44 protein-coding genes are annotated in these 46,584 nt (G+C 43.7%); 25 read left to right on the top strand and 19 right to left on the bottom strand.

The window, feature by feature from the left end; all coding sequences use genetic code 11:
• On the top strand, positions 1-236 hold a 236-nt coding region (locus F607_RS0109195), incomplete at its 5' end, for a transposase (protein ID WP_027707857.1).
• 218 nt (positions 237-454) lie between these two features.
• Here the strand turns inward: F607_RS0109195 and gatB are convergent.
• The 3 genes from gatB to gatC form a co-directional block, all read right to left on the bottom strand.
• The gene (gatB, locus tag F607_RS0109200) at positions 455-1,897 is read right to left on the bottom strand and encodes an Asp-tRNA(Asn)/Glu-tRNA(Gln) amidotransferase subunit GatB (RefSeq protein ID WP_027707858.1); all 1,443 of its coding nucleotides are present in this window, start codon (positions 1,895-1,897) and stop codon (positions 455-457) included.
• A gap of 32 nt (positions 1,898-1,929) precedes the next feature.
• On the bottom strand, positions 1,930-3,384 hold the full coding sequence (gatA, locus tag F607_RS0109205; RefSeq protein WP_027707859.1) for an Asp-tRNA(Asn)/Glu-tRNA(Gln) amidotransferase subunit GatA: 1,455 nt from the start codon (positions 3,382-3,384) through the stop codon (positions 1,930-1,932).
• Positions 3,385-3,604: 220 nt separating this feature from the next.
• A complete protein-coding gene (gatC, locus tag F607_RS0109210; protein WP_027707860.1) occupies positions 3,605-3,892 on the bottom strand; it encodes an Asp-tRNA(Asn)/Glu-tRNA(Gln) amidotransferase subunit GatC in 288 nt (95 codons plus the stop codon).
• A 242-nt stretch (positions 3,893-4,134) separates the two neighbouring features.
• Between gatC and F607_RS0109215 the strand changes: the two genes are divergently transcribed.
• From F607_RS0109215 to tldD, 8 genes are all read left to right on the top strand, one after another.
• Positions 4,135-5,172 carry a rod shape-determining protein gene (locus F607_RS0109215; RefSeq protein WP_027707861.1) on the top strand — a complete coding sequence of 346 codons (1,038 nt, stop codon included), beginning with the start codon at positions 4,135-4,137 and terminating at the stop codon, positions 5,170-5,172.
• A gap of 196 nt (positions 5,173-5,368) precedes the next feature.
• Positions 5,369-6,250, top strand: coding sequence for a rod shape-determining protein MreC (gene mreC, locus F607_RS28930; protein WP_211233620.1), 882 nt, complete (start codon positions 5,369-5,371; stop codon positions 6,248-6,250).
• Positions 6,231-6,719: a rod shape-determining protein MreD gene (gene mreD, locus F607_RS0109225; RefSeq protein WP_027707862.1), complete on the top strand. Its 489-nt coding sequence runs from the start codon at positions 6,231-6,233 to the stop codon at positions 6,717-6,719. Before mreC ends, mreD begins: the two co-directional genes overlap by 20 nt.
• A gap of 335 nt (positions 6,720-7,054) precedes the next feature.
• Positions 7,055-7,690: a Maf family protein gene (locus F607_RS0109230; RefSeq protein ID WP_038290805.1), complete on the top strand. Its 636-nt coding sequence runs from the start codon at positions 7,055-7,057 to the stop codon at positions 7,688-7,690.
• Positions 7,683-9,173: a ribonuclease G gene (gene rng, locus F607_RS0109235; protein WP_027707864.1), complete on the top strand. Its 1,491-nt coding sequence runs from the start codon at positions 7,683-7,685 to the stop codon at positions 9,171-9,173. The genes F607_RS0109230 and rng overlap by 8 nt, the downstream gene beginning before the upstream one ends.
• 75 nt (positions 9,174-9,248) lie before the next feature.
• Positions 9,249-13,223, top strand: coding sequence for a YhdP family protein (locus tag F607_RS0109240; RefSeq protein ID WP_027707865.1), 3,975 nt, complete (start codon positions 9,249-9,251; stop codon positions 13,221-13,223).
• On the top strand, positions 13,220-14,062 hold the full coding sequence (locus tag F607_RS0109245; protein WP_027707866.1) for a carbon-nitrogen hydrolase family protein: 843 nt from the start codon (positions 13,220-13,222) through the stop codon (positions 14,060-14,062). The genes F607_RS0109240 and F607_RS0109245 overlap by 4 nt, the downstream gene beginning before the upstream one ends.
• Positions 14,063-14,076: 14 nt before the next feature.
• A complete protein-coding gene (gene tldD / locus F607_RS0109250) occupies positions 14,077-15,519 on the top strand; it encodes a metalloprotease TldD (protein WP_027707867.1) in 1,443 nt (480 codons plus the stop codon).
• Positions 15,520-15,561: 42 nt separating this feature from the next.
• Here the strand turns inward: tldD and yjgA are convergent, their stop codons facing one another.
• Positions 15,562-16,095, bottom strand: a complete 534-nt coding sequence (gene yjgA / locus F607_RS0109255) for a ribosome biogenesis factor YjgA (RefSeq protein ID WP_230400381.1) — start codon at positions 16,093-16,095, stop codon at positions 15,562-15,564.
• A gap of 154 nt (positions 16,096-16,249) precedes the next feature.
• Here yjgA and pmbA point away from each other — a divergent pair, with 154 nt between their 5' ends.
• Positions 16,250-17,608 (top strand): metalloprotease PmbA, encoded by a 1,359-nt coding sequence (gene pmbA / locus F607_RS0109260; RefSeq protein ID WP_038290807.1) that lies wholly within the window; start codon positions 16,250-16,252, stop codon positions 17,606-17,608.
• A 52-nt stretch (positions 17,609-17,660) separates the two neighbouring features.
• Here the strand turns inward: pmbA and mgtE are convergent, their stop codons facing one another.
• The 12 genes from mgtE to F607_RS0109320 form a co-directional block, all read right to left on the bottom strand.
• The gene (mgtE, locus tag F607_RS0109265) at positions 17,661-19,016 is read right to left on the bottom strand and encodes a magnesium transporter (RefSeq protein ID WP_027707870.1); all 1,356 of its coding nucleotides are present in this window, start codon (positions 19,014-19,016) and stop codon (positions 17,661-17,663) included.
• 223 nt (positions 19,017-19,239) lie between these two features.
• Positions 19,240-19,509: an HPr family phosphocarrier protein gene (locus F607_RS0109270; RefSeq protein WP_027707871.1), complete on the bottom strand. Its 270-nt coding sequence runs from the start codon at positions 19,507-19,509 to the stop codon at positions 19,240-19,242.
• Between the two features lie 27 nt (positions 19,510-19,536).
• Positions 19,537-20,385, bottom strand: coding sequence for an RNase adapter RapZ (rapZ, locus tag F607_RS0109275; protein ID WP_027707872.1), 849 nt, complete (start codon positions 20,383-20,385; stop codon positions 19,537-19,539).
• Positions 20,386-20,567: 182 nt separating this feature from the next.
• Entirely contained in the window at positions 20,568-21,089 is a 522-nt protein-coding gene (gene ptsN, locus F607_RS0109280) for a PTS IIA-like nitrogen regulatory protein PtsN (protein ID WP_230400382.1), read from the bottom strand.
• Entirely contained in the window at positions 21,058-21,366 is a 309-nt protein-coding gene (hpf, locus tag F607_RS0109285) for a ribosome hibernation-promoting factor, HPF/YfiA family (RefSeq protein ID WP_027707874.1), read from the bottom strand. The genes ptsN and hpf overlap by 32 nt, the downstream gene beginning before the upstream one ends.
• Positions 21,367-21,489: 123 nt before the next feature.
• Positions 21,490-23,043: an RNA polymerase factor sigma-54 gene (locus tag F607_RS0109290; RefSeq protein ID WP_027707875.1), complete on the bottom strand. Its 1,554-nt coding sequence runs from the start codon at positions 23,041-23,043 to the stop codon at positions 21,490-21,492.
• A 189-nt stretch (positions 23,044-23,232) separates the two neighbouring features.
• A complete protein-coding gene (gene lptB, locus F607_RS0109295; protein ID WP_027707876.1) occupies positions 23,233-23,958 on the bottom strand; it encodes an LPS export ABC transporter ATP-binding protein in 726 nt (241 codons plus the stop codon).
• A 4-nt stretch (positions 23,959-23,962) separates the two neighbouring features.
• On the bottom strand, positions 23,963-24,478 hold the full coding sequence (gene lptA, locus F607_RS0109300) for a lipopolysaccharide transport periplasmic protein LptA (protein WP_027707877.1): 516 nt from the start codon (positions 24,476-24,478) through the stop codon (positions 23,963-23,965).
• Positions 24,462-25,043 (bottom strand): LPS export ABC transporter periplasmic protein LptC, encoded by a 582-nt coding sequence (gene lptC / locus F607_RS28935; protein ID WP_051311212.1) that lies wholly within the window; start codon positions 25,041-25,043, stop codon positions 24,462-24,464. Before lptC ends, lptA begins: the two co-directional genes overlap by 17 nt.
• Before the next feature lie 48 nt (positions 25,044-25,091).
• Entirely contained in the window at positions 25,092-25,625 is a 534-nt protein-coding gene (locus tag F607_RS0109310) for a KdsC family phosphatase (RefSeq protein ID WP_027707878.1), read from the bottom strand.
• Positions 25,622-26,596 carry a KpsF/GutQ family sugar-phosphate isomerase gene (locus tag F607_RS0109315; protein WP_027707879.1) on the bottom strand — a complete coding sequence of 325 codons (975 nt, stop codon included), beginning with the start codon at positions 26,594-26,596 and terminating at the stop codon, positions 25,622-25,624. The genes F607_RS0109310 and F607_RS0109315 overlap by 4 nt, the downstream gene beginning before the upstream one ends.
• Positions 26,597-26,715: 119 nt before the next feature.
• Positions 26,716-27,693 carry a calcium/sodium antiporter gene (locus tag F607_RS0109320; RefSeq protein ID WP_338112615.1) on the bottom strand — a complete coding sequence of 326 codons (978 nt, stop codon included), beginning with the start codon at positions 27,691-27,693 and terminating at the stop codon, positions 26,716-26,718.
• Positions 27,694-28,358: 665 nt separating this feature from the next.
• Here F607_RS0109320 and F607_RS28940 point away from each other — a divergent pair.
• The 11 genes from F607_RS28940 to hisC all read left to right on the top strand — a co-directional run bounded on the left by F607_RS28940 (position 28,359) and on the right by hisC (position 38,755).
• A complete protein-coding gene (locus tag F607_RS28940) occupies positions 28,359-30,020 on the top strand; it encodes a M20/M25/M40 family metallo-hydrolase (protein WP_051311214.1) in 1,662 nt (553 codons plus the stop codon).
• Positions 30,021-30,782: 762 nt separating this feature from the next.
• On the top strand, positions 30,783-31,598 hold the full coding sequence (locus tag F607_RS0109335) for an ATP-binding cassette domain-containing protein (RefSeq protein ID WP_027707882.1): 816 nt from the start codon (positions 30,783-30,785) through the stop codon (positions 31,596-31,598).
• Positions 31,595-32,410, top strand: coding sequence for a lipid asymmetry maintenance ABC transporter permease subunit MlaE (mlaE, locus tag F607_RS0109340; protein WP_027707883.1), 816 nt, complete (start codon positions 31,595-31,597; stop codon positions 32,408-32,410). The genes F607_RS0109335 and mlaE overlap by 4 nt, the downstream gene beginning before the upstream one ends.
• Positions 32,410-32,877: an outer membrane lipid asymmetry maintenance protein MlaD gene (gene mlaD, locus F607_RS0109345; protein ID WP_420864431.1), complete on the top strand. Its 468-nt coding sequence runs from the start codon at positions 32,410-32,412 to the stop codon at positions 32,875-32,877. Before mlaE ends, mlaD begins: the two co-directional genes overlap by 1 nt.
• 34 nt (positions 32,878-32,911) lie before the next feature.
• Complete coding sequence (locus tag F607_RS0109350) at positions 32,912-33,571, top strand: MlaC/ttg2D family ABC transporter substrate-binding protein (protein WP_027707885.1); 660 nt, start codon at positions 32,912-32,914, stop codon at positions 33,569-33,571.
• Positions 33,572-33,574: 3 nt separating this feature from the next.
• Positions 33,575-33,889 (top strand): STAS domain-containing protein, encoded by a 315-nt coding sequence (locus F607_RS0109355; RefSeq protein WP_027707886.1) that lies wholly within the window; start codon positions 33,575-33,577, stop codon positions 33,887-33,889.
• A 106-nt stretch (positions 33,890-33,995) separates the two neighbouring features.
• Positions 33,996-34,253: a BolA family protein gene (locus F607_RS0109360; protein WP_027707887.1), complete on the top strand. Its 258-nt coding sequence runs from the start codon at positions 33,996-33,998 to the stop codon at positions 34,251-34,253.
• A 70-nt stretch (positions 34,254-34,323) separates the two neighbouring features.
• A complete protein-coding gene (gene murA / locus F607_RS0109365; protein WP_027707888.1) occupies positions 34,324-35,583 on the top strand; it encodes a UDP-N-acetylglucosamine 1-carboxyvinyltransferase in 1,260 nt (419 codons plus the stop codon).
• A gap of 17 nt (positions 35,584-35,600) precedes the next feature.
• Positions 35,601-36,245 carry an ATP phosphoribosyltransferase gene (gene hisG / locus F607_RS0109370; RefSeq protein ID WP_027707889.1) on the top strand — a complete coding sequence of 215 codons (645 nt, stop codon included), beginning with the start codon at positions 35,601-35,603 and terminating at the stop codon, positions 36,243-36,245.
• A 60-nt stretch (positions 36,246-36,305) separates the two neighbouring features.
• A complete protein-coding gene (gene hisD, locus F607_RS0109375; RefSeq protein WP_027707890.1) occupies positions 36,306-37,613 on the top strand; it encodes a histidinol dehydrogenase in 1,308 nt (435 codons plus the stop codon).
• 32 nt (positions 37,614-37,645) lie between these two features.
• Positions 37,646-38,755, top strand: a complete 1,110-nt coding sequence (gene hisC, locus F607_RS0109380) for a histidinol-phosphate transaminase (protein WP_038290811.1) — start codon at positions 37,646-37,648, stop codon at positions 38,753-38,755.
• 100 nt (positions 38,756-38,855) lie between these two features.
• On the opposite strand, the gene F607_RS0109385 is transcribed toward hisC, so the two are convergent.
• Complete coding sequence (locus F607_RS0109385) at positions 38,856-40,100, bottom strand: S1C family serine protease (protein WP_027707892.1); 1,245 nt, start codon at positions 40,098-40,100, stop codon at positions 38,856-38,858.
• Between the two features lie 143 nt (positions 40,101-40,243).
• Here F607_RS0109385 and F607_RS0109390 point away from each other — a divergent pair, with 143 nt between their 5' ends.
• From F607_RS0109390 to cysN, 3 genes are all read left to right on the top strand, one after another.
• Entirely contained in the window at positions 40,244-41,002 is a 759-nt protein-coding gene (locus F607_RS0109390) for a Nif3-like dinuclear metal center hexameric protein (RefSeq protein WP_027707893.1), read from the top strand.
• A 341-nt stretch (positions 41,003-41,343) separates the two neighbouring features.
• Complete coding sequence (gene cysD, locus F607_RS0109395) at positions 41,344-42,252, top strand: sulfate adenylyltransferase subunit CysD (protein WP_027707894.1); 909 nt, start codon at positions 41,344-41,346, stop codon at positions 42,250-42,252.
• 97 nt (positions 42,253-42,349) lie between these two features.
• Positions 42,350-43,999 (top strand): sulfate adenylyltransferase subunit CysN, encoded by a 1,650-nt coding sequence (gene cysN / locus F607_RS0109405; protein ID WP_027707895.1) that lies wholly within the window; start codon positions 42,350-42,352, stop codon positions 43,997-43,999.
• Between the two features lie 110 nt (positions 44,000-44,109).
• On the opposite strand, the gene F607_RS0109415 is transcribed toward cysN, so the two are convergent.
• A complete protein-coding gene (locus F607_RS0109415) occupies positions 44,110-45,039 on the bottom strand; it encodes an AEC family transporter (RefSeq protein WP_027707896.1) in 930 nt (309 codons plus the stop codon).
• Between the two features lie 159 nt (positions 45,040-45,198).
• Here F607_RS0109415 and gcvA point away from each other — a divergent pair, with 159 nt between their 5' ends.
• Entirely contained in the window at positions 45,199-46,080 is an 882-nt protein-coding gene (gene gcvA, locus F607_RS0109420; RefSeq protein WP_027707897.1) for a transcriptional regulator GcvA, read from the top strand.
• Positions 46,081-46,314: 234 nt separating this feature from the next.
• Here gcvA and F607_RS35775 read toward each other — a convergent pair.
• On the bottom strand, positions 46,315-46,584 hold a 270-nt coding region (locus tag F607_RS35775; protein WP_027707898.1), incomplete at its 5' end, for a transposase.

Raw genomic sequence — 46,584 nt, forward strand, 5'->3', positions numbered from 1 at the left:
CTGATGACATACGCAAAGCGATTTATACAACGAATGCCATTGAATCACTCAACAGCGTCATCCGAAAAGCGATTAAAAAGCGTAAATTGTTTCCAACGGATGATGCGGCAAGAAAAGTTATTTTCTTAGCGATTCAGGATGCATCAAAAAAGTGGACAATGCCGATTCGAAATTGGAAAGCGGCGTTAAATCGATTTATGATTGAGTTTGAGGATCGACTTAGACCCTATATTTAAAACTGGGCGGATACACAGAAATATTTACAGGGTCTCATAATGTGCTATTTCCTTATATACCCTTCACGAATGATTTCTAGGTTTTGTTATCTTCACTCCTCACCCCAATCACCTATTAATATAGGTTCATGGGCCTTCGTCACTCGATGGCCGCACCATCAGCATTAGAAGAACCAGGATGCTCTTCTAATGCATGATGAAAATTAACGCTTTACCGATTAAGACAACTTTTGCTGTAAAAGCTGATTTACCTGTCCTGGGTTAGCACTGCCTTTCGAGGCTTTCATAACTTGCCCCACAAAGAAGCCAATCATTTTCTTACGTTTGGCATCATCCGCTGCTTTATATTGCTCAACTTGTTCAGGATGCTGGGCAATAATCTCGTCAACAATAGCTGCAATGGCATTGGTGTCGGTGACTTGCTTTAATCCTTTAGCCTCGATCACTGCATCAACATCATCAGCACCTTCCCATAATGCCTCAAATGCAGTTTTAGCGCCTTTACCATTAATGGTTTGATCTTTTAAGCGGCTAAGTAATTTGGCTAAGCGATCTGCAGGTACTGGGCTTTCTGTAATCTCCAGGTTATTTTTATTCAGTCTTGCTGCTAATTCACCCATCATCCAGTTGGCTGCCAGTTTGGCATCATCACACTGCGTTGCCACTTGCTCAAAATATTCTGCTGTTTCTCGCTCTTCCGACAAAATCGTTGCGTCATACTCGCTGAGTTTAAACGCATCCATAAAGCGTTGGCGTTTTTGTTCTGGCAACTCAGGCAATCCATCTCTTATAGACTTCAAGTCTTCATCTGTAATGATGACGGGCAATAAGTCAGGGCAAGGGAAGTAGCGGTAATCATTGGCCTCTTCTTTGCCCCGCATGGAGCGAGTTTCATCACGCTCGGAGTCATAAAGGCGGGTTTCCTGCACAACTTTATTACCGGCCTCAAGTACATCAATTTGTCGCTCTATTTCATAGTTAATGGCTTTTTCAATAAAGCGAAATGAGTTGACGTTTTTAATTTCGGCACGGGTACCGAGGGTGGTTTCGCCTTTGGGGCGAATCGATACGTTGGCATCGCAGCGCATGGAACCTTGAGCCATGTTGCCATCTGAGATGCCTAAGTAACGAATCAGGCCATGAATATACTTTAAATAAGCCACGGCTTCTGTTGCTGAACGCAGGTCTGGCTCTGACACTATTTCCAGCAGTGGTGTACCTGCGCGGTTAAGGTCGATACCTGTCATCCCATGAAAGTCTTCATGGAGCGACTTACCTGCATCTTCTTCCAGGTGAGCACGAGTCACCCCAATGCGTTTAATTTCACCACTTTCTAAAGGAATATCCACATAGCCTTGTCCCACAATCGGTAAATCCATTTGGCTGGTTTGGTAGCCTTTGGGCAGGTCTGGATAAAAGTAATTTTTACGGGCAAATATATTGGTTTGATTAATGTGAGCATGTATACCCAAGCCGAACATGACGGCCATGCGAACTGCTTCAGCGTTCAGTACAGGCAATACGCCAGGCAAGCCTAAATCCACTGCACAGGCCTGGGTGTTTGGCTCTGCACCAAAAGCAGTGCTGGCACCTGAGAAAATTTTTGACTTAGTTGCAAGTTGTACGTGAACTTCCAACCCAATAACCGCTTCCCATTGCATGATTGCTATAACCTCGTTGTTTACCTTGTTGATTAGTCAAGTGCCGCAGGGCGTTGGCGGTGCCAATCGGTGGCTTGTTGGAATTGATGGGCAACTTGCAGTAGTTTTGCTTCAGCAAAGTAGTTGCCAATGATTTGCAAGCCTACGGGTAAACCATCCACCAAACCGGCTGGCACTGACATAGCAGGCAAACCAGCCAGGTTAACTGCGATGGTATTAATATCTGAGGCATACATAGCAACGGGGTCATCCATTTTTTCGCCAATATTAAAGGCGGTAGTGGGTGCTGTTGGGCTCATAATGACGTCTACGTCATTAAATACATTCGTAAAGTCCTGTTTGACCAAGCGACGAATTTTTTGGGCTTTAATGTAATAAGCATCGAAATAGCCAGCTGATAACGCATAAGTGCCGACTAGAATACGACGTTTAACTTCAGCACCAAAACCTTCACCACGACTACGTTTATAAAGGTCTTCTAGATCTTTTGGCGCTTCGCAGCGATAACCATAACGAACACCGTCAAAGCGTGATAAGTTGGAGGAAGCCTCAGCCGGAGCAATGACGTAGTAGGCCGGTAGTGATAAAGCGGTATGCGGCAGGCTGACTTCTTTGATGGTTGCGCCAAGTTGGCGATAGACATCAAGTGCAGCATGAATGGCTTTGCTGACATTACTATCAATACCCGCTGAAAAATACTCTGTTGGCAACCCTATCGTCAGACCTGTCAGTGGCTGACTAAGTGACTCGGTATAGTCAGGTACAGGCTGATCAACACAGGTTGAATCCTTGCTATCAAAACCTGACATCACATTTAGGAGGAGTGCTGCATCTTCTGCAGAACGCGTCATTGGGCCTGCTTGATCTAAACTAGAAGCAAAGGCAATCATTCCCCAGCGAGAGATACGGCCATAAGTTGGTTTAATGCCAGTGATACCACATAGCGCTGCAGGTTGACGAATAGATCCACCGGTATCTGTGCCTGTGGCTGCGGGTGTGAGTTGGGCTGCTACGGCTGCTGCAGAACCACCGGATGAGCCTCCGGGCACACGTTTGATATCCCAAGGGTTACAGACTGAGCCAAAATGGCTGGTTTCATTGGATGAACCCATGGCAAATTCATCCATGTTGGTTTTACCCAGGGTGATAAAGTTGGCTTGACTGAACTTTTCGGTGACGGTTGACTCATAAGGCGCAATAAAGTTAGCCAGCATTTTAGAGCCACAGGTTGTTTTTATACCCTTGGTGCAGAAAATGTCTTTATGGGCAATAGGGATACCTGCAAATTGATTCGCTTGACCACTGGCTCTGAGTTGATCTGCCTGTTTGGCTTGATTCAAAGCGTCTTCTTCGTTAACCGTAATAAAACTGTTGTATTTTTTGTCAAGTTGATTAATTCTGGAGATATAGTGTTGCGTAAGTTCTACGCTGGAGAATTTTTTATCAGCCAGCCCATGAACCAGCTCAGCGATTGTCAGTTCGTGCATTGCAGCAATATCCTGTTGAACCATTAGCCTTTAATCATTAGCTGTCTGGAACAGTTTCTCATTGAGTGCTAGGCAGCGCCGAATTCACTCTATGAGCTACCCAACAAATAGGGTATGTAACAGCTAGATGCAAAAAAGTGATGGTTTATCTATCTTTGGTGTAGCGGTAAATACTTTGCGGTATTGTTAAATAGTATTGGTGTGGTTATTCGATAACGTTTTACTCGATAACTTTAGGCACCAGGTATAGCCCATTTTCGGTTTGGGGTGCCAGCTGTTGAAAGTGGTCACGCTGGTTAGTCTCAGTAACCTCATCACTACGCAAGCGCTGAACAAGTTCAAGCGGGTGGGCTAAAGGCTCGATATTGTCAGTATTGACAGCCTGCATTTGATCAACCATGTGTAAAATGTCTTTGAGGGTAGCGGTGGTGTTTTCAATGTCTTGTTCATTGATCGCGATGCGAGCCAAGTGGGCAATACCTTCCACATCTGAGCGGTCAAGCGCCATGAGTATCTCCACAAATTGGGTTGAGAATTGCTTATCATAGACAATTATACCTGCAGGCTAAAGTGAAAAGCATACAGATACAGTACAAAATAAGCAGTTTAATTTAGGGGTATTAATACATAATCTCAAGCCGAAAAATGTCTATACCTCGATGAATGTGTATTGAACTTGCTCAAACTTGCTGCCGTTGTTAGAGTTCGGCAGCATTGGTTTTAGTTTTTTTGTTGGGAAGATAGCGACGCATGCTAAAAAAATTACGGGGATTTTTTTCCAGTGACCTGTCGATAGACCTGGGAACCGCCAATACCCTCATTTATGTTCGCGACAAAGGTATTGTACTGAATGAACCTTCAGTGGTGGCCATTCGCCATCATGGCAACCAAAAGAGTGTTGCGGCCGTGGGGATGGACGCGAAACGGATGCTTGGACGGACTCCCGGCAATATCACGGCTATTCGGCCACTTAAAGATGGGGTTATTGCTGACTTTAATGTAACTGAAAAAATGCTTCAGCACTTTATTAATAAGGTACATGAGAATAGCTTTATTCAGCCTAGCCCCAGAGTGTTGGTGTGTGTGCCTTGCAAGTCTACCCAAGTCGAACGTCGAGCAATTCGTGAGTCGGCCTTAGGTGCTGGAGCACGCGAAGTATACTTGATTGAAGAGCCGATGGCGGCAGCTATTGGTGCCGGTCTTCCGGTAGAAGAAGCTCGTGGTTCTATGGTGGTGGATATTGGTGGTGGTACCACGGAAATCGCAATTATTTCATTAAGCGGTATTGTTTACTCTGAGTCAGTTCGAGTTGGGGGGGATCGCTTTGATGAAGCCATTGTCACTTATGTGCGTCGTAACTATGGCAGTCTTATCGGTGATGCCACCGCGGAACGAATTAAACAAGAAATCGCTTGTGCTTACCCAACAGAAGAATTACGTGAAATAGATGTCCGTGGTCGTAATCTTGCCGAAGGTGTGCCCCGTAGCTTCACCTTAAACAGCAATGAAATCCTTGAAGCGCTGCAAGAATCCCTGTCTGCTATTGTGCAATCTGTTAAAAGTGCGCTTGAGCAGTCACCTCCTGAGCTGGCATCCGATATTGCAGAGCGTGGTATGGTACTCACAGGTGGTGGTGCATTACTCCGTGGTTTTGACCAGCTGCTTAGCGAAGAAACAGGTTTACCTGTGGTAGTGGCAGAAGACCCACTGACCTGTGTTGCCCGCGGTGGTGGTCGAGCGCTTGAAATCATGGATAAACATGCAATTGATTTGCTATCCACTGATTAGCTTGTAAGCTATTCCCCTTCATCATTGGGATATATAGTGCTAGGGCCTGTTAACACTAAAATATAGCTGCATGCTTGAGTGGGGCTGATGAACATATCTGGCTTCCACACATCTCTGTAAATGAATTGCCCAATACCTTCTGATGCGGTATTGGGCTTTATTTGTTATTTTTTTGTGACATATAAGAGGTCTTTCTATTAAGTCGTTATTTGCTAAACAGCGGTCTTTGGCTACACGACTGTTTTTGTGTGTTGTGCTTTCTGTAGCATCAATGATCGTTGATCACAAATATAATTATTTGGACACTGTACGTGCATGGTTAACAGTGATTGTGACGCCTATTCAGTGGGTGGCTGACATTCCTGCGCGAATGTGGGGCATGGCGGATAATGCACTACAAACGCGGGCTGAGTTACTGGAAGAAAATGCTCGCCTGGAAGCCAAAAATTTAATACTAGAACGAAAGCTGCAAAAACTGGCAGCGCTGACGGCACAAAATATTCGTTTACGTGAGTTACTAAACTCATCTCGCTCCATTGATGAAAAAGTACTTATTGCTGAGTTAATGGGGATTGACCCTAACCCTTACACCCACCAGATTATTGTCAATAAAGGTTCACTGGATGGTGTCTATGTGGGCCAGCCGCTACTGGATGCTAAGGGGCTAATGGGGCAGGTTATTACTGTCAGCCCATTTAGCAGTCGTATTATGCTGATTACTGATACTCACCACAGTATTCCTGTTCAGGTTAATCGTAATGGGGTTCGTGCTATTGCAGTGGGAACAGGTAAGCTGGATGAGCTGGAACTAAGGCATGTGCCGGATACTACCGACATTCGTCAAGGTGATATTCTGGTGAGTTCGGGGTTGGGACAAAAATTTCCGGTGGGTTATCCGGTGGGGGAAGTTATTTCAGTTGTCCATGATCCAGGTAAACCCTTTGCTGTAATTAAAGTAAGACCTGCCGCTAAGTTAGATCGTAGTCGACATGTGTTGTTGGTGTTTACCCATCATCAAACACAAGCGTTGACTGATGAGATTATACAGGAAGACCAACGTGACGCTGCAGAAAGCTAATCGCTCTTGGATAATTTGGGTCACGTTATTTATGGCCTATGTGTTGTGTTTACTGCCGATGCCTTCCTGGCTAGCCATTGGACGACCTGAGTGGTTAGCAATGGTTGTCATTTATTGGGGAATGGCCCTGCCAGAGCGTATGGGCATTTTCACCGCTTGGACACTGGGTATCTTGCTTGATGTTATGCAAGGCGTGCTGTTAGGACAAAATGCATTGGGTATGGTGGTTGTGGCGTATGTTGCATTACGTTTGCATCGCCGGATTCGGGTTTTTCCTTTATTGCAGCAGTCGCTTTTTATTCTGGTACTAGTGGGTATTTATCAGTTGATTAGTTTATGGGCGCGATCGGTTGTCGGTCGTATGCCGCCTAATTTGTTGTTTATGATGCCTGCTGTGGTGAGTGCCGTATTGTGGCCCTGGTTATTTATTATTCTTCGAGATATTAGAAGGCGCTACAAAGTGTCCTAAGTATATTTTTTGCTGTGACTATGTCCTCTTAGCAAACAGCTTGCAACGCTAGGGTTAGCATTGCTAAGGCTAGTTATACGGTACATTTAGTATTGCCTAAGGGGACATTGCTAGTTGTTCTTTCCGCTACTTTCGCGTTAAATCTATAGTCTATTAGCGTACTACCTCAGTATTGGCCCTTTTTTGAGCGGGGTTAGTTGTTTACTGCCACGGTATGTGCTGAATTAGTGAGATGCGATGAATTAGCTAGAGCGATCTTATTTTATATTGGTTAGTCTTATACCACTCGTGTAGTCCCTTGTGGATTTTGTTTGTGCTAGCACAAAGAGGCATTGATGATTTACCTCGCTTCTCAGTCGCCAAGGCGCCAGGAACTGTTAAAGCAGATTGGTGTTAAGTATGTGGTTATTTCAGCTGCAATTGATGAATCTCCCTATGCTGGTGAAGTTGGAGAGGCCTATGTGCTGAGGATGGCAAAGGAAAAAGCAGATGCTGGGTGGCACACATTGCAGGCTAAGGCGAATGCCGTAGTTAACAGTGCGAATAGCCCTTTTGTTTTAGCGGCAGATACCAGTGTCATTGTCGATGGCTGTATTATGGGGAAGCCCAAAAGTACAGCAGATGCGCAGGCAATGCTGATGCGTTTGGCCAATCGCACGCATCAAGTTATAACGGCAGTTGCCGTGCAATCTAGCAACCAGCTGGAAACCCGCTTGAGCATCAGCAATGTTACTTTTCGTGCGCTGACAGAGGCAGAGGTACAAGCTTACATAGAGAGTGGTGAACCTTTAGATAAAGCTGGTGCCTATGCTATACAAGGGCTAGGTGCAGTTTTTGTGCAACATTTAGCGGGCAGTTATTCTGGAGTGATGGGACTGCCCTTGGCTGAAACGGCTGAGTTACTCCAGTTAATGGGTGTACCCACAGGGCTTTCATCTTGGAGAAAACAACTAGAGCGTGCAGATGAGTGAAGAAATACTGATGAATATCACACCCATGGAGTCGCGGGTGGCTGTGGTAGAAAACGGTGTACTGCAAGAGGTGTACATCGAACGCACTCAACGTCGTGGTATTGTTGGTAATATTTATAAAGGCAAAGTAGTCAGGGTATTGCCAGGGATGCAGGCAGCGTTTGTCGATATTGGCTTAGAGCGCGCTGCGTTTATACACGCCAGTGAGATTATTCCTAAAAATAATGATGCGAAGGAGACTGAATCTTCCTCAAGCAATGACACTGAACCTCACATCAGTTATTTAGTCCATGAAGGTCAATCCATAGTGGTTCAGGTTACCAAAGATCCTCTGGGAACCAAAGGTGCTCGACTGACAACTCATATTTCTATTCCTGCTCGTTATCTTGTGTTTATGCCTCACACCAACCATGTTGGTATCTCGTTACGTATTGAAGATCAGCAGGAGCGTGAGCGGTTAAAGGTGATGGTGGAAACGCTCCTTGAGGAGCATGGGCTTCAAGATAAAGGCGGCTTTATTCTTAGAACGGCGGCTGAAGGTGTCGGTGAAGCGGAAATACTAAATGATATTTTTTTCTTGCACCGCTTGTGGGATTCAATTTCAGAAAGTATTGCTTCCATTAAAGCACCTGTTGCAGTTTATGAAGATCTTCCTCTTTATTTGCGTACTTTAAGAGATCTGGTTGAGCCTATCATTGAAAAGGTTCGTATTGACTCTAAAGAAACCTACTTAAAGGTACTTAAATTTGTTAAGAAATTAATCCCGCAAATTGAAGATCGTGTTGAATACTATCCTGGCGAGCGTCCCATTTTTGATTTATACAGTGTTGAGGATGAAATACAACGTGCGCTCAGCCGAAAGGTTCCACTTAAATCTGGCGGCCATCTGATTCTTGATCAGACTGAAGCGATGACGACTATTGATGTAAATACAGGGGCTTTTGTTGGTCATCGTAATCTGGAAGAGACTATTTTTAAAACGAATTTAGAAGCAGCCACAGCAATAGCCCGTCAGCTCCGTTTGCGCAATCTTGGTGGCATTATCATCATCGATTTTATTGATATGGAAGATGAGGAGCATAAACGACAAGTCTTTCGTATGCTGGAAAAAAACCTTGAGCGTGATCATGCGAAAACCAATATTACAGGGGTTTCCGAGTTAGGTTTAGTGGAAATGACCCGTAAACGGACGCGTGAAAGTCTGGAAAATGTGCTGTGCGAGCCTTGTCCAACTTGCCAGGGACGCGGTTCATTGAAAACTCCAGAAACCGTTTGTTATGAAATATTTCGGGAGATCCTTAGAGAAGCAAGGGCTTATGATAGCGATACCTACTTAGTATTGGCGGCACAAACTGTGGTGGATCGCCTACTGGAGGAAGACTCTGGTAATGTCGCTGACCTGGAAGAATTTATTGAAAAAAATATACGTATTCAGGTTGAACCTATGTATACCCAAGAACAATTTGATGTTGTCTTGGTATAAAGCAAGTTGCGTGTAATTTTATATTCCCTAACGAGCCTTCGTTTGGGATATAGGCTTGGTGTTTTGGATAGCTAAATGCTTTGGATTACCCGTTGGTTTTCTCGAATTGTTTGGTGGCTTGCAGTCACTTTGGTTGTGCTTGTAGCACTTTATGTCAGCCTCGGGCGTTTTCTTCTGCCACACTTATCAGACTACCGTGAAGAATTGGCTCAGACACTGACAGAGTACTTTAGTGCTGAGGTGTCAATTGGGCAGTTAGCGGGGAGTTGGCAAGGGTTTAATCCAGCATTGGTTGCGACTGATGTTGTGGTTAAAAGCCCACAAGCCCCCCAGCAAAATGCACTGTCTGCAAAGCAAATCATCCTATCCTTTGATACGTTAGGCTCCATTTTGGCGGGGTCGTTAGTGTTTGAGCAGCTGGAAGTGAATGGTGCCAATGTCCAGCTACAGGAATACAGTGCAAAGCAGTGGCGCTTGCGAGGCTTTCAGGACACTCGCACTGGGGAAAGTGACTTTAGCCTGATTTCGAAGCTTATTTTACAGCAAAATCGCCTGCATCTACTGGACAGCACTGTTTTATTTGAGCCTTTACAAGGCACAACTCAAGCGCTGAGCGACGTTCAGCTGACATTTGAAAATACCCGTCAGGGGATTCATGTGACTGGCTCTGTTCGGGATAGTCATGCAGATCAACCTTCTGGACAGATATCGATTGCAGCCAAAATAAGTCAATGGGGGAAGACCTGGCAAAAAACTATACTGTCCGCCATGCTCGATGTTGAGGGTATTCACCTAACGCCCTGGTTTGCTATGTTTCTTCCTGAGTCTGTTCAAATGAATGTAGAACAGCTTAATGGGAAGCTATGGATAACGTGGAATGGGCAACAGTTAAATGCACATAGTAAGCTTGATCTGACTGAGGTCAAGGGCCGTTGGGCTGACTACCAACTGCCTGTCATCCAGCATTTCAAGATTAACAATAGCCAGCTACAGTGGTCTTCCAGTCAACAGTGGCAGTGGCGTGCTAAAGATTTAGCACTTGCGGTAAATAATCAACCGCTGTTAACGCTGCCATATATATCAGCAGACAGCCAGCTAACCGAAGTTACACGACTTAAACCGCCTACTACTCAAAGAGATGTTGCTCAGCTCACAGCAACAACACAAAGCAGTCAGCCTGATTCTGTTAATCGCTCTAATCAAACCCTGACTAAGACACCACAAATTACTTTGGCACTTTCCGAAATTGATTTGGCTGCGCTGAAGAATATAACACTTTCCACCCAATGGCTGCCCAAAGAAGCACACCAGTTGTTGAGTACGCTAAATCCGGTAGGGAAATTACGACAGGTGTGGTTGGACTGGCAACCCGCTAACACATCCGCTTTTGTTGCCAGTGCACGCTTAGATCAAGTAGGTGTTGATGCATGGGAGAATGCCCCTTCTGGCTCAGGTATTTCAGGTTATACATTGATCACACCCGCCCAGGGCGTGATTTTGCTGGACACTAAACGCTTTAGTTTGGGTATGGAAAACCTGTTTCGTAGGACCTGGTACTACGATCAGGCGGCGGGGCGTTTAGAGTGGCGTATTTTTGATAACCAGTATGAACTTTATACCCATGACGTAGCCTTGTCAGGGGATGATGGGCATTTTAAAGGGCAATTTAGGCTCCAGTTTCCCTTTGATGATAGACCTGCACAAGTGGCTTTAACGGTTGGCGTGACAGATGGCGATGCCCAGTACACTGGTCAGTATTTGCCAGCACGAGGAGGGATATCTGAAGAACTGGTCGCCTGGCTTGATCAAAGTATTAAGCGGGCAGATATTGAGTCAGGCGCATTTGTTTATAACGGATCTCTTGACCCTGAGGATTTAGATTCTGCCAGCAATTTTGGTTTGTTTTTTAAGATTAGCCAGGGAACCTTGCAGTATGACCCTGCATGGCCAGTGGCTAACGGCTTGAAAGCACTGGTGCATGTCAGTAGTGATCACTTGAATGTTGAGGTCGAAGAGGGGGGGATATACACCAATAGCAAAATTGATGGTTTGCAGGTAACTGCAGATTTTACCGCGTTGGAAGATAACCAACCGCTAGTGCTGAATTTAACTGGTAATGCAAAGTTGGTGGGCAGTGATGCAAATAAGCTTCTTCATGAAAGCCCTATAGCTGAAGCGTTAGCTGAGGTTGATGTGCCATGGTCTGTTGCGGGTGACTATGATGTCAATCTAGGTTTAAGCATACCACTTGAGGAAAAGGCACAGCCAACGGGGGCGGTCGATATTGGTGTAAAAAATGGCCAAATAAAATTGCCTAAACAGGCTATCCACTTCGACAAGATTAATGGTGCTCTGCGCTATGAAGCTGGGCAGGGCATGGTTGCGAAGGATTTAAGGGGAGAGTTTTTAGGTAGTCCATTGGCTGCAAAGCTAGCGGTGAAAAAAGAAAAGCAACAAACCGTGCAAACTATTCAGCTGCAAGGCCCTATACAAAGCCAGTCATTAATGAGTTGGTTGGGTGCACCGAAGCCTGTTCAGCAAGTGGTACAAGGCAAAACTGATGTTACAGCTGAACTAAAAGTGTATGCATCCCAGAAGCAGGCTCCACAATTAACCATTGAAACGGATTTACAGGGGGTTGGCTTAAACCTGCCTATTCCTTTTGCTAAATCTCCCAGTGAGAAGCGCCTATTACGGTTGAGCATTGCTTTTCAAGAGCCTTTGCTGCTGAGGGGAATGCTTCAAAATCAACTCAGTGCAGCACTATTACTGGGTAAACAGGGTTTAGTCTCAGCCAATCTGCTGGTGGGCCGCAGTGGGTTGATTTCGCCTATACCCAGAGGGATTCAAGTGGCGGGCTGGTTACCTGTGCTTGATGTTAGTCAGTGGCAAAAGCTATGGGTTGGCTTTGACAATGAGGGAACGCCATCGATTAAACCCGTCACTATTCGCAACTTCGCGATAGATAAGTTAATTGCAGCAGAACAGCAGCTAAACAAAATCAATGTGTCGCTGCTGACGATGAGGGATCATTGGCGAGTGTTACTGGATAGTGCTGATTTAAAGGGGCAGGTCAATATGCCTTTTACTCAAGCTCAACCTATGGATATCTGGGTTGATAAAGCGGTGATTCGAAGTCTTGCGGACAAAAAAGTAAGCTCATCCAAAAGCAATCAGGATACGACAATACAGCCGCAGTCTATTCCTGCGATGAACCTTCGAATACATGATTTAACACTGGACAAGCGAAAGATTGGCTCATTATCCGCGAATATTCGTCCAAATCCAAAAGGGCTTCAGGTACAAAATATCGTCGGGGATATGCAGGGGCTTTCCATTACAGGGGACTTGTCGTGGAATTATCAACGAGGTTTTCATCGTTCGTTTTACAAAGGTGTGATGCGCGCTAAAGATATTGGCAAAGTCCTCGAAAACTGGGGGTATGCAGCGACACTGACCAGTAAAAAAACAAAAATTTCTATTGATGTCAATTGGCCCGGCTCACCAATGGCTTTTGAGTTAAAAACGCTCACGGGTAAAGTGGATAGTAAAATAGAGCATGGTCGTTTTGTGGAAACTGAGCGTTCTGCCAATGCGTTGAAACTGCTGGGTATTCTTAATTTTAATTCAATTGCTCGACGTTTACGCTTAGATTTTTCTGACTTATTTTCCTCTGGTGTGAGTTTCGATAAGTTCAAAGTTTATGGGCGTTTTAATGGAGGGATTCTGACATTTGATAAGCCCGTAACCATCGAGGGACCCTCAGCCGATTTTCAAATGGATGGAGTACTTAATTTTATTACGAATAAGGTTGATGCTTTTCTGGTAGTTACCCTACCAGTGACGGACAATTTACCCATTATTGCAGTACTGATGGGTGCTCCCCAAGTAGGCGGTGCCATTTATTTATTTGATAAGCTACTCGGTAATACCGTCCAACAGTTTGCCAGTGCGCGCTATCGTTTGACGGGAACACTGACCGATCCAAAAGTGTCATTTGATAAAATATTCAGTGCTGACACACAAAAGACGAATAAAGGGAAGAAATGAAACATAAAGTAGCTGCTGTACAAATGAACTCTGGTATGGATGTCGCAGAGAACTTAACGCATTCTGAGCGCTTAATTAGTCAGGTCGCTCGACTCGGTGCTCGTTTGGTGGTGTTGCCAGAGTGTTTCGCTGCGTTTGCTGCATCTGATATGCTAGCCATAGGGCAGGGGGAGCAAACTAATGAAGGGCCTATTCGATCTTTTTTAGCGGAGCAGGCAAAAACTCATAAAATCTGGCTGGTAGCAGGCTCTATTCCTTATTTTCCAGAGGGGCAAACAGATGATCGCTGCTTGGCCAGCTGTTTTGTCTATAATGATCAGGGAGACGAAGTCGCGCGTTATGATAAAATCCACTTATTTGATGTCAATGTGGATGACAGCAAAGGGTCGTATCGGGAGTCAAAGGAGTTCCTGCCAGGTAAACATCTTGTCGTTATTGATACCCCGTTTGGTCGAGTAGCACCCGTCATTTGCTACGATTTACGTTTTCCAGAAATATTCAGGAAGCTGGCTGAGCAGCACGTCGATATTTTTTGTATTCCGTCTGCGTTTACGGCAGTTACAGGTGCTGCGCACTGGGAAACATTAGTAAAAGCTCGCGCGATTGAAAATTTTAGTTATGTGATTGCCGCCAATCAGACAGGTATGCATGGGGATAAGCGTGAAACCCATGGTCACTCAATGATTGTCGATCCTTGGGGACAAGCAATTGCTTCTACCACAAAAGGTGAAGCCGTTATTCTGGCTGATATTGATTTACAAAAAGTCAAACAAATTCGTGATCAGATGCCTTCATTATCGCATCGATGTCCTTATGAACTGGCTGTGATCAAGAAATAGGTTTCTTATTATTTATGACTGATTTATTACTCTCTGCAAAAGAACAACTGTTGATGCCTGCTGAGCTCACAGAAAATCATGTTGCCAATATTATTGATGGCATGTTGGGTCATCAGATTGATGCAGCAGACTTATATTTTCAAAACTCGCGTTTTGAGTCTTGGGTTTTAGACGATGGCATCGTTAAAGAGGGCAGCTTCAATGTTGATCGTGGAGTAGGTGTGCGCGCCATGAGCGGTGAGAAAACTGGCTTTGCTTATTCCAATGAAATCATTCTTCCCGCATTAAATCAGGCAGCAGAAGCGGCTCGGTCGATTGCAGTACGAGGGCAAACTCAGTCAGTACAGGCTTGGCAGCGTTCACGCCCGTTAGCACTGTATCCTGCCAGTAATCCTCTTAATGTGATGACACAGCAGGATAAGGTAACACTGCTAAAAGATATGGATCAGCAAGCACGACAACTGGATCCAAGAGTAAAACAGGTGACGGTTAGTTTAGCGGGAGGCTATGAAACAGTCTTAGTCGCTGCGAGTGATGGTACTTTAGCAGGTGATGTAAGGCCATTGGTGCGTTTAAATATTTCTGTGATTGTAGAGCAGGATGGGCGTCGTGAGCGAGGATCTGCTGGTGGTGGAGGGCGCACGGATTACCAGCTATTTATCAAAGAAAATCGTGCTCAAGATTACGTGCGTGAAGCTGTGCGTCAGGCGCTGGTCAACCTTGAAGCAGAGCCTTCTCCAGCAGGTGCTATGCCTGTGGTGCTGGGACCTGGCTGGTCTGGTGTATTGCTCCATGAGGCTGTAGGCCATGGCTTGGAGGGGGATTTTAACCGTAAAGGTAGCTCTGCATATTCCGGTCGAATTGGTGAGCAAGTTACCTCTTCTCTCTGCACAGTGGTTGATGATGGCACATTACCAGGGCGGCGAGGGTCGCTGAATATGGATGATGAAGGGGTGCCAACCGAGTGTACGGTATTGATTGAAAAAGGTATTCTGAAAAATTACATGCAAGATAAGCAAAATGCTCGTCTGATGGGTATGAAAGCAACGGGTAATGGACGTCGGGAGTCTTACTCTCACTTGCCTATGCCGCGTATGACTAACACTTATATGCTGCCGGGTGAACATGACCCAGAAGAAATAATTGCTTCAGTTGATAGAGGTATTTACGCCGCGCAGCTTGGTGGTGGGCAGGTTGATATTACCTCAGGCAAGTTTGTATTTTCGACCAGTGAAGCTTATTTAATCGAAAATGGAAAAATTACACGGCCAGTGAAGGGTGCTACTTTAATTGGCAATGGCCCTGATGTAATGAACAACATCACGATGGTAGGTAATGATTTATCACTTGATCCTGGTATAGGTGTGTGTGGTAAAGAAGGCCAGTCAGTACCAGTAGGTGTTGGGCAGCCAACCCTAAAAATTGCAGAAATAACTGTGGGAGGCACAGGGGCATAAGCCCCTGTTTATGAGTTATACCTATAGCGCAGGACTATGGTTTTAACCTAAAAAGTTCTGCTGCAGGTCCAGCTCCCGCAGGTAACGAAAGAGTTTACGGCTAGCACTGGGCGGCTTATTGTTTGCCGCTTCTTTGTGAGCCTGTCGGATCAGCTGTCTTACATGTTGAACTTCAACTTCAGGGCACTGTGCCATTAATTCATTCAGGGATTCTTGGCTAGTAGACTCGTCAATTAACCGGTCACGCCAGCGTTCCAGCAAGTGAAAGCGCCGTGCAGATTCTTCGCTGGTACTGTCAAGGCGGTCTAATGTTGCAATAATTGCTTCAGTATCTTGGTCACGCATCAGCTTGCCAATAAACTGCAGGTGGCGTTTTTGGGCATTAAAGCTTTTAATGCGTTTACCTTCTTCCAGGGCTTGGCGTAACCTGTCGTTTAGTGGAAGTTGGTTAAGAATATCTGGTTTTAGCTCTAGTAAGCGCTGGCCTAACGCCAGCAAAGAATGCATTTCACGCTTGAGCTGGGATTTACTTTTATAGTCGTCAAATTCTTCAGGTAAGGCTTCGTCAGTCATCATTCTGCTAAGGAATCTTTGTTACAGTATGGCGCAATTGTAGCCTGAATCATCTTAGTTAACACTACTTGATTCATATACCCAATACGAAGGGTATAATCACGAGCCTGGATCACTTGACTCAGCCTGTTTAACACTAACAAGTTTAAATATATTTATGACTGTGCAACAACATTCTCACTCAATCGATCCTAAGGTCGAGCAAAAACAGCTGGAAAGCCTGGTTGAACAAATTCTAGCTGAAGCGAAACGACAAGGTGCCACAGCAGCTGAAGTCGGTGTTAGCTTGGATACCGGCTTATCTGCCAGTGTCCGTAAGGGCGAGGTCGAAACGGTAGAGTTCAACTGTGATCGAGGCTTTGGCATTACAGTGTATATCGGGCAGCGAAAAGGGTCAGCCAGTACGTCAGATAGCTCATCCCAAGCGATCGAGGATACTGTTGCTGCAGCAGTGAATATTGCTCGATATACATCAGAGGATAACTGTGCGGGGTTGGCTGATCCTGAGCAAATGGCGCAGCAAGTCCCTGATCTGGACTTGTATCATCCCTGGGGTATCAACCCAGAGCAAGCCGTGGAGTTGGCCAAAACGACAGAAGCTGCAGCCTTTCAACAAAGTGAGCTTATCAGTAACTCAGAAGGCTCAACAGTTGCTAGTCATCAGGGCTGCCGGTTGTATGGCAACTCCAATGGCTTTTTGGGTAGCTATTTATCCAGCCGCCACAGTATCAGCTGCGTTATGATTGCCCAGCAGCAGAATGAAATGCAGCGTGACTATTGGTATACCATTGCCCGGAATAGCAATGACCTGCAAGCTGCTGAGCAGGTAGGTATTAAAGCCGCTGAGCGTACAGCAGCCCGCTTGGGATCACGTAAAGTGGAAACCTGTCAAGTGCCTGTGCTTTTTTCGGCGGAGCTGGCGAGTAGTTTACTGGGGCATTTTCTTTCTGCTGTAACAGGTTCTAGTCAGTATCGCGAAGCATCATTTTTGTTAAATAGCCTTGGTCAACAGATTTTTCCTGATAATGTACGCATTCATGAGCAGCCACACTTAAAGGGTGCCATAGGAAGTGCAGCGTTTGATAATGATGGGGTAGCGACTTATGCAAAAGATTTTGTAGCAGATGGGGTGCTGCAAAGTTATATCTTAAGTACGTATTCTGCCCGTAAGTTGAAAATGCAGAGTACAGCAAATGCGGGTGGAGTTCATAATCTTTTCATTGAACCCAATAACCACTCTTTTGAGGATTTGCTGAAAAAAATGGATCGAGGGCTGTTAGTTACAGAGCTAATGGGGCATGGTGTTAATACCGTTACAGGGGACTACTCTCGCGGTGCTGCGGGCTTCTGGGTTGAAAATGGCAAAATCCAGTTTCCGGTGTCAGAGGTTACGATTGCTAGCAACTTAAAAGATATGTTTAGAAACCTGGTTGCTATTGGCAGTGATATTGACTGGCGAAGTAATGTTAAAACCGGTTCGTTGCTGGTTGAGCAAATGACTGTGGCTGGACACTAATCATCATTACCTTTTAAGTTACATTAATTATTAAGTTCCTCTGGTGCTAGCCTCATGCGAAAAAGTATGAGGCTAATCCAAGAAAAGCAACAAAGCCTACAACATCTGTGACTGTGGTTAGTATTACGCTTCCGGCTAATGCAGGATCAATACGCATTGCTTTTAACAATAGGGGAAGCGCAGCACCTGCAATGGCTGCCACTAATAAATTTGCGACCATTGCTAGTGCAATCACAAGAGAAATGATGGGGTCTTTAAACCATAGCATCGCTGCTATGGAGACGACTATGGCCCAAAGACAACCATTCAGGAAACCAACAATACACTCCCGTGATAACAGCCAGCGCACATTGGATTGACCAATTTGGCCAAGCGCCATCGCACGAATGACCAGAGTGAGCGTTTGGCTTCCTGCAATACCCCCCATGCTGGCGACAATCGGCATAAGCACTGCGAGGGCGACGACTTTGTCGATGGTGTCCTGAAACATGCCAATAACTGCTGAGGCTATAAACGCTGTTAATAAGTTAATCCCTAACCAGATTGCTCGGCTACGGGCTGTTTTCATCACTGGAGCAAAGGTATCGGCATCTTCATCCAGGCCTGCCATACTCATCAATGAGTGCTCACCTTCTTCACGGATGACATCAACCACATCATCAACGGTGATACGGCCCACCAGCTTGCCTTCTTCATCTATTACCGGGGCTGAAACTAAGTCTTGGCGCTCAAATAACAGTGCTACTTGGTTGGCTGACATGCTGGCGGGAATAGCCTGGATATCGGTCTGCATGACTTCTCGTACACTGATAGAGGGGTGAGTTGTCAACATTTTGCTGATGGGCAATACACCAATAAATTCATCACGACGATTAACGACCAGTAAAGCATCGGTCATTTCTGGTAGTTCAGGATGGCGGCGCAAATAGCGAAATACAACATCCAGTGTATTACTGGGACGGACAGTAATCATATCCGTATTCATCAAGCCGCCAGCAGTATCTTCTGGATAAGATAAAACCTGCTCTACACGATGACGGTCTTGGGCATCCATGGATGCCAACACTTGTCGGGTAATAGTATCTGGCAGCAGTTGCAGCATATCTGCCAGATCATCGGTATCAATATTTTCAGTGAGGGCTGCCACCTCATCAACATTCATCTGCTCCAGATAAAATTGGCGCAGATCATCACCAAGCTCTTGAAGCACTTCTGCAGCAAGCTCTTTATCCAACAGCTGCCAAATAAGCGTTCTTACTTTGGGGGGGGAGGATTCCAGTAGGTGAGCAATGTCCGCTGAGGTTAGGCTGTTCAGCATCATTGATACTTGGGGGGATACCCCTTGTTCCAGTGCCTCATTTAAGACCTGGATTTGGGTATCGGAAATGCTGCTTTGTTGTTGAGCCATAACCCCCCCTGTTGGGCAGTACAGAAGTTACAGGAAGCATAAGAGCGCAAATTCTAACGAAAATTTGCTATAGGCCAAAGTATCTTCTTGATTTGTTTTGCTAAATCAGAGTATGTAGAGGTTGGAATAGGCACCGTTAAGTGTGTTTTTGCTTGTTTTTGGGTAGTCTTAGTAGTTTGTTAAGATTGGCAAGAGGCAAAAGCAGAGGCTGACTTGGTGGTAACTACTCGCCTTCTTCAAAATAGTTATCAACCAATGCCTTAAGTGCAATAAATGCCTGCTCTTCATCTTTGCCTTCAATAAGGACATCAAGTGTTGTACCTTGGCTGGCTGCTAGCATCATTACAGACATAATGCTTTTGCCGTCTACCATTTTACCTGCTTTACCAACACGAATTGTACTGCCAAAGGCTGCAGCCGTTGTTACAAACTTTGCAGCAGCACGGGCATGAAGCCCTAGCTTATTTATGATGATGAGTTGCTCTTCTATCATGGTGACGGCTGAAGTCTTAACGTTTAATTAAGGAAGTTCTCGATGTCTAACTTGGACGTTACGGTACTTAGCTTGAAAAGAAGATGCAAGCCGTTCAGCTAAATAGACCGAGCGGTGATGCCCGCCAGTGCAGCCTATGGCAACAGTAAGGTAACTTCGATTGCAGGCTTCAAAGCTAGGTAACCATTTCTCAATAAACTTATAAATATCCTCAAACATCACTTCAACTTGAGGTTCAGCCATTAAAAACTCTTTAATGGGTTGATCTTTACCCGTGTACTGTCGTAAATGATTCACCCAATAAGGATTGGGTAAGCAGCGTACATCAAAAATATAGTCTGCATCGTTAGGGGCACCTTTTTTAAAGCCAAAGGACTCAAATAAAAGGGCAATACTATTGTCTTGTTTACTGGCTACCCGTTTATTAAATATATCCCGTAAATCATGCAGGGTAAGTCCGGTAGTATCCATTGTGAGATCAGCCAGGTTAGAGATAGGGTCTAAAACCTGTTGCTCAGCTTTAAGTGCTTCAGCCAATGAACAGTTATGGCTGCTTAAGGGATGTTTTCGCCGAGTCTCACTGAATCGCTTTAATAGCTCTTCATCATCAGCATCAAGATAAATAACTTCTGCATCAACTTGCTGCTGCTTAATTCGGTTAATTATTTCCGGAAAGCGTGATAGCTCTTGTCGTATATTTCGAGCATCAATACTTACAGCTACTCGGTCTAAATACGCCTTTTGCAGCTCTTTCGCTAAATCGGGAAGTAAAACCAGGGGTAAATTATCAATACAGAAAAAGCCTTGATCTTCAAGAACATGTAGTCCCGTACTTTTGCCTGAACCTGATCGACCGCTAATGATAACAAGTTTCATACGACTTTAATCTGTACCCTGGTAGTGAGTCGGCTTTAGTTAATTGCGCCATATTATTATTACACAGCAAGTATAGTGTACACCAAAATGACAGCTTCTTGTTGTAGCCAAGCTACAATGAAGTCCGTCATTTAGTGTAAATAAAGACGAAACGCTAAAATAAGTTGGTTGTGTGTGGCTTGTTAATTGGGAAGAGGAGCAATAGCAAGCTCAAAAAGCTCATGGTTGCTTTGAGCATTACGTAACCGGTTTCTGAAGCTGGCATTTTCAAATCGTTCGGCAACAAGTTGCAAAATCGCCAAATGCTCTGAGGTGGCTTCTTCAGGGACTACAAGTGCAAAAATTAGGTCAACAGGGTGATTATCCATAGCATCAAACTCAATAGGTTCTCGCAGTTTTAGTAAGGCTGCCATGGGTTTATCACAGTTAGTTAATCGGCAGTGGGGCAGGGCAATACCTTTGCCAAATCCAGTGCTGCCTAATCGCTCTCGGGTAATAAGACTATCAAAAAGTTCGCTAGCACCTATGCCTGGCCGGAATCCGGCCAGGATATCTGCAATTTGCTCTAACGTTCTTTTTTTGCTGCCACCCTCAACATCACAAGCGGTGCACTCCGGGGCAAGAATCTGTTCGAGTTTCATTGCGTTTTTACAGTCTCCAGCAATCGCCAGTTTAACGGGCTCCTGCGCCCTGTAAACGGTCAAGGTTTTTCTCTTTGTGTTTTAGAAGTTGACGATCCAACCGATCGACAAGCATGTCAATCGCTGCATACATGTCCTCAGATTCCGCTTCAGCGCGAATATCTGCACCTCGTGTATGTAAAGTGGTCTCAGCTTTTTGTCGAAGTTTTTCGACACTTAAAGTGACTTGCACATTGGTAATGTTATCAAAGTGCCGCTCCAAACGCTCAAATTTATTGATGACATATTGGCGCAGCGGATCGGTAATATCAACGTGGTGACCACTAATGTTTATTTGCATGCATCGATCTCCTAGGTGATCCGATTTACAGTCTATCAGTAGAAACTGTGTACTACTACTGACTCCACACTCCCCTCCTTGAAAAGGGGCTAACTGGGGTGTTTGTCACCCTGTAACACTTTTTTACACCAACCGTTTTCGCTCGTTAGAAGGTGGAATAGAAAGTGATTCTCGGTACTTGGCGATAGTTCGTCTTGCCACTTTTATTCCTTGTTCTTCCAGAAGCTTGGCTATTTTACTATCTGATAAAGGTTTTCGCGCATTTTCCGCTGCAATCAATTTTTTTATGATGGCTCGGATTGCTGTTGATGAGCACTCTCCACCCGATGATGTACTAACATGGCTGGAGAAAAAATACTTCAGTTCGAATATACCACGAGGGGTGTGCATATATTTTTGAGTAGTTACTCTTGAAATGGTTGACTCATGCATACCAACCGCTTCAGCAATGTCATGAAGCACTAAAGGCTTCATGGCTTCTTCACCATACTCTAAAAAGCCTTTTTGATGCTCAACAATACAGCTGGCTACACGCATTAATGTTTCATTACGGCTCTGTAAGCTTTTAATGAACCAGCGGGCTTCCTGGAGGTGATTTTTAATGTAGGTATTATCAGAGCTACTATCTGCACGCTTCACTAATGAAGCGTAGCTGGCATTGATGCGAAGACGGGGAGTGGCATCCGTATTTAGCTCTACAGTCCAACGGTCACTTCTTTTTTGGACAATAACGTCGGGAACAATATATTCAGAGTTCTCGTCTTGAATAACAGAGCCAGGCCGTGGATTTAAACTTTGTATTAGCAAAATCGCTTGCTTTAACTGCTCTTCTTTCAACTTTGCTTTTCGCATAAGTTGATTGTAGTCGTGATTGCCTAATAAATGGAGATACTTTTGGGTAATTAGCTTTGCTTCTTCCAGAAAAGGTGTGTCTGCACTGAGTTGCGTCAACTGAGTTAACAGGCACTCTTTTAAATCACGCGCGGCAACACCAACCGGGTCAAACTGCTTTAATAATCTGTGTACAACAACCACTTCGTCCAGGTCAATTTCTAACTCTGGATCAAAGCTTTCATGAATATCCTCAAGGCTACAGGTTAAATAGCCGCTTTCATCCACAGCATCAATGATTGCTATTGCAATAAGTCGGTCGTTATCACTTAAGGGGGTAAGGTTAAGCTGCCAATGTAAGTGCGACTGAATAGTTTCTGCTGTACTGTTTCTAGCGGTATAGTCAAAGTCTTCGTCGGAGCCGGACGATGAGTTTCCAGTCGAAGGAGGTAATGAGTCATACACATCCTCCCAGGCAGTATCTACCGATAGTTCGGAAGGGATTTGCTCAGCCCATTGGTCTTCATAGAGTGAATCACTGCTTTCGTTTTCTTGATCTTGGGAAGAGTTGTTGGCTGTATCAGTGCTGTTGTCGTCACTACTGGAGTTTGAGGAAGCTTGTTGAGTAAGCTCATTCTGATGTTCATCAGAAGAGTCACTGGACTCGCTATTTGAGCCAGTATCAGAGGTATCTTCAATAAGTTCTAGCAAAGGGTTTGAGTCTAGGGCTTGCTGAATTTCTTGTTGCAAGTCAAGCGTAGACAACTGAAGTAGTTTAATGGCCTGTTGCAGCTGGGGGGTCATTGTCAGCTGTTGGCCCATTTTTAAAACTAGGGATGGCTTCATAGTTAGTTGATTTACCTACACTGCAACAAAGCAAATGCTAAAGTTTATCTATTAGTATGCCACTAACATTACCTGTCGTTGTGGTGAAATAATGCTGCCACATTAATTATTCAGTAAATAGTGAGTGATAATGATGAGTGGCCGCATCTCATACATTAACACATTATATGCGCGACCAGGCTACTTGTCTTAGATTTTGAATTGATGTCCAAGATAAACATCCTTGACTTTTTGGTTGGCCATTACATCACTCGCTGTACCTTGAGCGATTATTTGTCCTTCACTTACTATGTAGGCTAACTCACAAATATCAAGTGTTTCTCGAACATTGTGATCCGTAATCAGTACACCTATGCCTCTTTCTTTTAAGTGAGTGACTATCATTTTTATATCATTTACTGAGATGGGGTCAACCCCAGCAAAAGGTTCATCCAGTAGAATGAAAGAGGGTTCAGTCGCCAGTGCACGAGCAATTTCAACTCGTCGACGCTCACCACCTGATAAGCTCATACCCATACTATTTCTGAGGTGAGTGACATTAAACTCTTCAAGCAGATGGTTAAGTTTTTCTTCTCGTTGTTGACGATTTAAGTCTTTACGGGTTTCCAAAATACCCATTATATTTTCGCTGACGGTCAGCTTGCGGAAGATAGACGCTTCTTGTGGTAAATAACCAATTCCTGCACGTGCCCTGCCATGCATGGGTAGATGTGTAATATTGTGTTCATCTATTTGCACTTGACCATGATCTGATCGAACCAAGCCAACAATCATATAAAAAGTGGTTGTTTTTCCCGCACCATTTGGACCAAGTAGACCAACAATTTGACCACTTTCGATATGGAGTGAGACTTCTTTGACAACTTGACGACCTTTATAGCTTTTGGCCAGGTTTGTGGCTTGTAGAACGGGCATAGAGTTACTTCGTCTTTGTAGGTTGCAGGATCATCTCAACACGTTGCTTGCCGCCAGCTTTTGAAGAGTCGCCTTTAGCATTCACAGTTTGGGTTTTCATGTTATAGTCAATACGCTTGCCTGTGAACTTATTGCCTTCCTGAAATAATTTAGCATTAACAATAATTTCAACTTTTTCTTGAGGAATCATATAGTTGATTTGCTTGCCATAGGCGCGAATCAGTTCTTTGTTAGGTTCAGGCTTTTCTTCATAGTGTGCTGGGCTACCCAGAGCAATCACTTTGTTGATATTTCCCTGTTTGTCAGTATAAATGGTGACTTTGTGACCACTAATTTTTATGGTGCCTTGAGTAATGACAACATTTCCCGTCAGTATACGCACACCATCTTTTTCGGCATTAGCACTATCAGACTTTGCGTGAATTGGTTTTTCTCTATCAGCAGGTAAAGCCCAGGCTGTTTGCTGGCTTATAAGGCTAAAAAGTAGTCCTAGTGTGAAAAGGTTAATCCTGCACTTCATATGTTCCCCTAACATTGGATAGCAACTCCACACGCTCCTCATCTAAATATGCATTCATGCCGACCGCGTTTACAACTGAGTTGTCAGTTTTAATGGTTACTGGACGTTTGGTTTTCGCTTGATTTTGTTCTGCGTAAACAGTCAGAAACTCTGTGGTTATAATCATGCCAGGATTTCCAGTTGTTTTCTGTTCCCTAATTACGACATTATCCCAGAGTTCCATCACATCTCCACCAGGAAGTATCCTTCCTTGCCGTGAGGTCGTATGCCAGTCGCTACTTTGTTTTCGCGTAATCAAAATATCAGGCTGATCAATCAGTGAAATATCATTATGAGGAAAGTGACTTACTTTCTCAGCAACAACAACGTAGTCTTGCTCACCTTTTGTTGTATATTGGGTAATAACAGGAGACTCCATAAAAACATCTGGAGAAACTGCAGTATTTTCTTTTTTATCACTTTTAGGTGCGGTTAAGTTAAATGCATCTGGCTGGTTTAAAAAAGTAAACAAGCCATACCCCAGTATGAGTAATAATGTCAGTGTAGTAATACGTTTTAAGCCCATGGCGAACAAAGCTCATAGCATTAAGAAGTCAAAGACAGTTGCGTCATGTTAACAACATAAGTAAGGAGCTAGCTGGGCATCAAGCGTACCTTGGCTTGCCATTATAAACTCGCATACTTCTCTAGCAGCTCCAAGGCCTCCAGACTGTTGGGTGACACCAGCTGCATAGTGTTTTACTGTTGGATTTGCATTAGCAACGGCTAGACCCAGACCAACATAACGGATTGCAGGAAGGTCGGGTAAGTCGTCTCCTAAATAGGCCACTTGTGCAGGTGTGAGTTCAAGTTGTTCAAGGATTTCTTTTAAAACGACCAGCTTGTCTTCACGCCCCTGATAAACAATATCGACACCAAGTGCAGCCATTCGCTGGCTGACAACTTTGGATTTTCGGCCAGTGATAATAGCGATTTTGACCCCAGTTTGCTGCAAAAGTTTGAAGCCTAAACCATCCAGAGTATGAAATGTCTTAAATTCCTGGCCGTCTTCTGTAAAGTAAAGTCGACCATCAGTCAGTACCCCATCAACGTCACATACCAGCAAACGAACCGCAGCGGCTTTTGTGGCTAAATGCTGTAAGTTCATACTACACCTGCGCGTAAAAGGTCATGCATATTAAGTGCACCAATGGCTTTATGGTTGTCATCGACCACAATCAAACCATTAATTTTGTGCTTTTCCATAATGTTGAGCGCTTGTGCTGCGAGCATATCTGCTTGAGCGACTTTGCACTTTGCTGTCATTACACTGTCAATGGTGGCTTGCTGAATATCAACACTCTGGTCAAGTGCTCGGCGTAAGTCACCATCAGTAAATACTCCTTGCAGTAAACCATCAGCATCTACAATGGCGGTCATCCCCAACCCTTGTTGAGTCATTTCCAGTAGGGCATCTCTTAGCGAAGTACCTGAGCGAACAGCAGGCAGGCGATCATCTTGATGCATAATATCTGCGACTTTTAACAGGAGTCTTCGACCTAGGCTACCGCCAGGATGCGAGAAGGCAAAGTCTTCTGCTGTGAATCCCTTGGTTTCAAGTAAGGCTATTGCTAATGCATCCCCCATTACTAATGCGGCTGTGGTACTTGCTGTTGGTGCTAAGTCCAGAGGACAGGCTTCTCTTTTAATTGATACATCAAGGCTCACATCGGCAGCTTTGGCAAGGGTTGACTGAGGGTTTCCAGTCATGCTGATTAAAGAGGTACCGAGTCGCTTTAAAAGTGGCAGTAGGGTAACGACTTCTGCAGTGTTGCCTGAGTTAGACAGAGCAATAACAATATCATTTGAAGTAATCATGCCCATATCGCCATGACTGGCTTCTCCAGGGTGCACAAAAAAAGCGGGTGTGCCAGTGCTGGCAAGCGTTGCGGCAATCTTGTTACCAATATGTCCTGACTTACCCATTCCTACGACAACCACTCGGCCTTTACAGGCAAGAATAAGCTCACAGGCTGCAACAAAGTCAGCATTCACTGAGGCTGCCAATTGCTGCAGTGCCTCAATCTCAATGTCAAAGGTGCGTTTACCTGATGCTATAAGCTGATCTGCCTTGGTCATAAGTTACCTATCTAAAGAGTGAATCAAAGGCGCATAACTGGGCTGCTTATTTAATATGTGTTGTGGGCAGTAATCACTAATAATGCTCATTAGAATTAGCTGGCGCGAATTATGACAGACTAAAGACTGTGAGTTAAGTAGAGAACAACGCAGTATCCCACATAACATGCAACCAGACAGGAGCCATTAACACGGCTTAGTGAAGACTGACGGATTTTACCCCAGAAAATCATACCAACAAGTAACCCTGTCAGTAACAACATGGTCAAGTAATCTCGTTGGAAAACCAGGCTACTGAAGTGGTCTGGATGTATCAGTGCAGGCATGGGTAATACGGCCAGTAAATTAAAGAGATTCGAGCCAACCACATTACCAATTGCAATGTCATGATGGTTTTTCTTGGCGCTGGCAATGGAGGCGGCAAGTTCTGGCAAGCTGGTGCCAATTGCAACAACTGTTAGCCCAATAATAAGTTCACTGACACCTAGCCATTGTGCAACTTCTGTGGCACCCCATACTAAAATTCGTGAACTGAAGAGGAGTAGGGCCAGTCCACAAATAAAAAGTACCGTAGCTTTTTTTTGAGAAATTTCTGGGATGGCTTCTTCTTCCTCAGTAATTAGAGGGTCTGTACCTTTTGAAGAGCTGCGCTGCCAGCGGTAAAAGAAGTAAAGCGTTGCTCCTAGTCCACACAGCAGTATGATGCCATCTAGCAAGGTTAGGCCTGAGTCAAATAGACAAATACCAGCCAGCAAAGTAACTGCCAGTAATAGAGGGACTTCTTTGCGTAATAGTGAGGACTTTATGGGAAGCGGTGCTACCAGTGCAGTAATACCTAACACTAAGCCAATGTTGGCAATGTTGGAGCCTAGTGCATTCCCCGCAGCCAAGCCTGAATGTCCATCTGTTGCAGCCATGATTGAGACTAAAATCTCAGGGGCTGATGTACCAAACGCAACAATGGTTAAACCGATCATCATGGTTGACATGCCCAGATTTCGTGCAGAAGCGGCTGCACCATCAACAAACATATCTGCACTCCAGATGAGTATGGCAAAACCAACCAAAACGGCGATAAAAGCTAATAGCAGAGACATAAATTCAACTCGTTTATATTCTCATGTAGTTGGGCGCTATTAAAGGAAGTCTGTAAATGAAATGCAAGTAAAGAAAAAAGAATAAATATATGCTTTGTTGTGGGGGGGTAATGATACTAAGCCGTAAAGCTTGCTGATAGTTTGCACTATTTATACTTTCACAATAATACGATGATGAAAATCATTACTCTGGTGGGATATGTTATACAGATCAGCGTTTTAGTAAGTAAGTGGTAATAATTTGCGACTTACTCCCCGCAGCCCCCTCTTCATTAACTGATAAGCTTGGCTTAGTTCTGTACGACAGGTGTTTGCTATACCCATCACAAATCATTTTTTTAGGTTTTTTGTCTTTAAAGCAACTGTGGTTACTATCGCTAGTCTTAACAGGTCAGATTAGCCCTACTAAAAAGGCTTTGAAATGGGTTTAATTATACCTTCTTTGTGAAGTATTTTGATGTTGATGGTAATGATATTTTCACAGGTGGTATTTCTATTTGCAAAACACTTATAAATAAAAAACTTTCAACTTTAAGTATTCATCTGCTGTATACCCTTGGCAAAGGGTATATTAGGGCAGCAGCACAGCTAAGCGCCTTACGTACAGTCACTACAAGCCGAAATTATTCGTTGTTATGAACTAGTTCTATCACGAGGGTTTAGCCGTGAAGCTTCTACCATTAAGTCGTGTGTTTCTCAGCAGTGCACTGTTAGCTGCCATCAGTATTCCTGGTTGGGCGGATGATGGTTTTTGGATTACCATCGATAAAGAGACGCGAGAAAAAATACGAACAGAAATGCCTTTCCTTTTAGAGGATGTTGATCTGTCATCAGTGGCAACAGATGAAGCGTTCTCAAGTAGTAATTCGACTGTCGCCAAAGTTTCAGAGAAGAAAATTGATGCATTAAGCCAATTTATCCACTTGCGGATGAAGCGTTGTGGAGGCTTTATTGTTCATGATGATTTTCAACAAGCGCTGGCACTAGTAAAGCAGAATGAAAATACCCCCCTTAATAGTTTTGTAAAACCTGATTATACAATTGATCAAGGTGAAGTTGTTACTGCGCTTATTCCTTCTGTGCAGGAGTCATCCTTAAAAGAAACCATTAATAATTTAACGCGGTTTAATAATCGTTACTATCAAAGTGACACGGGTGTTGAGGCAGCCAGCTGGATTAAAAGTCACTGGGAGCAGTTAGCCAAAGGTCGTGAAAATGTATCAGTTGAGCTGGTTAAACACAGTCAGTGGAAACAGCCTTCAGTGGTGCTGACCTGGAAAGGCAGTGAGTCACCTGATGAGGTTGTTGTTGTTGGCGGGCACCTTGATTCAATTAACCAAGGTAGTGGTGATAAAGTCCGAGCAAAAGCCCCTGGGGCTGATGACAATGCTTCAGGGATAGCATCAATCACTGAAACAATGCGCGTGCTTTTTGCCAGTGATTTTAATCCTAAGCGAACTATAAAGTTTATGGGGTATGCTGCTGAGGAGGTAGGTTTAAGAGGCTCAGGAGATATTGCTACACGTCATAAACAAGGTAATACCAATGTTATTGGGGTTATGCAGCTAGATATGACGCTCTTTAATGGTTCACGTGCTGATGTTGTCTTTATGCAAGACAATACATCAAATGAGCTGACTCAGTTTACGGCTAAGCTGGCCGAGACCTATCTGCCAGAAATCAGTGTGGGCTATGGACGTTGTGGATATGCCTGCTCGGATCATGCTTCTTGGCACCGCAATGGATATCCGGCTGTTATGCCATTTGAAGCTCAGATGCGTGAGTCGAACAATAATATTCATACCACAAGAGATACGCTGGAAAGTGCTGGGGGGAATGGCTTGCATGCTATTAAGTTTGCCAAGCTAGCAACGGCTTTTGCTGTTGAATTGGCAAAAAGTGCTGGAGGTGACCCTGATACGCCAGATCCGACCACGCCGGACGATGGTTCCTATAGGACTTTAAAAAATGGCAAGGGCTTCTGCTTGGGAGTCAATAAGCAAAGTGGAAATCGGATAACAGCAAGCAAGTGTAATAATTCAGCAAACCAAAAATGGAAAATGGATGGTGCTGGCCGTATTCATCCAAAAGTAGATGAAAAACAATGTTTGGTTATGAAGTCTTGGTTTACAGGTGCCAACATGGCTCAACTGAATGCCTGTAAAGCGACAGATAATACCCAGCGTTGGGCATTGGTTGGCGGCAAATTGCAAAACGCTGAGCACACAAAATTTTACTTAACACACTTTGGTGAGAAGTATGGTGACTGGATAGGTGTTTGGCATGATCTATCCAATGACTACCAGCAGTGGCAGTGGAGTAACTAAGATTTCATAAATGATAATCTCACCCCTCCTTATTTCAACGTAGGAGGGGTGAGGTTAAAGCTGTTTTCAAGTGATATTGCTACCGCCTTACATAGGCTTAGTTATCATTTTTGTTGTTGACTGTTTACGCTGTGTAATGTTTTTTTACATTACGCATGTGTAAATGTAAAAAATAGCCATTCTATTTATATTGGTATTGATGTTTGTCGCACAACATGTTGTTTATGAAAATAGGTTGAAAGTGTTTCGTTATTGTTAAATATGCTGTTTTTTTTAGGTTAGTTGTGTGGTAAAAAAGTACTCATCGGAATGAGACAATATCGATACGGTCATTTTTCAAGATGCAATTACCTAAAAAATATGATTGTGCTTATATGATTGTGCGTAGTGTTGATGGGTGAAAAATAGACGAGTGTTTTAGATGTTCTGAGTTTTTGTGAGTACATTCACTTCTTGTTTGGTGTATAAAAAAGCTGCTTTTTGTTTCCCTCATAAATAGTGCTAAAATGCGCGCCCTAGTAACAAATTACTCATACTGTCAGTCAGTACTAAGTACTTCTACCTAACTATGGATCCATTTCCCTGCTGTAAAAAAGGGAGAGATGGTTACCTCTCTTTGTAGTTAAATAGTAGGTGGTTGTATAAATTGTGCACTATTTTCAAATAAAGCTTACGTAATCAAATAAAATGAGTGTGGTATTTATTTGATCCAACCTGACTCACAGTTAATGTTGTTTTGTGTTTAACAAAGGTTAATAAGTTATGGCGTTTGCCTCTGATAATGTTGTCGAAATTAACGGCTTAACGTTTAGGCGTTCAGGTCGTGCTATTTATGACAATGTCACAATTCACATTCCCAGAGGAAAAGTGACAGCTATTATGGGGCCAAGTGGGACAGGTAAAACCACACTGTTACGCCTAATTGGTGCCCAGCTTAGGCCTGATGCTGGCGATATTATTGTGGATGGGCATAGTATTCCCTCTTTAGGGCGTAGTGATTTATTTAAAGTCAGACGAAAAATGGGCATGTTATTTCAAAGTGGTGCTCTTTTTACTGACTTGAGCGTGTACGAAAATGTTGCTTTTCCATTACGCGTTCATACTCAGCTTCCTGAAGCTATGATTCGTGATGTTGTACTCATGAAGTTGCATGCGGTTGGCCTTCGTGGTGCAAGAGACTTAATGCCAAGTGAACTCTCCGGAGGGATGGCACGCCGGGTGGCTTTAGCTAGAGCCATTGCTCTGGACCCGATGATGATTATGTATGATGAGCCTTTTGTTGGGCAGGATCCCATTGCCATGGGGGTATTGGTTCAACTGATTCGCTTACTGAATGATGCTTTAAACTTGACCAGTATTGTGGTCTCTCATGATGTTCATGAGGCTGCCAGTATTGCTGATTATATTTATGTAGTAGGTGATGCCAGTGTGTTAGGACATGGAACACCTGGTGAATTAATGAACTCTACGGACGATAGAATAAGACAGTTTATGAAGGGACTACCTGATGGTCCAGTGCCTTATCATTATCCCGCACAAGACTATCGTCAAGATTTGCTGATGGGGGAGCTGTTATGAAGCAGCAACGACTCGATTTAATAACCAGCTTCATTACTTTTCTTCGTCGCCTTGGGCAGTTTGGTATTATGCGGGTTGAGTCAATAGGCCGCTCAGGTGTCTTTTTACTGCTCGCAATCTTTGGTCGTTCAGGTTTTGGCTCGCGTTATCAATTATTATTACAACAACTGTACTCAATAGGTGTTTTATCGCTGGTCATCATTTCAGTATCAGGACTTTTTATTGGAATGGTGCTGGGCCTTCAAGGATATAACATACTTGTTACCTATGGCTCTGAAGAAGCTGTTGGCCAGATGGTCGCGTTAACGCTATTACGAGAGTTAGGTCCCGTTGTGACAGCACTGCTTTATGCTGGGCGGGCAGGATCTGCGCTTACAGCAGAAATTGGCTTGATGAAAGCAACAGAGCAACTGTCCAGTATGGAAATGATTGGTGTTGATCCACTAAAAAGAATAGTTGCACCACGCTTTTGGGCAGGTTTTATTTCAATGCCTTTACTCGCTGCAATCTTCAGTGTGATTGGCATTTATGGCGGGGCTATGGTCAGTGTTGACTGGCTTGGCATCTATGAAGGGTCTTTTTGGTCAAACATGCAACAGTCCGTTAACTTTGCGGATGACGTCTGTAATGGTGTGATTAAAAGCCTTGTCTTTGGTTTTGTCGTAACCTGGATCGCCGTTTTCCAAGGCTACGATACTTTGCCCACTTCAGAAGGTATAAGTCGAGCAACAACAAGAACGGTTGTTTACTCGTCATTAGCTGTACTGGGTTTGGACTTTATTTTAACGGCAGTGATGTTCGGAGAACTGTAATGGTGCGCATGAGAACCGTTGAGATCAGCGTGGGTGTTTTTATGCTGGCAGGCATATTTGCGCTGATCCTGTTGGCTTTGCGAGTCAGTGGATTATCCATTCAGACAGCCCAAAGTACTTATCATGTTCATGCTTTCTTTGATCACATTGGTGGTCTGAAAGTGCGTTCCAAGGTGGCTATTAGTGGTGTCAATGTAGGAAAAGTAGTTTCTATTTCCTATGATAAAGCGGAAATGCGTGCCAAAGTTGTTATGGAAATTGACAGCCAGGTTAACAATATTCCAACAGATAGCACAGCAGCCATTTTGACTTCTGGCCTTTTGGGTGAACAGTATATTGGTATTACGTTAGGTGGTGAGGAAAAGACTTTGCAGGAAGGTGGGGAGATATGGAATACCCAACCAGCGCAAATTCTTGAAGATTTGATTGGAAAGTTCCTTAAACAATCAGTCAAAGAAGTTGAATAAAGATAAACAGGATTAGCTAGACGAAGGTATATTCATGAATTTGCGAAATAATTTTACTAAAGCGATAGCCGTGGTATTTGCGCAATGCTTGCTTATCTCAAGTGCTTTTGCTGTAACAGATAGCCCAGATCAGCTGGTGAAGCAAACCACTGAAAACATGATTGCGGTTATCAAAAAAGAAAAGCCTAACTATAAAACTAATCCACAACGCTTTTTTAATGAGCTGGATACAGTGCTCTCGCCCGTTGTTGCATTCGATAAGATTGCCCGTAGTGTTATGAGTGTTCGTCACATTAAAAAAGCGACACCAGCTCAATTACAGCAGTTTGAAAAAGCGTTTAAAACCAGCATGATTGAGTTTTATGGGAAAGCGTTACTTAAATATGATAACCAGCGTATTGATGTAAAACCTATCCCTGCAAACCAACTCAGTAAGCCTCGTGTGCCCGTGCACATGACTATTTATGCTGCTGATGGAACAACTTATCCTTTAACTTACACGATGTTTAAAGATGGTGCTGGAGAGTGGAAATTACGCAATGTTGTTGTTAATGGCATTAATATTGGGAAAGTCTTCCAGTCTCAGTTTGATCAAGCTATGCGTGAAAACCAGCGAAACATTCAAAAAGTGATTGATGACTGGTCTAATATCATGAAGTCTGCTCAAGAAAAGACTCAGGCTAAAGGTGCTTAAGCTGTGACAACTGCAACAGTAGAGCTTATTCAGCCAGGTGCGCTTAAGGTTGCTGGTAGTCTTGAAGCCGCCAATGCTGTTGTTATTGAGCTGCAGGGGCGGGATTTAATGAGTGGTGACAACTCAGTTGCAGCCTGGCAGATTGATCTTAGTGGAATCACTGCCTGTAGTAGTGTAGGGCTTTCTGTCTTACTTTGCTGGCTGCGCTTTGCTAAGAAAAACTCATACCAACTTAAATTCATAAACATGTCGGCTGATTTGTTTGATTTAGCCAGAGTAAGTGGTCTTGATAGTGTGCTTCCCTTAGGAATTGAGTAAAAAGTCAAATTTGCTATGGTAATTAAAGCGCAGTTAAGGTTTCGCCGCTGCGTTTTTTTTTATATCATACTCCCCCTTTTTTTCAGCATTTTATGTTGAGGTAGCGATGGGACCAGAGCAAATAAAAGCATTATTAGAAGCTAAGTTGACAAACACTGACGTTATTGTTGAGGGTGAAGGCTGTAATTTTCAGCTGATACTTGTCAGTGATGAGTTCGCAGGCTTATCCCCAGTGAAAAAACAACAAATGGTTTATGCTCACCTCAACCACCTTATCGCTGATGGCACTATCCATGCGGTTACGATGAAATTCTTCTCGCCTGCTGAGTGGCAACAGTATCTCCAACAAAATGGACAGCAATAGAAATAAAATACTCCTTGTGCTGTCAGAGTCGATCTGGCTCAGTATTTAGTAAGTGCTTGAGGAATAATTAATGGATAAATTGATTATTACCGGTGGTAGTCGCCTGGATGGAGAGATTAGAATTTCCGGAGCGAAAAATGCCGCCTTACCCATCCTGGCAGCAACGCTTCTGGCTGATGAGCCAGTGACTGTGTGTAACCTTCCACATCTGCATGACATAACAACCATGATTGAGCTATTTGGCCGGATGGGCATTGAGCTTGTGGTTGATGAAAAGCTAAACGTTGAAGTTCATGCAAACTCAATTAAGAGCTTAAGTGCTCCCTACGAACTCGTGAAAACCATGCGGGCTTCCATTCTCGTGCTGGGACCCATGCTAGCGCACTTTGGTCGAGCTGAAGTCGCTCTGCCAGGGGGCTGTGCAATTGGCAGTCGACCTGTAGATCTGCATATCCGTGGTCTGGAAGCCATGGGGGCAGATATAAAAGTTGAAGATGGTTACATCAAAGCCAGTGTTAAAGACCGTTTAAAAGGTGCACACATATTTTTGGATACGGTGACTGTTACTGGGACCGAAAATATTTTGATGGCTGCTTGCCTGGCTGACGGGCAGACGGTGATTGAAAATGCGGCTCGGGAGCCAGAAGTGGTCGACTTAGCGCACTGCTTGATTAAAATGGGAGCGAAAATCTCAGGTCACGGTAGTGATACGATTGTGGTTGATGGCGTGCCAAAGCTTCACGGCTGTGTTTACTCGGTACTGCCTGATCGGATTGAGACTGGAACCTATTTGGTAGCGGCTGCGGTGACTGGTGGCCGGGTGAAAGTGAAAGATACTGATCCTTCTATCCTTGAGGCAGTGTTGAGTAAGCTAAAAGAAGCGGGTGCTGATATTACTGTAGGGGATGACTGGATTGAGTTGGATGTGCATGGCAAGCGCCCGAAAGCAATCAGCTTAAAAACAGCACCTTATCCTGCTTTCCCAACTGATATGCAGGCGCAATTCACCACACTAAATGCAGTGGCTGAAGGGACAGGTAGTATCACCGAAACTGTATTCGAAAATCGCTTTATGCATGCCCTGGAAATGATGCGAATGGGTGCAAATATTACTATTGAGGGCAATACGGCTATTGTCACTGGTGTTGAAAAGCTTAAAGCTGCGCCCGTTATGGCAACTGACTTACGCGCTTCGGCCAGTTTAGTGGTCGCCGGCTTGGTTGCTGAAGGCGATACTGTGGTTGATCGTATTTATCATATTGACCGTGGTTATGAGTGTATCGAAGAAAAACTGCAATTATTAGGCGCAAAAATCAGACGTGTACCTTAGCATATGCTACTAAAACAATGAAAAATCAACTTACGATTGCGTTATCTAAAGGGCGGATTCTCGATGAAACCTTGCCCTTACTCAAAGCTGCAGGCATAGAGCCTGCAGAAGATCTTAAAAAAAGTCGCAAACTCATTATTCCCACCCATCACCCTCATGTTAACTTGCTGATTGTACGTACCACTGACGTTCCTACTTATGTTGAATATGGTGCAGCTGATGCAGGTGTTTCTGGCAAGGATGTTCTGCTTGAGCATGGTGCCCATGGTCTTTATGAACCTCTGGATTTAAAAATTGCGCGCTGTCGTTTAATGACTGCTGGGCCTGTGGATGAAAGACCACAATTTGGCAGACGACGAGTGGCAACCAAATTTGTCAACATAGCTAAGCGCTTTTATGCTGCTCAAGGGCAGCAAGCAGAAATTATAAAGCTGTATGGTTCTATGGAGTTAGCACCTTTGGTAGGGTTGGCTGATGAAATTGTGGATGTGGTTGATACGGGTAATACACTTCGCGCAAATGGCTTAGCGCCTAGAGAGTTGATTGCTCATGTCAGCGCGAGGCTGATCATTAATAAAGCAGCTATGAAGATAAAGCATCAGTTATTGCAGACCCTGATTCAAGACCTGGAGTCAGCCGTTAATAAGCAGGAAGTGCTGTAACAGGCCAAATATTTTTGCTTATTTAATACCGTGCAGCAGTCTTGGTTGGAGAGTGGATTCATGTCTCTTGATATTCAGTGGCTAGATGCCACAGCAGAAGATTTTTCTACCCGCTTAAATGCATTGGTTGCCTGGGAGGCTGTTTCTGATCAGCAGGTGTTAAGCACTGTTCAGTCTATTATTGGTGATGTGCGACATCGTGGAGATCAGGCTTTAGTTGACTACACCTGTCGTTTTGATCAACGCAAAATCACCTCGATAGCTGAGTTATGCCTTGAGGCAGAAGTACTCCAAGAAGCTCGCCAACGCTTGAGTGCTGGTGATCAGCAAGCCCTGGTAGCGGCGGCCGAACGGATTAGGCGTTATCATGAAAAGCAGGTCCAAAATTCCTGGCAATACGAAGAAGAGGGTGTATTACTTGGGCAACAGGTTACACCTATGGAACGAGTGGGTATTTATGTTCCAGGAGGAAAAGCAGCCTATCCTTCATCGGTGTTGATGAATGCAATTCCTGCCAAAGTGGCTGGGGTAATCGAAGTGATTATGGTTGTGCCTATGCCCAAAGATGTGGTGAATGACTGGGTATTAGCTGCAGCAGCCATTGCTGGGGTTGATAAAGTGTTCACCATTGGTGGTGCTCAGGCAATAGCGGCTTTGGCTTATGGTACCGAGTCGGTACCAAAGGTCGATAAAATTGTAGGGCCAGGTAATATTTATGTGGCTACTGCCAAGCAGTTGGTGTTTGGCCAGGTAGGCATTGATATGATTGCGGGCCCTTCTGAAATCCTGGTGATTTGTGATGGTAAAACAAACCCAGATTGGATAGCCATGGATTTGTTTTCTCAGGCAGAACATGATGAAGATGCTCAGTCTATTCTGGTGTCTCCTGATCGTGACTTCTTAAACAGGGTAAAAGAAAGTATACGGCGCTTGTTGCCAACCATGGAAAGAAAGGACTTTATTGAAACTTCATTAAAAAATCGTGGCGCGTTAATCTGGACGCCAGATATGGATACGGCAATTGCTGTAAGTAATAAAATAGCCCCTGAACACTTGGAATTATCTGTAGAAGATCCTCAAGCACTCTTACCTGCAATACATCATGCAGGTGCTATCTTTATGGGACGTTATACGGCAGAAGCATTGGGTGACTACTGTGCAGGTCCAAATCATGTGCTACCTACATCTGGGACTGCTCGCTTTTCTTCTCCTTTAGGGGTTTATGACTTTCAAAAACGCTCTTCACTGATAAGCTTTTCTGCAGAAAGTGCCAGTGAAATAGGACAAATTGCGTCAACACTTGCGAGAGCTGAAGGTCTGACCGCCCATGCGTGTTCAGCTGAGTACCGGATCGTAACCAAAGAGTGATGAAATAATAGCTAACAATAAGAAGACCACCTATGGCGAGCGATAATCGTAAACAGGCAGTAAGCGCTCGTGTTGAGCGCTGGGTGAGAACCGATGTCCAAGCTTTAAAAGCGTATCATGTACCGGCCATTGAGGAACATGTCATCAAACTTGATGCTATGGAAAATCCTTATCATTGGCCGTCAGCAATGCAGCAGGCATGGCTTGATGCGCTCCAGCAGATTCATGTTAATCGTTATCCTGATGCAGATTGCTCTCAGTTAAAACAGGCTTTTCGCGATGCTTTCCATATAGCGGAAGACTATGAGCTGCTATTTGGCAATGGTTCAGATGAGTTGATTCAGCTATTGGCAATGGCAGTCGCAGGCCCAAAGCGAACGATACTAGCACCTGAGCCAAGCTTCGTGATGTATAAGATGATTGCACAATTCCTACAAATGAATTACGTAGGGATACCACTAGGCACAGATTTTTCTCTCGATGTCAGTGCTATGCTGAAGGCTATTGAGACGCATAACCCAGCCTTAATCTTTTTAGCTCAACCCAATAACCCAACGGGTAATGTGTTTGGAGAAGAAAAAATCCGGCGCATTATTGAAGCCGCTTCTGGTTTGGTGGTTATAGATGAAGCCTATACTGCATTTTCCTCAAGTGATGGTTACTCTTTGCTGGCTGACTATAGCAATGTGGTCATTATGCGAACCCTTTCTAAAGTCGGGTTAGCAGGGTTACGTTTGGGTTATTTAATTGGCCATCCAGGCTGGTTGGAAGAAGTAAATAAGCTACGCTTGCCTTACAATATTAATGTGCTCACGCAAGCCAGCACGGCATTTGCGTTACAACATGTGGATGAGTTGTTTAAACAAACTGCTCAGATTTGTGCGGATCGAGAACTACTTAAAGAAAGGTTGTCTGCCTTTGATAATCTTCATGTTTGGCCTAGTGAGGCAAACTTTTTACTCTGCCGCACGCTGGAGCATGATGCCGCAGAGATCCAGCGCTTACTTCTGGCAAGAGGCGTGCTCATCAAGTCACTTCATGGCAGTCATCCCTTACTAAATAACTGCTTGCGGATTACTGTTGGCACACCCGAGGAAAATGAAGTGTTGTTAAGAGAATTAGCAGCATTGTTAGCCAGTTAAACTTGCTTATGCAGAAATACACTCATCTTGGCTTTAGTTTTAGCCTGGATGAGTGGTGTTTAAATGCATTACCTTGAAAAAGTAGATCGATAACGTTTGACTAATGCCTTGAGCGAGAAGGCTCTTGCAGGCCTGATAGGGATGGCCTTAAGCCAATAATACATTTAATGTCTTGCTCAATACCATTACGAATAATTTTAATGGAAACTTCTTCACCGGGGCGCATTTGAGCAACCTGATACATCACTTTGCGCCCTTCCCGCGCATGCATACTGTTTATTTCAAGAATTAAATCACCAGGCTTTAAACCGGCTTGAAAGGCAGGGCCATTACGGTATACGCCAGTAATTAAAATGCCTTCTATATGGGGAAGACCAAAAGCATCCGCTAGCTCACGAGTAAACTGTTGTGTTTCTAGCCCCAACCAGCCACGAATAACTTTACCGTGCTTAACGATTGATAGCATGACATCACGGGCAATCTCTGAAGGAATAGCAAAGCCAATGCCTTGGGAGCCTCCTGACTTAGAAAATATCGCAGTGTTGATACCCAGCAGGTCACCATGAACATTAATGAGTGCACCACCAGAGTTACCAGGGTTAATGGCAGCATCTGTTTGAATAAAATTCTCGTAGGTATTTAGATACAGCTTACTTCGTCCCGTAGCACTAATAATACCCATTGTGACTGTTTGGCCAACCCCAAAAGGGTTGCCTATTGCTAATACCACATCGCCAATTTCTGCATTTCGAGTGGGGGCTAAGGTAACTGAAGGTAAATTATCCAGGTCTATTTTCAGGATAGCTAAGTCTGTTTCAGGGTCAGTACCCACAACACGGGCGGGAGTCTCTCGGCCATCTTGAAGTAATATAAGGATCTCAGAAGCACCAGCAATTACGTGGTTATTGGTAACAACGTATCCCTCAGGACTCATGATAACGCCAGAACCTAAGCTTGATTGCATCCGTTTCCGTTTAGGCATTTGGTTATAACCAAAAAAATCCTGGAAAAAAGGGTCATCAAAGATAGGGTGCTGACGTTCTCGAATAATCTTGGTGGTATAAATATTCACTACGGCAGGGGCCGCTTTTTTGACCGCATGACTATAAGAACTGGGTCCAGTTCTAGCCGCTGAAACAGTGACATTTTCTTGTTTTATCACGACAGGATCTGTGGAGCTGATAGGACTGTTATTACTGTTGTATACTGCTTGAGTAACCTGTGGTGTATCTTGTTCGGCAGTATTATTTATTCCAACCAGACCGGGGAATTGCTGCATCAGAATGATGGCAACCAAGACACCGCAGATTGTTGGCCATGTAAGAAAATGCACTAGTTTTTTCATAGTCATGCTTTCGTATTAATTTGCCTTTGGCTTTAAAGTGAGGCCAAGCTATTCAGGTGTTGCAACCCCCTGGGCGTAATCATTATACGGATTCACGACTTATTCTGTCATCCCATATTCTGCTAATGTAAGACATATACACTATGGTTGAACGTAAAGTCCTTATAAATACTTTAAGTGAATGGTTGCAGCCGCAGCTATTTAAAGATTACTGTCCCAACGGCTTACAAGTGGAAGGCAAGTCACATATTAAGAAAATTGTGACTGGTGTCACGGCGAGTCAAGCCTTGGTTGACCAAGCAATTAGTTTACAAGCGGATGCGCTGCTGGTTCATCATGGATATTTTTGGCGTGGTGAAGCGGAACCGGTTGTAGGTATGAAGAAAAAGCGTTTACAAGCATTATTGGCTAACGATATTAACTTGTTAGCTTATCACCTGCCTTTAGATGCCCACCCTGAATTAGGTAATAATGCTCAATTAGCTAAGCAATTAGGTTGGAAGATAACACAAGGCATGGATGCTGATATGAATACCAGCATTGGCTTGGTGGGAGAAGTGCCTGATGAGCTGACAGTAGAGGCGTTTTCTCAGCAAATAACCAAAGTATTGGGACGTTCCCCCTTAGTTATCCAGTCTGGTAATCAGCCCATTAAAAGAGTCGCTTGGTGTACTGGAGCAGCGCAGGGCTTTATCGAAAAAGCAGCACACTTGGGTGTTGATGCGTATTTGTCTGGTGAAATATCAGAGCCTACGGTACACAGTGCAAGGGAATTAGGTATTCATTATTTTGCTGCAGGCCATCACGCAACGGAACGCTACGGCATTAAAGCCTTAGGGGCTGCACTTGCGGGCCATTTTGGTCTTGAACACGTATTTGTTGATATCGATAATCCTGTTTAATCCTGTCTTATATTGTTCTGTATTTTAGCCGCAGCTTATTGTTTGAAGACATTGGGTTGTGGCTACCCCTCCCTCAGCGACAACAGTTATCCCCAAAAAACATATTTATATGATAAAAACGTCTAAATAGCCGGCTTATTATAATTATTATTAATTTGGTATAGTAGGTTTCTAGTAACATAACCCTGCTGGACAGGGGGATAAATGAAAGCTTGGCAACGGATCTGATAATCCATGCGGTAACCTTGAGACTTTCACAAGGGAACAAACCGTGTAATAAATTTAACTGCGATTATCCGTTTTGAAGTTAACTGTGTGAAGAATCGCTATGGTAGCCTGAGATGCAAGCAAATAATCTGACCCACTTAAAACAGCTTGAAGCTGAAAGTATCCATATTATCCGCGAGGTGGTCGCAGAGTTTGAAAATCCAGTCATGCTTTATTCTATTGGCAAGGATTCTTCTGTCATGTTGCATCTCGCGTTAAAAGCTTTTTACCCAAGTAAGCCGCCATTTCCACTGCTTCATGTTGATACGGGGTGGAAGTTTCGTGAAATGATTAGTTTTCGTGATCAACGTGCCAACGAAGTGGGTATGGAGCTGTTAGTTCATAAAAACCCTGATGGTGAAGCTTTAGGGATTAATCCATTTATTCATGGTAGTGCCAAGCATACTGATGTTATGAAAACCCAGAGCTTAAAGCAGGCACTGAATAAGTATGGTTTTGATGCTGCATTTGGTGGTGCTAGACGAGATGAAGAAAAGTCTCGTGCCAAAGAGCGTGTTTACTCTTTCCGTGATAAAAATCACCGTTGGGATCCCAAAAACCAACGTCCTGAATTATGGAATATCTACAATGGTAAAGTGAATAAGGGCGAAAGTATTCGTGTATTTCCTTTATCAAACTGGACTGAACTCGATATCTGGCAATACATCCATTTAGAAAATATTCCCATTGTGCCACTGTATTATGCAGCAAAACGTCCTGTTGTGATGCGTGATGGTGTGGATTTAATGGTTGATGATGAACGCTTTCCTCTCCACGATGATGAAAAGCCAGAACTGAAAATGGTCAGGTTTAGAACCCTTGGCTGTTACCCCCTGACAGGTGCTATTGAATCCTCTGCTACAACTTTGCCTGATATTATCCAGGAAATGCTTCTGACTAAAACTTCAGAGCGACAAGGTCGTGTGATTGATCATGATGGTGCAGGCTCCATGGAAAAGAAAAAGCAAGAAGGATATTTCTAAGCTATGGACAATAACTGCCGTCTTATTAGCCAAAATAGCACTAATGCAACCACCAGTGTGGTATTAACATTTGCAGCATTAAAAGTGGGGCCTGGGTATGTCACATCAATCTGAACTGATCGCTACTGATATTAATGCTTATCTAGCACAGCATGAACAGAAAGAGCTACTACGATTTTTAACTTGTGGTAGTGTTGATGATGGGAAAAGTACTTTAATTGGCCGGCTATTGCATGACTCTAAAATGATTTATGAAGATCATTTAGAGTCAATTAAAAACGATAGTAAAAAAAGTGGTAATGCGGGTGAAAAGTTAGACTTAGCGCTGCTGGTTGATGGTTTGCAAGCTGAGCGCGAGCAGGGCATTACGATTGATGTAGCCTATCGTTATTTCTCAACAGCAAAACGAAAATTTATTATTGCGGATACCCCTGGCCATGAGCAATATACTCGTAATATGGCGACGGGAGCATCTACCTGTAATTTAGCCATTATTTTAATTGATGCGCGAAATGGCGTAAAAACACAAACCCGTCGTCATAGCTTCTTGACCTCGTTATTGGGTATCAAGCATATCATCGTGGCCATTAATAAAATGGATTTGATGGGTTTTTCAGAGGATGTTTTTACAAAAATTAAGGAAGATTATACGGCATTTGCAGCTGAATTGGGCTTTAAAGATATTCACTTTGTGCCAATCTCGGCGCTGGACGGTGATAATGTTGTAAACCTAAGTGCAAATACGCCTTGGTATCAAGGTCAGCCATTGATGTCTATTTTAGAAACAGTAGAAATCAGCGCAGATCGTAACTTTGATGATTTTCGTTTTCCCGTTCAATATGTTAACCGGCCGAACCTGGATTTTCGTGGCTTTAGTGGCACTATCACGTCAGGTGTTGTGCGAACTGGTGATGAGTTGGTGGTATTTCCTTCACAGCAGCGCAGCCGCGTAAAAGCAATAGTGACTTATGACGGAGAGTTGTCTGAAGCCTTTGCAGGGCAAGCGGTTACACTGACATTAACAGATGAAATTGATATCAGTCGTGGAGACTTACTTGTTAAGCCTGACAACCTGCCATTGGTGGCAAGTGATATACAGGCTACGGTAGTGTGGATGGCGGAGGCAGCGCTTCAGGCGGGCAAACAGTATGATATTAAGTTTCTGACAAATAAGGCTATTGCTACATTAACCCGTATTGAATACAAAACAGATGTTAACACCCTTAAGCAACAACAAGGGCATCAGCTACAACTCAATGAGATTGCACAGTGTCATTTTGCGTTAAACAAAGCGGTTGCTCTAGATAATTACCAGGCTAACCCAGGAACGGGAGCTTTTATTTTAATTGACCGAATGACCAATGTTACTGTTGGGGCTGGTATGGTCAAAGGTATTGGTGAACAACAGGTGAAGCCTGTTAGTCAACAAGAGCGTGCAGCACGCTTTGATCAACAGCCTCAGATTATTGAAATTACTGGCCAGGAGCGCCAGACTGCTGCTAAGCACTTAGAGCGGCGTTTATTTAATCAAGGACGTAATGTTGTGGTGCTGGATCAGGAGGCTTTACCCGATACAGAAATAGAGTCCATGATGAGTATTGCTGAGTACCTTCAGCAACAGGGGCTTATTGTATTGCTAGTCTGTGCCAACCCACAAAACAGTTATCGTGTTGCGACCCAACAGCTTACAGTTGATGACGTTTCTCACTTAGCCAAAACAGTTGAAGAATTAGCAACTCAACTGTAGTCAAAGTGGCTAGAGATGCTTATACCCAAAACGAAGGGTATAGAATGATCAAAAGCCCTGCTGAATCAGTACAGCAGGGCTTTTTTTGTGTCAGTAGTTGGGTTTACCTTTTAGATGAGCCATTGCGTTAAGGTAGAAAGGTATACAGGAATAATGAGTACACCCAATGCGGTGCTGGTTAGTACTGCAACAGAGGCTTTTTGGGGATGCACATTGAGTTCAACAGCAAGCGCGATGGTATTCGCAGCCAGAGGGACAACAGATATTAGTAGCATCACTTGAATCATAATGTCATCCAACCACTGATGGAAATGTTGGTCTAGCAATATCACTAAAATGACACAACAGGGCCAAAGTAAGTATTTACTTAGGGTGGTCAGGCCGATTAATTTCCAGTCAATATCCTTCCGTGTTACGGAAGACAGCGCAAAGCCAATCATCATCATCCCCAGCATGGTATAGCTGCTTTTGAAAATGGGTAGTTGATCAGTAATGATTGAGGGCAGTTCTAATCGTGTCAGGTTTATCAGCAAGCCCGCTAAAAATGCATAAAAGAAGGGCAGTCTAATTAGTTTTTGTATGCTTTTGCGCACATCATACTGACCTCGTGCAGTGATATAAAAGCCCGCTGTATATTCAAAGAGAGTAATGCCAAGCATGGCAAAAATAACCAGTGCTACACCGGTTTCGTCAAGAATCGCCATGGCAACAGGTAGACCAAAATAGCCGGTATTACCGGTACTGCATGATAGAGCAAATAGGTGGCGTGTATTGTCTTGCCAAAACAAGCGACCAAACTTAAGCGCTATGAGCGCCATTGTCAGGCTGAAAAGGAAAAAGAAGATGGGAATGAGTGAGTACATTGGTAAGAGCTTAGCTTGAGCAATGCCACTGAACACCACAATTGGGGAGAGCAAATAAAGTAATAAAGTAGAAATTGTTTTTAGCTCGATAGTGAAACGCTTACCCAAGGTAAAGCCAATCATCACCAAAATGAATAGGAAGCTCACTTTGGTCATTAAAAAACCGGTACTAACCATAACTATGTACTTCTAAGTAATGAGAATAGAGTAAGTCTGAAGTGATTTCAGTGATTAAACTTACTGTTGTAAAACATGGTGATTACAACGAGTTAGCATAAAATAAGCAAACGATTAAACTTAGGGCTATCATGAGTTTTTCTCATAACAGGTTGATGCATGGCACGTAAACTTCCACCACTTAATGCATTAAAAACTTTTGAATCGGCTGCGCGACTTCAGAGCTTTACGCTAGCAGCAGAAGAGTTATGCGTGACACAAGGTGCAGTAAGCCGGCAAGTGAAAAAGCTGGAGGCTTATTTAGGGTTTGATTTATTTGCTCGGCAAGGTCAAAAACTAATTCTGACGGCAGCAGGTCTTCAATATCAAGCAGCGATTGCGAGTGCCTTAAATATTTTAAGTGATGCCACTCAGAGTGTCATCAGTGCTCATCGACCCAGTGAGCTGTTGACTATTAGTGTATTGCCTTCACTCAGTACACGATGGTTGATTCCACGGTTAAACCAGTTTAAGCAACATTACCCACACTATGTCCTTAATGTCATTACCCGAGATAACCAGACAGAGTTATTTCCTCCAGGTGTTGATGTCGTTATTCGTAGTGGGCAGGGTGGCTGGCCTGGTATGCAAGCGGACGAACTCTTTATTGAAAAACTTATTCCTGTCTGTCATCAGGATATTATCAAAGAGAAAGTTAGCACTGCCGCTGATTTAATGAAGTACACCCTTTTAGAGCATACGTCGCGGGATAAAATCTGGCAGCGCTGGTTTAATGCACAACATATTGATAAACCCCAATTTCAGCGGATAGGTATGGAGCATTTTTTTATGCTTATCCAAGCTGCCTGTGAGGGGCTGGGGATTGCTCTAGTACCAGACTTTCTAGTGAAAGATGACCTTGAAAGTGGGCGACTGGTGCAACCTATCAATATTACCTATGAATCAGGTTATCGTTACTTTGTCCTTACTAAAAAGCAACAAAGTAATCCTAAAGTGGCTGACTTTATTCAGTGGTTACTTACTTGGTATAAATTCTCATAAATTAGTTAAAAGGTATCTCAAAAAATGCACTTCTTCCTAGATAACGGTGTCAGTGCTGAACGCTAATCCTTATGAGTTTTCTTATACACTCTTCGCTAGGCAATATACTGTGGCTCTCTATGCAGCTGCTTACTTTTTTTCAGAAAGTCACTATTCTTAGAAGTGCCCTAAAGACAAAATTTGTTGTATAGTTCACAAAAAATACACTAAAAAAGAAACTAGTTCACTTACTACCTAGTCACTAGCAAAGGATACCGTTGTTTCTCTAAAAAATGATTTTATTAATGCTTTATTTTGTGCAATCAATTCTAAATCGATAAATGTTCTTTCTAGCAGTGATTCCCCCTTTTTAAGTGGCATCCGAGCAGTGCCTGTCTGTCGAATGTAATTCCATACCAGTTCATCAGGATTAAGATCAGGGGCATAGGGTGGCAAGAGAAAAATGCTTATTTTTCCTTGCTGTCTTGCTACAAATTGGCGTACTTTTTTGCTTTTATGCACTGG

It is taken from the genome of Zooshikella ganghwensis DSM 15267 (assembly GCF_000428585.1).
Classification (GTDB): domain Bacteria; phylum Pseudomonadota; class Gammaproteobacteria; order Pseudomonadales; family Zooshikellaceae; genus Zooshikella; species Zooshikella ganghwensis.

Excerpts from the sequence above, each read along its gene's own strand:
- lptB (WP_027707876.1), bottom strand. The coding sequence starts at position 23,958 with ATGCCCGTTCTACAAGCCACAAACCTGGCCAAAAGCTATAAAGGTCGT.
- F607_RS0109335 (WP_027707882.1), top strand. The coding sequence starts at position 30,783 with ATGGCGTTTGCCTCTGATAATGTTGTCGAAATTAACGGCTTAACGTTT.
- gatC (WP_027707860.1), bottom strand. The coding sequence starts at position 3,892 with ATGGCGCTTGACCGCTCAGATGTGGAAGGTATTGCCCACTTGGCTCGC.
- F607_RS0109350 (WP_027707885.1), top strand. The coding sequence starts at position 32,912 with ATGAATTTGCGAAATAATTTTACTAAAGCGATAGCCGTGGTATTTGCG.
- mgtE (WP_027707870.1), bottom strand. The coding sequence starts at position 19,016 with ATGGCTCAACAACAAAGCAGCATTTCCGATACCCAAATCCAGGTCTTA.
- F607_RS0109360 (WP_027707887.1), top strand. The coding sequence starts at position 33,996 with ATGGGACCAGAGCAAATAAAAGCATTATTAGAAGCTAAGTTGACAAAC.
- hpf (WP_027707874.1), bottom strand. The coding sequence starts at position 21,366 with ATGCAAATAAACATTAGTGGTCACCACGTTGATATTACCGATCCGCTG.
- hisC (WP_038290811.1), top strand. The coding sequence starts at position 37,646 with ATGGCGAGCGATAATCGTAAACAGGCAGTAAGCGCTCGTGTTGAGCGC.
- yjgA (WP_230400381.1), bottom strand. The coding sequence starts at position 16,095 with ATGATGACTGACGAAGCCTTACCTGAAGAATTTGACGACTATAAAAGT.
- cysD (WP_027707894.1), top strand. The coding sequence starts at position 41,344 with ATGCAAGCAAATAATCTGACCCACTTAAAACAGCTTGAAGCTGAAAGT.
- gcvA (WP_027707897.1), top strand. The coding sequence starts at position 45,199 with ATGGCACGTAAACTTCCACCACTTAATGCATTAAAAACTTTTGAATCG.
- lptC (WP_051311212.1), bottom strand. The coding sequence starts at position 25,043 with ATGGGCTTAAAACGTATTACTACACTGACATTATTACTCATACTGGGG.
- F607_RS0109415 (WP_027707896.1), bottom strand. The coding sequence starts at position 45,039 with ATGGTTAGTACCGGTTTTTTAATGACCAAAGTGAGCTTCCTATTCATT.
- gatB (WP_027707858.1), bottom strand. The coding sequence starts at position 1,897 with ATGCAATGGGAAGCGGTTATTGGGTTGGAAGTTCACGTACAACTTGCA.
- F607_RS0109315 (WP_027707879.1), bottom strand. The coding sequence starts at position 26,596 with ATGACCAAGGCAGATCAGCTTATAGCATCAGGTAAACGCACCTTTGAC.
- cysN (WP_027707895.1), top strand. The coding sequence starts at position 42,350 with ATGTCACATCAATCTGAACTGATCGCTACTGATATTAATGCTTATCTA.
- lptA (WP_027707877.1), bottom strand. The coding sequence starts at position 24,478 with ATGAAGTGCAGGATTAACCTTTTCACACTAGGACTACTTTTTAGCCTT.
- F607_RS0109320 (WP_338112615.1), bottom strand. The coding sequence starts at position 27,693 with ATGTCTCTGCTATTAGCTTTTATCGCCGTTTTGGTTGGTTTTGCCATA.
- F607_RS0109215 (WP_027707861.1), top strand. The coding sequence starts at position 4,135 with ATGCTAAAAAAATTACGGGGATTTTTTTCCAGTGACCTGTCGATAGAC.
- F607_RS0109385 (WP_027707892.1), bottom strand. The coding sequence starts at position 40,100 with ATGAAAAAACTAGTGCATTTTCTTACATGGCCAACAATCTGCGGTGTC.
- F607_RS0109270 (WP_027707871.1), bottom strand. The coding sequence starts at position 19,509 with ATGATAGAAGAGCAACTCATCATCATAAATAAGCTAGGGCTTCATGCC.
- F607_RS0109230 (WP_038290805.1), top strand. The coding sequence starts at position 7,055 with ATGATTTACCTCGCTTCTCAGTCGCCAAGGCGCCAGGAACTGTTAAAG.
- F607_RS0109240 (WP_027707865.1), top strand. The coding sequence starts at position 9,249 with ATGCTTTGGATTACCCGTTGGTTTTCTCGAATTGTTTGGTGGCTTGCA.
- mlaE (WP_027707883.1), top strand. The coding sequence starts at position 31,595 with ATGAAGCAGCAACGACTCGATTTAATAACCAGCTTCATTACTTTTCTT.
- rapZ (WP_027707872.1), bottom strand. The coding sequence starts at position 20,385 with ATGAAACTTGTTATCATTAGCGGTCGATCAGGTTCAGGCAAAAGTACG.
- tldD (WP_027707867.1), top strand. The coding sequence starts at position 14,077 with ATGACTGATTTATTACTCTCTGCAAAAGAACAACTGTTGATGCCTGCT.
- hisD (WP_027707890.1), top strand. The coding sequence starts at position 36,306 with ATGTCTCTTGATATTCAGTGGCTAGATGCCACAGCAGAAGATTTTTCT.
- murA (WP_027707888.1), top strand. The coding sequence starts at position 34,324 with ATGGATAAATTGATTATTACCGGTGGTAGTCGCCTGGATGGAGAGATT.
- rng (WP_027707864.1), top strand. The coding sequence starts at position 7,683 with ATGAGTGAAGAAATACTGATGAATATCACACCCATGGAGTCGCGGGTG.
- F607_RS0109290 (WP_027707875.1), bottom strand. The coding sequence starts at position 23,043 with ATGAAGCCATCCCTAGTTTTAAAAATGGGCCAACAGCTGACAATGACC.
- F607_RS0109390 (WP_027707893.1), top strand. The coding sequence starts at position 40,244 with ATGGTTGAACGTAAAGTCCTTATAAATACTTTAAGTGAATGGTTGCAG.
- hisG (WP_027707889.1), top strand. The coding sequence starts at position 35,601 with ATGAAAAATCAACTTACGATTGCGTTATCTAAAGGGCGGATTCTCGAT.
- gatA (WP_027707859.1), bottom strand. The coding sequence starts at position 3,384 with ATGCACGAACTGACAATCGCTGAGCTGGTTCATGGGCTGGCTGATAAA.
- pmbA (WP_038290807.1), top strand. The coding sequence starts at position 16,250 with ATGACTGTGCAACAACATTCTCACTCAATCGATCCTAAGGTCGAGCAA.
- F607_RS0109245 (WP_027707866.1), top strand. The coding sequence starts at position 13,220 with ATGAAACATAAAGTAGCTGCTGTACAAATGAACTCTGGTATGGATGTC.
- F607_RS0109310 (WP_027707878.1), bottom strand. The coding sequence starts at position 25,625 with ATGAACTTACAGCATTTAGCCACAAAAGCCGCTGCGGTTCGTTTGCTG.
- mlaD (WP_420864431.1), top strand. The coding sequence starts at position 32,410 with ATGGTGCGCATGAGAACCGTTGAGATCAGCGTGGGTGTTTTTATGCTG.